Origin of the sequence: Synechococcus sp. W55.2, assembly GCF_047461635.1 — a bacterium.
GTDB lineage: Bacteria > Cyanobacteriota > Cyanobacteriia > Thermostichales > Thermostichaceae > Thermostichus.
The window spans coordinates 1-55,782 of record NZ_JANSHM010000009.1 but is presented as its reverse complement, the minus strand read 5'-3'; the positions used below and the strand labels follow the sequence as shown (position 1 = coordinate 55,782).

The window sequence follows — 55,782 nt, the reverse complement described above, 5'->3', positions numbered from 1 at the left end:
TGCTGAAAATGGCTGTAAAGGCCCAAATTGACGATCAAACCCCGCACGCTGTAGATGCAAGCCGAGGCTGCCAGCGGAAAACGCTTCAACCGCAAGGGGGGCAACGAATAGGCCGTGCCGATCCCATTGCTCAAAAGCACCGTCAGCAGCAGATAGGGGATCCCAGCCATGGCCAGCAGGACGGACGCCGCTCCACAACCCACGACGATCCCCACCCCCTGTCGCCAACTCAGGGATCCAGCAGCTAAGGGCAAATGGGGCTTGTTGATGCGGTCGATTTCAATATCCGTCAGTTGATTCAAGCCGACGATGTAGACATTGGCCGCCAGACAGGCCGCCCAAGCCCAGACCAACTGGGGCAGCGCCGAGAGAACCGGTTGCAGGGATCCGGCAGCCACAAACCCCGCCAACAGGTAGAGGCCCACCACGCTGGCGCTGGTGCCGTAGACGGTGTGGGGTCGAGCAAAACGCCAGAGAACTTGTGGGCGCAACATCAAAAAAGCTAGGGAGAGTCTTCCAGGAGAGAAGCTAGGGCTGCCCAGCGGGGATCCGCCGTTGGTGCTGTAGCTTCCACCGCAATGCCCGGACAATCGGGACGGCAGGGCAACTGGCGGGGCATCTCCAAATGCAGGTGCTGGTACATCCAGTCTTCGACATCCAGCTCACCATTGGGGGGCAGGCTCTCCAGCAGATCTTCTTCGTCTTGCAATTCCAGCTCCAAGGGGAGAGGTTCGGGATCCCGAATCAAAATGATCTCCTCAACTTCCAGGTGCAGCCGGTGGTTGAACTGCTGTAGGCAGCGGTGGCAGGTGAGGGTGACAATGGTACGAGCTTCAGCACTCACTTCGAGAAAATGGCCCCGATGGCTGACTTCCAGGGATCCCTCCACAGGGGTCAAACTCTCAAAGCCCGAAAAAAACTGCCTAAACTGCAATTCTTGGGTTTGACCGGGCATCTGCCGCAGATCCGATAGACGAATTGGCCTCAGCATGGCACCCCCCTTCACGCGTTTTGGGTAGCAGGGATCCCTGTCGTCACCGTAGCAAGAGGGCCAACTTGTTCCCAGCCCTCTGCCCACTCTCAAGATGGGGAAGCTGCCCGACGGATAACCAAGCGCCGGTCAGGCTCTTTGCCACGGCTGAAAGTTTCCAGATCGGCATAGGCAGGGTCATTCAAGAGAGTATGAATTTGCCGACGCTCGGCAGCCGAGAGATCGGGAAACTCGTATTCCCGGCCAGTGGCCCTCACCTTTTCCACAGCAGCGGCAACCAAAACCTTCAGCTCCTGCAAACGCCGCTGCCGATAGCCGTCCAAATCCAAAATGTAGGGCTGCTGCTGGTCTTCCGGCTGGTTCAGGTTGAGAAGGGTGTTGGCCAGGTACTGCAACGCATCCAGCACCACGGGGGAGCGATCCTCCTCTTGAGCGGAATCTCTGGGAGATAGAGAGGTCAAGGCAGGGGCTCTTGCCAACAGCAGTTGCTTCTGAGCTGGGGTCAAAGAAGACGCCTCGATTTCCAGCACCTCCCCCACCACCCGCACCACCGCCGGGATCCCCATGGCCACCAGCACCTGCTGTAACCACTGCCTGGCTCGCTCTTGATTGGCCGCAAAGGTGGGCTTGTTTGAGGAAGGGGCAACGGTTCCCTCGGATTTCTTAGCAGCAGATCCCGTAGAAGACTTAGGGCGGCTCATCCTGGGCAGCTTCCAACTTTGAAGAGGTATCAACACTCAACCACAAGTCCACCCCAACAGCGAGGATCCCCTAGGGCTCAAAGGGCAAGGATTCCCGTCCCTCCTTGGCTGCTCTGGGCTTGGTCGATTTTTCCACTTCCTTGGCCTCCACCGTGATCGCCTGGGCAGCCCGACGGCGCTCCTCTTCCACCAACTGCTGTAAGTTCTCCGGCAACGGCTCCCGCGAGAGCAGGAAAGTCTGCACCGTTTGGAAGATATTAGAGACAAGGATGTAGAGCAAAACCCCTGCCGGCAGAGGGAAGAACAGGAACATCGCCGAGAACAGCACAGGGGTGATCCGAGCCATGGAACTCTGGCTGGGATCCTCTTTGCCGGTATCCTGTCCGGCATTGGTTAGGTACTGGTTCAGGTAAATGGACACCCCAAAGATGACGATCATGGCGATGATATCCCAGTGGATGGTGCCATCCTCGTCGAAGGCCCCCACACGGCCCAACTTGTCGATGAACAGAAAGCCGGTGTCAGAGGCCAAACCGGGAATGGACACCTGCACGGTCACATCCCCCGGCTGCAGAGCCAGCAAGGTGCCATCCGGCTTGATCTGGGCACGATCTTCCCCTTTGGTGATCTTCCAGGTGGGCTGTAACAGACTGGGATCCCCGCCCGCTTCGGCCACCAACTGCTCAAAAGGTTTGCCCCCCGGCCCTTGAAGCAAAAATTGCACCTCTTCCCCGACGGCAATCTTGGTGCCTTTGGGCTCCACCAGCACCACTGGCCTGTGGAGAGAGTCGGTGACAAAAATGTTCTTACTGGGGCTGACGTAGGGGGCGGGCACCACCTCAGCCGCCATTTCCGCCGGCAGGATCTGCAAGTTGACATCGTAGGTCACCGCTGCAAAGGGGGAGCCCCGCAGGGTGGCAAACAGGGCAAACAGCACCGGCATTTGAATGAGCAGTGGCAGGCAGCCCCCCAAAGGATTGGCCCCCAGCTCGGTATAAAGCTTGGCCTGGGCTTCCCGAAGCTTCTGCGGGTCGTCTCGGTATTTCTCCTGGAGTTCTCGCATCCGCCGCTGCATCACCGGGCTGATCACCTTCATGCGCCGCATGTTGCGGATGGATCCCACATTGAGCGGGTAGAGGGCAAAGCGGATCACCAACGTCAGGAAGATAATGGCCAGTCCATAGCTGGGCACGATCCCGTAGAAAAAATCCAGGATCGGCAGCATGACGTTGTTGGAGAGAAATCCGACTCCGAAGTCCATGAGGGGCGCTGGCAAATGTCCGTAACCATTGTAATGGCTTCCGTTCGGTTGACGAGGGCGTTTTCAGGGTTTGTCCCCTGGATCCGTCAGATAGACCTGAGAAAGGCGAGCAATTGAGCAAAATCAAGCCCGCTCCACTGAACTAGGGATCCCAAGGCCAAACCAGAACCCCTCATCGGCAGTTGCCTAGCAGTCCTTTTTTCCCCTATGATGAGAAACGCTTGATCCTCGGTAGCTCAGCGGTAGAGCGGTCGGCTGTTAACCGATTGGTCGCAAGTTCGAATCTTGCCCGGGGAGTATGTCTGAGCCAATCAAGGAAGCCGGATCCGGAACCCTATCCTTCCAGGCGGCTCTGGGCCTGCTGAGGGAAAGGGGGAGAGAAAACCCAGTCTCCCATCTCGTCGAGGAAGATGCGACGCTAAGCCAGACGTGGAGAAAATAATGTGAAGCAATGTGAAGGCGGCCAAGGGTTTCGTCCCGCCTGTTCCCGGCAAGTGTCAAGAGTCTCTGTCCTTTGGGGCAAGGAGTATGTCAGAATACCCTCTGGCTGTCTATTCCCAATCCGAGGGTGCTTGCTGTGATCGACCTGTCGCGGATCCCTGCCCAACCCAAGCCCGGCCTGCTCAACATCTTGATTGAGATTCCCGGCGGCAGCAAAAACAAGTATGAGTTCGACAAAGACATGGCAGCGATGGCGCTGGATCGGGTGCTCTATTCCTCGGTGCAGTACCCTTACGACTACGGCTTTGTGCCCAATACGCTGGCCGGGGATGGGGATCCCTTGGATGGCTTGGTGATCATGGATCAGCCCACTTTCCCAGGGTGTGTGGTCACGGTGCGACCCTTGGGCATGTTGCAGATGATCGACGGCGGGGATCCGGATGAGAAGCTGCTGTGTGTGCCTGCCAAGGATCCCCGCTATGCTTCGGTGACCAAGCTGGAAGACATCGCCCAGCACCGCCTGGATGAGATTGCGGAGTTTTTCGCCACCTACAAGCGCTTGGAAAAGAAAGAAACCCAGATCTTGGGCTGGAAAGGTTTGGCCGAAACCGAGGCGGTCATTGCCAGCAGCATTGCGGCCTGCAAACAACCCCAATAGACATCTCTAAGGGATGCGAACAGAAAGAGCTTCCTGGCGATGTTGCAACAGTCGCTCCAGGGTGAGGGGCCCTTCGATGTGTTGCCAAGGCAAGGGATCCCCTGGATCCCAGTGGCTGTGCACGTAGTAGTCTAGGGGCGGCAGTTGCCCTTTAAGCTCTTTGAAAGCCCGCCGGTAGCTCCCCAAGGATTCCCCAAAGTCCCGCGCCAACTGCAAGACTTTTCCCACCCGCCGATCCCCTCGCGAGATGAGGGCTTGGATCACCGACCAGCTATAGCTTTCCGGGCGCAACTCCACCCCCAAGGGACGCAGGTGTTTCTGGAAAAACTGCAGTTTTTTCTCGGCTTGGGGATCCACTCCGTACCACTGAAAAGGGGTGTGGGCTTTGGGCACAAAGGTGCTGCACCCCAGCGTTAGGCGCAGGCCGGGAGCCGCTTTTTTGAGCTCTTGGAAAAGATCCACTGTGGCCTCCAGATCTGCCTGGGTTTCCGCCGGGATCCCTACCATGCCGTAGAACTTAATGCCCTTCAGACCTCCAGCCTGGGCGTGGGCTGCTGCTGCCAAGATTTCCGGGTTGCTTAACTTCTTGTTGATGATCTGGCGCAGTTGTTCTGAGCCACTTTCGATGGCCACCGTAATGGACTGGCTGCCCCGGCGGGAGAGTACCTGCGCCAGACGTGGGGTTACGGTAGCGGTGCGCACCGAGGCCAAACTGAGACGCACCTGCTCGAAGCGATCCTGGGCCAAGTGCTCCAGCAACTGCTCAAATTGGGGGTGCTGGGTTACAGAAGCCCCCAGCAACCCAATCCGCTGAGTGACCTGCAGCCCCCGCTCTACCGCCGGGATCAAATGCCCCTCCACATCCGCCACCCGGAAGGGCAGGGTGAGATAGCTGGCCAGGCAAAACCGACACATCTCCGGGCAGCTGCGCACCACCTCCACCATGTAGATGCTCTCCCAGGCCGCTTTGGGGGTGACTACTGTGGAAACCGAGAGGGTGTTGCCGCGGAAGGTGTGTTTGCGGATGGAGCTAGGGATCCCGGCCACTTTGGGGAGCACCTTCTCCACCGGGCCGTCGGGCTCCCGGTATTGGGGTTCATACAAGCCGGGCACATAGATCCCTGGCACCTGCGCTAGTGCCTGCAATTTCTCAGCCCGGGATCCCTGGCGCACCTCCCGATAGACCTCGATCATCTTCTCCAGAAGACCTTCCCCATCCCCCAACAAGATCAGGTCAAAAAACTCGGCAAAGGGCTCAGGGTTGGCTGTCAGTACCGGGCCGCCGCCAAAGACCAGGGGGTGGTCTTCTTCCCGCTCCTCAGATCTGGGAGGGATCCCGTGCCGTTCCAGCAGAGCCAGGATATGAACATAGTCCAGCTCCCAGGACAAGGAAAAGCCGAACAGCTCCGGCTCCCGGGGCAGGGGTTCAGCCAGATCCGTAAAGAGGCGGGAGACGGCCACATCTCGGCGGCTGGCCAGCAGACTCCAGATGACTTGATAGCCCAGGCTGGTGATCCCCACTGCGTAGGTGTTGGGGAAGGCGTAGATTACCCGCACTGCGTCGGGGTCGGGCGTGGCCGGGGCAAAGAGCAACTGCTCCAGGGCAAACTCTGAACTAGCCAAGGGATCCCGCTGTGTTGGATTGAGGTTTGGGTTCTGGCTTAGAGGAGTTTTGATGTACCTGCCTCTCCAGCTTAGCCAATTGGTGGGAAACCCCGCGAGGAGAACTCAATAAGGAGATATGCCTGCAGCGCACTTCGCGAATGCTGCCTCGAAGCGCCCAAACCATGAGAACTCTGCTGCTCAATACATTGCTTCAGGATAGAAACCGTGACCCCATGCAGCAAGACTCATCCCAAGGCCCAGACCTCCAATAGAAGCCACTCTCTACGGGCAGAGTGAGAATAGAGGGTTACCCTTTTGGCTGGGCAATGTCGAACTCGGCGTCGTAGTCGAAGTCCTCCTCTTCGTCAGCCCAGTCTTCCTCCAGCCTATCGTCCCCCGCCAGCTCCTCTTCCTCCAAGCGGCGCTTTTCTTCGTATTCCTCATCCTCTAGGCCCAGAGCAGCCCGTTCGGCCCGCCGCCGGAAGCGCTCCAGTGCCGCTGGAGTGATGAAGGGATAGGGCAACCCTTGCGCTTGGGCCTCCTCCAGCGCTGCGCGGTAGCTCTCCACTTCCTTGATGTCGATTTTCCAACCGGTGAGGCGGGCTGCCAGGCGCACATTTTGCCCCTCTTTGCCAATGGCCAAACTGAGCTGGTCGCTGTTGACCAACACATGAGCTTGCTGGATTTCCGGATCCACCAGCCGCACCTCCACCACCTTGGCCGGGCTGAGGGCGTTGGCAATGTAGGTGGCAGGATCCGGCGACCAGCGGATGACATCGATTTTCTCGTTGCGCAGCTCTGCTACCACCGCCTGAATCCGGGATCCCCTCGCGCCAATACAGGCCCCCACTGGATCCACGTCCCGCTCCACCGTATCGACCGCAATCTTGGTACGTGGCCCCACATTTCGGGAAGGGGGGTTGGCCTCCCGCGCCACTGCCACAATCCGCACGATATCCTCTTCAATTTCTGGCACCTCGTTGGCAAACAGGTTCACCACCAAGCCAGCATCGGCCCGGGAAACCAAAAGCTGTGGCCCCCGCCGGGATCCCTCATAGACTTTCTTGAGATAGACCTTCATCACCGCGTTGGGAGTGTAGCGATCGCTGGCCAGCTGTTCCTTCTTGGGCAGTTCTGCTTCCACCTCAGGTTGTCCGAAACCGCTGGATACCGACATGATCACCGTCTGCCGCTCGGTGCGCAGCACCCGTGCCTGCAGTACGGTTTTTTCCAGATCGCGGAACTCTTCCTGAATCAGACGGCGCTGCTGATCCCGTAACTTTTGCGCCAGCACCTGCTTGGTTTGGATGGCCGCCATGCGGCCAAATTCCGCCTGTTGTGGGGTGACATCATCTGTGACTTCCCAGCCTACTTCGGCTTCTGGGTAATCCTGCTGCACGTCGTACAGAGAGATCTCGTGATCCGGATCCTGTACCTGCTCAACGATGGCTTTGGTGGCCAAAACGCGAAAGCCTCCTGCCTCCACATCCAACTCCACATCGAAATTGCGGAAGTGGTCTTCTGCAAAGACCACATCTCGCTGGATGGTTTTGCGGTAGCGTTCGTAGCCCTTGAGCAGCGCCTCTCGCAGGGCATCGGTGACCACATGGCGGGGCAAGTTGCGCTCCCGCGAGATCATCTCCACCATTTCCGCCAAACCCGGCAGAGGCACCATCGCCATAACCACTGTCCTCCTGCACAAACTTCGTGAAACTTGCTGTTGCTATTGCTCCACAGCGGGAACTGAACCCGCATCTCTGATGCGAAGGGAGGGCCGCACGACACGATCTGCGGTCAAACGCTCTCTCTATCTCCGGTCTCCTAGTCAGTTTCCGATGAGAGGGCAACCCGCTGCACCGAAGCGCGGGGCAACTGGACTCGCCGCCCCTTGAGGGATAAGGCAACCCTCTCCTCATCCCGACCCAGCAGGTGTCCTGACCAGACGGCTTTGCCCTTGTAGGGCGGATCCAAGGTCACCTCCACCGCAAACCCTTTGAAAACCACAAAGTCGCGATCGCTGGTGAGAAGGTTGCTGATGCCAGGGCTGGACACCTCCAACACATACTGGCCTGGGATCAGATCCACCCGATCCAGCTCGACTTCTAAGGCTTGGCTCATGGCTTCGCAATCGGCATGGCTGGTTTCTCGGTCGGGATCCAGTGGACGAATATCCACCCGCAGAACTGGCGGATGCTGGTTGGTGTGGAAAACCATCTGCACCAACTGGTATCCCAGTTGAGCGGCCACGGGACGGGCCAAGCTCTCCAACTGCGGAATAAGAGGGTGAACCATAACCTACTCGTCACCAACCCGGTGCTGCAGCCAGATCCAAACCCCTTGGAGCCGGAGCCGGCAAAGGGGACAGTAAGCCCCCTCAAAAAGCAAAGAAGTGGGCTTTACCCACTCCCCGTTGTCATCGTGGAGATTGCTCAGGGCTTGCCCAGAGTCGATGCAGACTCTTGGTGCATTCCCCTCGTTACTACTTTAGAAGATCTCCCCCGGTTTTGTCATGGGGATCCCCAAAAGGCAACATCTATAATGTGGACAACTGCGGATTTGCCCAGATATCCAGCCGCGTTTTGTGGGGTTTCCTATGACTGTTGCCTTTTCCTACCCGATCTTCGGCCCCAGCATTCAGTGCCCCCACTGTCGGCAAACGATTGCGGCCCTCACCCTGACCGATACCTACCTCTGCCCTCGCCACGGTGCGTTTGAGGCGGATGCCGAACAAGAGGAGCTGGTACACCTGCAATCCGGACGGCGCTGGCGCTTTTGGGAAGGTCGCTGGTTTCGTCAGCACACCCACGCCGATGGGATCCGTTTTGAGATTCATGAAGAGTTGGATCGGCTGCGCATGCAAGGGATGCGAGCCACTCAGGTGATTGTGGCCGAACGCTACCGCCAGTTGCTCACTCCCTATCTGGAGCAGGGATCCCACCGTCGCCCCGGCCCACCTCGCCTCTATGGTTTGCCCGTCAGCTTCAGCTCCCAAATCCCAGAGGGTGTGGGTGGATCCCCTCAGCGCTGGCGGGTGATCAACTTTGAGCTGACCTACGAGATCGACCCGGCCATGCGGCAGCCGCAATCCCGTCTGCAACTGTGTGATTAGACTGTGTGATTAGAAAGGCGAACAGGTAGAGAGCTGTTGGAAAATTGGTGGCTGCTCAAGCCCCCTGGGATCCGCAGCTTCCTTCCGGGTCAGGGAGTGCTATGCCTTGATAGGTGTAGCCAATGAATCTCGGCTGGTCGGCCATATAAAACCGCTCCAGTTGCTCAAACCGAAACCCCGCTTCTCGGATCAACCGAGCCATATCTCGGTTTAGGTTGCAGCCATCTGCGATTACCTTTTGTATAGGGTTAAGACAATTTTGCCATCTTTGCACCTGGGGATCCTCACTGAGGCCGTGTTCGAGAAAAAACAGCTTGCCCCCCGCTCGCAACACCCGCCGGATTTCCCCTAAAGCCTTGGCCACATTGGGAATGCTGCACAATGTCCAGGTGCTAACCACGCTATCAAAACTCTGGCTTGGAAAAGGCAGTTCCTGGGCATCCGCCACCTGCCAATCAACGGCGATGGGAGAAGAGGCAATGCGCCGACGAGCCAGGGATCCCATGCCGGGATTGGGGTCTACCCCTGTGATCTTGCGAATGTGCTCTGGGTAGCAGGATAGGTTGAGGCCGGTGCCAAAACCAATCTCCAGAACAGCTCCCTGCACATGGGCCAGAAGCTGCCGCCGATAGCGCTCTATCCGTTCCCCCGAGAGGGCCAGATCCAACAGTTGCGGGAAGATCACTCGGCGATAGAGGTTCATGCAACCATTCCCAGATATTCAGGCATTCATCTTTGAGCAGCTTAAACCGTCTGGACAGGTTGCGGTTGAGCAGCCACCTTCAGGGAGTGAAGGGCATAGCAGGCCAGCAACCAATTGAGCAGGCGGGCCACCACGCGAGCAGTTTGCCGTGTTGCGGATCCCACCGCCACCCCTCCCAGCGAAAGGCCAACCACAGGACGAGCAGCAAAGATGGCCTCACAGGTCTGCAACAGTTGCAACCAACTCACCCCCCCTGGCTCTGGGTGATGCACGGCGGGCGCTAAGGAAGGATCCAGCACACTGCAGTCCACCACCAAAAACACCGGTTGATCCGGCAAAGAGGCCACCACCTGCTGGGGATCCCAGCCATCTTGGGCCCAGAATATTGGGCTGTGGTGGGCTTTCAGCCATGCGTAGGCCCGCGCACTGCCGCTGCGCAATCCCACATGGATCACCGGCAGCTTGTGCTGATAGAGCAACTCCACCCAGGCAGCACTGCCATAGCTTGTATCTTGATCCGGCTGGGTCATCTCTGGGGGCGGCATCAGGTTGGCATGAGCGCTGCAATGCACCACACTCAGAGTTGGGTAGTGCTTCCAGAGGGCACGAATGGCCCCCCAACTGGCGGCCAAGACCGAAGGCAACAGCACCGGCCATTGTTGTCGTCTCCAAGCTTGAGTCACCGCCGCCTCACACATGCCGTAGGGAGGCTCATCCACCAGCCCCGGCAACTGCGCCACCGCCAGCTTATCCACATCGATCCCCAACCTCGGCTCGAAGGCACACAGCTCCGAACCGGCATTGAGAATGGCCATCGGAGCCTGAGTATCGTGGCCAAAGGCGGTGGGAATGAGAATGACCCTAGCGTTGGATTGCGAGCTGGGATGGAGGGACCACTGGGCCATGGGCGCTGTTCCTTTTCCAGAAAGCTGTGGGTCTCCGGCTTGTTCTATGGTGGCCTACAGGGCGCCCAGGGATCCGTCTGAGGGCCAGCCAGTCTGCTACGAAAGATTACAGATCCCAGGCGGAACTGGGGCCAAAAATCGAGTCAGTGGTAGATTCAAAGTGCTTCGCGCCGCAAACCGCGGTTTGGACAAGGCAAACCACCGCAAACCACAACGAGTTGAGAAAGGTAGACTATGGCTGTGATGGAAGGCGATCCTCGTCAGGGAGCAAAGCTGCCTCTATTTGGGGGATCCACCGGAGGGCTGTTGAGCGCAGCCGAAACCGAAGAAAAATACGTCATTACCTGGACGGGCAAGCCGGGGCAGGTGTTTGAAATGCCCACTGGCGGCGCTGCTGAGATGGTGGAAGGCAAAAACTTTCTCACCTTTGCCCGCAAAGAGCAGTGTTTGGCGCTGGGTGCCCAGTTGAGATCCGACTACAAGATCAACGACTACCAGATCTTCCGCATTCCGGCGGGTGGAGAGCCTGTGTTGGTGCACCCCAAAGACGGCGTCTTTCCCGAGAAGGTCAACGAAGGCCGCGAGCCCGTCGGCAAAGTGGATCGCAACATCGGCAAAAACAAGGAGCCGATTACCTACAAGTTCACCGGCGGGAAACCCTGGGACTAAGTCCAGCGGCCCTTGTCTTGTCGGATCCCCTGGTCAATTCAGGGGATCTTTATTTGTTCGCGGGCACCTGGTTTTGGAGCGGTTGCCGACGGCCCTCACCCCCAGCCCCTCTGCTGTTGCTTGTCCCTTTTGGGAAGAGTCGGGCTGCCCCTGGCGAAGAAAAGCCCCAGCCCACCCGGGGCTGGAGCCATACCCGAAAAAGCCCGGGATCCCTGAGGCAGGATCTGGGCCAACCTACTTGGCAATCGCCGCGAAGAACTCCTTGGATTTCACTGGGTCGGGGTGCATGGTTTTCTGGCCGGGCTGCCAGTTGGCCGGGCAAACTTCATCGGGGTGAGATTGCACGTATTGGATAGCTTGCAGGGTGCGCAAGGTTTCATCCACACTGCGGCCAAAGGCCAGGTTGTTAATGGTGGCGTGCTGGATGATCCCTTCTTTGTCGATGATGAACAGGCCGCGCAGCGCCACACCGGCCTCCGGATCCAGGACATTGTAGGCAGCGCTGATCTCCTTTTTCAGGTCAGAGACCAGAGGATACCTCAGCTCACCCACCCCTCCAGCCTTGCGGTCGGTCTGGATCCAGGCCAAGTGAGAGTATTCGCTGTCCACCGAGACGCCCAGGATCTCGGTATCCAGCTTGGCAAAGTCGTCATAGCGGTCGCTAAAGGCCGTGATCTCCGTTGGGCAGACAAAGGTGAAGTCCAAGGGGTAGAAAAACAACACCACATACTTCTTACCCCTGTAGTCGGAGAGCTTCACCGTCTTGAATTCCATGTCATAGACGGCGGTGGCCGAAAAATCGGGAGCGGGCTGCCCCACTCGCAGGCATCCTTCCTGAGACATAAATCAACGCTCCTTGCGGTAAAGTGCAAATGTAAACCAAACCTAACATACCATACTCATAATGAGTTTGTCTTAATCCGAGGGCTAGGGAGGGATCCCAACTGCTGGGATCCGGATAATCCCCATTTTTCCATGCTGATCGGTTCGGCTCTGCAAGGGATCCCATGAGAGTGGCGCTGGAGTTCCTCTATCACTTTTGTTGTGACCGCTGTCGGCGGTGGTGGAGCCAGGCCGATGTGGAGCCCCAACCTGGGGATCGCCTGTATTGCCCCTATTGCGGCCATCAAAATTGTGTGGAGCGCATCGATACCTTTCGCGACGCTGCGCGGGGCAGTTGCCTGACCCGTCCCCCCGATGCCCCTTCTCCAGAGCCGCGTCCGCCCTCTGAAAAACTCGGGGATCGGCCTCAGGAGAAGCGATCCCCAACCTAGTTATCTTGGGCAAGCCGAGTCCTCTTGCCAAGACACCTTCTGCTGCCGCGTGGAAGCAAGTCGGTGGAGCGTGTCAACCGTTCAACGCATCCGCCAGAGTTCCCCGTTGCGAAGATGACCACAGGTAGAGGTCAACCTCAGGCGAGGAAGAATCCACCAGATAGCGACAGAGGCGGCGCTCTTCCAGGATGGCGGTGGAGCAGCAGCAACTGTAGACTTCCAGATAGTCGTCCGGCTCCGCCTCAAAAATCGCCTGCTGGCCGGGGAAGAGGGTGCGCTCCCAGTGGCCGGGGATCGTTCGGATCACCTGAACCTGTCCGGAACGGTTGACGAAAGCGTATCTTTTCATTGCGTTTTTTTAATTGCGTTAAGAAAAACTTATTGCCCTTAAAATAGGCTACCATCCCTGATCCCCAAGCGACAATAGCGAGCCACCAAGACGGGGATCGCTCTTCCTGACTGGCTTTGGGAGATTTGTTCTCTCAGCTTATTGGGGTTGAGAGAATGGGATCCCGAGGAGAAGCCTGCCCTGGTAAACTGAGGGGAAGAGTCTGAAGATATCCTTAAGTTGGCCTTCACCATTCTGAGATCAGCAAGGGGGCACACCGTGGACAACAAGTTGGGGCTAGAGATCATCGAAGTTGTGGAGCAGGCTGCCATTGCCGCCGCCCGCTGGATGGGCAAAGGGGACAACAAGACCGCCGACCAGGTGGCTGTAGAGGCCATGCGGGAGAAACTCAACCAGATCCCTATGCGCGGTCGCATCGTCATCGGGGAAGGAACCCGCGATGAGGCCCCCATGCTCTACATCGGCGAAGAAGTGGGCATCTGTACCCGCCCGGATGCTGAGCAGTTCTGCCGTGTGGAAGAGCTAGTGGAGATCGATATTGCTGTGGATCCCTGCGAGGGCACCAACCTAGTGGCCAAAGGCCAAAACGGCTCTATGGCGGTGCTGGCCATCTCCGAGAAAGGTGGCCTTCTCCACGCCCCGGACATCTACATGCAAAAGCTGGCGGCTCCGCCCCAGGCCAAGGGCAAGGTGCACATCGACTATCCGCCAGAGAAAAATCTCAAGATCATCGCCGAAAGCCTGGATCGGGAGATCTCCGATCTGACGGTGGTGGTCATGGATCGCAAGCGCCACCTCGATCTGATTCGCCAAATTCGAGAGGCGGGGGCGCGGGTGAAGCTGATTACCGATGGCGACATCTCGGCGGCTCTCTCGGCAGGCTTCAATGGCACCGGCATTCATGCCCTGATGGGGATCGGAGCTGCTCCTGAGGGGGTGATCTCGGCAGCCGCTCTGCGGTGCTTGGGCGCCCACTTCCAAGGTCGGCTGATCTACGATCCCGAGGTGGTTCAGGCAGGCACCTACTTGCCACCCGTGGAGGAAACGCGACGGGAACTCAAAGAAAAAGGCATCGAGGATCCCGACAAGGTGTGGGAGTGTGAAGAGCTGGCCAGTGGCAAGGAAGTGCTCTTTGCTGCCACCGGGATCACCGATGGTGACTTGATGCGCGGGGTACGTTTCTTTGGGGGTGGGGCCCGCACCGAGACCTTGGTGATTTCCAGCCAATCCCGCACGGTGCGCTTTGTGGATACCATCCACATGAAAGATGGCCAGCAGCCCCGCGGACTGCAGCTGCGCTAAGGGATCCCTATCTAACATCCTCGCAGATCGGGGCGGCTTTCCCCTGCTGGAGGTCGCCCTTGCCTTTTTGGGAAAGTTACGAAGTCTATCAAGACCCAACCCGCAAAAACGTAATAACTCTTCAGCAAAATCCGGCAAAACCGGTTCGATACTGGTCTTAGGGTTTAGGTAGGCTGAGAAAAGTTACCTAAGCTTGCTGGAACCGACTCAAGGGATCCCCCATATCGGTTACAGCTTTTGCCTTCTTTCTGAAACAATATTTGCTTTTGTTCAGAGTTTTTGTTTTTAATAACTTTTGCTGTTGCTGTACAGACGACGGAGAGGCATGTTTATCGCGGTTGTCGGTCTTAGCCATCGCACAGCTCCTGTGGAGATTCGGGAGCGCCTCAGCATCGCGGAGGCGGAGGTGGGAGAGACGATCCAGCAGCTTCGCGCCCACCCCCACATTGAGGAGGCTGCGATCCTCAGCACCTGTAACCGGCTGGAGGTCTACATCGTCACCTCAGAAATGGAGAGTGGTGTCCGGCAGACGATGCAGTTCTTGGCTGAGCTGAAAGGGATCCCCTTGCCCCAACTGCGTCCGCACCTGTTTACCCTTCTTTACCAGGATGCGGTAACCCACCTGATGCGGGTGGCTGCCGGGCTAGATAGCTTGGTGCTGGGAGAAGGGCAGATCCTCTCGCAGGTGAAAAAAGCCCAGCAACTGGGCCAAGCCTGCAACGGCATGGATCGCATCCTCAATCGCCTTTTTAAGGCAGCCATTACCGCCGGCAAGCGCGTCCGTACCGAAACGGAGATCGGCACCGGCGCCATGTCCATCAGCTCGGCAGCGGTGGAGTTGGCTCTGCAAGAGCAGGGATCCCTCTCTCAGGGCAAAGTTACCGTGGTGGGGGCGGGGAGAATGGCCCGTCTGTTGGTGCAGCACCTGTTGGCCAAAGGGGCAGTCGATATCACGGTGGTCAACCGCTCCTTGGAGCGGGCCGAAGCCCTGGCCAAGCAATTCGAGCAGCCGATCCAGGTGTTGCCCTGGGAGTCGCTGCTGAGCAGCGTGGCCGAGTCCAACTTGGTCTTCACCAGCACCGGTGCCACCCAGCCGATCCTCACCTACCAGCAACTGGCAGGGGTGCTGCAGCCAGATCAGCCGCTGTTGTTGGTGGATATCTCTGTGCCCCGCAACATCGATCCCGACGTGGAAAAGCTGAAGGGGGTACAGGTGTTCAATGTGGATCACCTCTCCCGCGTCGTGGAAGAAAACCGCGCCCAACGGCAAAAGCTGGCTCTGGCTGCCGAAGCCCTGGTGGAAGAAGAGGTGGATCAATTCATGGAGTGGTGGCGTTCTCTGGAGACGGTGCCCACCATTTCCAGCCTGCGCCACAAGGTGGAGTCCATCCGCGAGCAGGAGATGGAAAAAGCTCTCTCCCGCCTGGGCAAGGACTTTGCCGAGAAGCACCTGGAGGTGATCGACGCCTTGACCCGCGGCATCGTCAACAAGATCTTGCACGACCCGATGGTGCAACTGCGGGCCAAACGGGATATTGAGGCGCGGCGGGCAGCCATGCGGATCTTGCAGGAACTGTTCAACCTGGATCCGGTGGTGTTTCAAGCCCAGCAGGAGCGCTAGGGATCCCTTGGCGAAGAGCGCATGACTTGAAGAATTGTAACAGCTCTCCCATCTGGGGTGGAGGGCACCCCTTAGGATACAAAGCGTAAGCCACAGGATCTGGGATTATGTTCGGACAATACGAAGTTTTTGTGCAGTTGGCTCTGCTGGCCTTGATCGTCTTGGCAGGCCCGGCGGTCATCCTAGTGCTTTACCTGCGCGGCGCCGATATGTAGGGGATCCCTCTGGATATTGAGGCAGTCGGGATAACCCTTTGGGAGTGCTGGGGCTAAGCCCAGAGTCAAGGGCGCTCAACTGTTTAGCGATGTAACGCTTCTTTGCGCTAAAGTTGTAAAGAGATCCCTAGGGCTCTCCTGCCTATAGGGCAATGTTCCTCTGGCTGATTATCTATGTCACTCCCCATCCGCAACGTCGCCATCATTGCCCATGTTGACCATGGCAAAACCACCCTCGTGGATGCCCTGTTACGCCAGGCGGGCATCTTTCGGGAGGGGGAAGACATTCCCACCTGTGTGATGGACTGCAACACGCTGGAGCGGGAGCGGGGCATCACCATCTTGGCCAAAAACACAGCCGTCCGCTACGGCGAAACCTTGATCAACATCGTCGACACCCCTGGCCACGCCGATTTCGGGGGCGAGGTGGAGCGGGTGCTGGGGATGGTGGAGGGCTGCCTGTTGATCGTGGATGCCAACGAAGGCCCGATGCCGCAAACCCGCTTTGTGCTGCGCAAAGCCTTGGAGAAGGGCCTGCGCCCAATTGTGGTGGTCAACAAGATTGATCGGCCTCGCGCCGAGCCCTACAAAGCCGTCGACAAGGTGCTGGATTTGTTCTTGGAGCTGGGGGCAGACGAAGACCAGTGCGACTTCCCCTATCTATTTGCCTCTGGGTTGCGCGGCTTTGCCCTGGAAGAAGCCCATCTCAAAGACTTTCTGGAAGGGAAGTACAGCGGATCCCTGGATATGAAGCCTCTTTTCGAGGCCATTCTCAAGCATGTCCCACCTCCCATTGGGGATCCCGGCAAGCCCCTGCAGCTGCAGGTCACCACGCTGGAGTATTCGGAATACCTGGGCCGGATTGTGATCGGCAAGATCCACAACGGCACCATCCGCCTGGGGGATCCATTGGCAGTGGTGAAAGAGGATGGATCCATTGCCAAGGGCAAAGTAACCAAGCTGTTCGGCTTTCAGGGCCTGCAGCGCATCGAGCTGACGGAAGCTACCGCCGGCCACATTGTTGCTGTGGCGGGGTTTGCCGAGGCCAACATCGGCCATACCCTCACCTCTCCCGAAAATCCCCAGGCTCTGCCGCTCATCAAAGTGGACGAGCCCACATTGCAGGTGATGATCTGCGTCAACGACTCCCCCTTCGCCGGGCAAGAGGGTACTTTTGTAACTTCGCGACAGTTGCGGGAGCGCCTGATGCGGGAGTTGGAAACCAACGTGGCGCTGCGGGTGGAAGAAACCGATTCGCCGGATCGCTTTTTGGTGTCGGGGCGAGGCGAGCTGCACCTGGGCATCCTGCTAGAAACCATGCGGCGGGAAGGCTATGAGTTTCAGGTGGGGCAACCGAAGGTGATTTTCCGCGAGGTCAACGGCCAGCCCTATGAGCCCTATGAGTGTTTGGTGCTGGATGTGCCGGAAGCGACGGTGGGGGCCTGCATCGAGCGGCTGGGGCAACGGCGGGGAGAAATGCAGAACATGATGGTGGGATCCGATGGTCGGGCTCAGCTGGAGTTTGTCATTCCGGCGCGAGGGCTGATCGGCTTTCGGGGGGAGTTTATCCGCATCACCCGCGGCGAGGGGATCATGAGCCACAGCTTTTTGGAATACCGTCCCCTGACCTCTGAGATGGAAATGCGCCGCAACGGGGTGCTGATTGCTTTTGAAGAAGGGGTGGCCACTACCTATGCCCTCAAGAATGCGGAAGATCGAGGTGTATTCTTTATTACGCCAGGTACCCGCGTTTACAAGGGCATGATCGTGGGCGAGCACAACCGTCCCCAAGACTTGGAGCTGAACGTCTGCAAGACCAAGCAACTGACCAACCACCGGGCTGCGGGCGGGGAGGAGCTGGTGCACTTGCAAGCGCCGGTGGAGATGACCCTGGAGCGGGCTTTGGAATACATCGGCGAGGATGAGCTGGTGGAGATCACGCCCCAGTCGGTGCGCCTGCGCAAGGCACAGTTAACGCCCTCTCGCCGCTAGTTTTCTCAGCCAACTGGAAGAGAGCCTGGCTCACCACCGCCGCAGGTAAGAGGCCAAGTTGGGGAAATAGAACGCCCCCCAAATCCCCAGCAGGATGACTCCCAAGCCGAACACAACCAGCCAAAGGCGCGGTCGGCTGTGCAGCTTATTGGATCCCACCTGGACGTAGGCCAGATCCACCCAAGCAGTATTGCCGCGGCGGAACCAGCCCACCACTTTGACGCGCCGGCCCACCAGGGCGCGGATCCGCTTCAGGCCGGAAAAGACATTGCCCACCGGGCCCAGAAGGGAGGTGAAGCGCACCGGGATCAGCCCTGTGGCATCTTGCAGCTTCAGCTCTGCCCCCAGTTGATAGCCGGAGGGGCCCAGTCCCACCAACTCCCCCTCCAGCTCCACCCATTGTCCGCGGCAGGGATCCGCGTCGGGATCCGCCAGCAAGCTGAGCACATCCGTCGGCCTTGCCGGCAGGGATCCCCCGTACATCAACCCCGCTTTGGCCCACAAGCCCACCCCGTAGCCCACCACCGCTGCTGCCGCGATCACCTTGGGATCGAGACGGTTTTGCAGCAGCAGGTAGAGGATCAGCCCCACCAGCCAGCCAATGAGGATCCCGACCACTTCGGCTGCGTAGATGGCCAGATCCAGCCAAAACCGGCTTTGCAGGCGGGCCACATCCAATTTGGACCCGGATCCCAGGCTCAGCTCCGGCAGGAGGCGCAGCCGCTCTCCATATCCCGCCAAGACCTTGAAGCGGTGCCCCGGCAGCGGATGGCTGGAATTGACCTGCATCCAGCGGGCCCAAGGGTTGATTTGATCCCAAAGAAAGACTTGGCCAGCTTGGGAGGGATCCTGGAGGCGGGCGGCAGCACTGGCAGCGGCGATGGTTTTGAAGTCCAAAAAGCTGAACAGGCGGGTGCAGTGCAACAGCGAGGAAGGTCGGCGGTCGTTTTTGTGGGCCTCCTGCAGGCCAGCAGCCGATTTGAGCAGAGCAGCAATCAGCCCGTTCGGGTTGCCAGTCGCCTCTACAGCAAAATGGTCGGCATGGTAGGTGCCCAGGCGGGAGAGGAAAAACAGCGGGTAGGAGAGCACCGTGTAGATGAGGTAGAGCAGCGGGGCCACATGCCCGATGAGATCCCGCCGTTTGCTTCCCAGTTGGCTCACCTGCTCTAGGGCCAGGTAAACCAGTTGAATCGGGGATCCCAGCAGGGTCATGACCAGGATATCTCCATTAACAATTCGCCCCAGGGCCTGGGCGTAGACGGCGGCAATCTCATCCTCAGAAAGCTCCTGCAACAGGGCTTGGGTGACCACAATGCGGCAGCCATCAGAAAAAGTGCCGTAAACAAAGGCCAGCGGACCAGCATCCGGGATCACCCCCAGTCGGGGCTGTTTTAGCTGGTTTTGGGCACAGATGCGCTGCAGCAGGCGCGCCGTTTCGGGGCTGTGGCGTTCGATTTCGCCAAGCCTGGCCCAACGCAACTTGTGCAGCCGTTGGTGGAGCTGATCCATCAGCCAGGGGGCAAAAAAGAGAAGGCCTACTCCAAAGTTGACCGCCAGGCTGCCGGCCACCAACCACCGCAGGCCATTGCGCAGCCAGGGCAGCAACCCCTGCAAAAACCAAAGCTGCCGCGGAAAACTCAGCCGGCCAAAATCCAGATGGCTGCCTACCAACACAAAGCTCAGCCACCAAAGGAAGACAATGCCCACCCCCAGGGATCCCCACTTGGCCCAATGCAGGGGGCCGGCCCGCTCCGGCAGGGGGATCTTCATACCCAGTTGGGCGGCCCGTTGACGGGTGGACAGGGATCCCGCTCCAGGAGACGGCTCCTCTGGGGGAGCAGAACGCGGTTCGACAGGTTTGGCGGACGGAGCAGCCAGGAACTCTGTTGCAGTAGGCAGGCGAAGCAAGATCTTCTTGGCCCAGCCTTGCGCCTGGGGGTTGGGGTGTTGCAGCAGCTCTAGGCAGAGGGACCGTGCCTTCTCCGTCTGGCCCAACTGGTGGTAGGCCCGCACCAGGTTCATTTGGGCTTCCAGGGCTTCGCCGTCAGATGAGTCTGCCGGGATCCCTAATGCTTTGTCCTGCTGACGGGATTGGGCCAGGTAGCCTTCAAAAAGTTGGATGGCCTCTTGAAGGCGGCCCTGCCGCAGGGCTTCCTTGCCCGCCTGGACGGCATCGGGGATCATCGGCTTGCTCCTTGCCTGGTAGGGTCTGCTTCTGGAGATCGGTTGGATCCATCTGCTCCCCCAGCTTACTCAGGGATCCAACCCCGAGAGACTGGATCCCCCCTAAAGGGGGTAGCAGAGCAAGCGCCGCCGCAAGCGATCCAGAGCCGTCTGGGCGCTCCACCAACGCACCCCCTCTCTGCCGCGCAGGCTGCCAAACCGGTACTCGTGTACTTCCACCTTCCCTTGCGGATCCGCCAAACCCAGATACACAAGGCCAACCGGCTTGGTGGGTGTCCCCCCATCCGGCCCGGCAATGCCGGTAATGCTCAAGGCCCAGTCGGAGCCCAGGACTTGCTTGGCCCCAAGAGCCATTTGGGCGGCCACCGCCTCGCTGACAGCCCCTTGCTGCCGTAGGGTTTCCGGCTTCACCCCCAAAAGCTGCTCCTTGATGCGGTTGTCGTAGGCCACGATCCCCCCCACAAAATAGCGGGAGCTGCCCGGGATCCCGGTCACCAACTGCCCCAGCAGCCCGCCGGTGCAGGATTCTGCCACCGCCAGAGTTTGACCCCGCTGCAGCAACAGCTCCCCCACCACACCAGCCAAGGTGGCGTCATCGCTGCCGAAGTAGTCTTCTCCAGAAATCTGTAAAATCTGCTCCACCACCGGGGCGATCAAGGCTTGGGCCTCTTCACGACTGGGAGCACGTCCGGTAACCCGCAGGCGTACCTCCCCCTGGCTGGCGTAGGGAGCCACCGTAGGGTTTTCCCCCGCCAACAGGGATCCCAGCCGTTCGGCCAGCGTCGATTCGGGAATGCCCCAATAGCGCAGTACCCGGCTGTAGAACACCTCTTTTCCCCAGCCGATGGAGCGCAGATAAGGCACGGCGGTCTCCCGCCACATGTGTTGCATCTCCCGCGGCACCCCAGGGAAGGTGAGAATGTGCAGGTCGGGCCGGGGCTGCCAGATGAGGCCACAGGCGCTGCCAAGCGGGTTGGGCAACACCCTCGCTCCCCGGGGCAGAAAAGCCTGCTTGCGATTGCTCGGCGAGGGCACAAGGCCCCGCTGCCCGTACTTTTGCAGGATCTCTTCCCACACTTGGGGGTGCTCCACCATCTCCGCCCCAAAAAAGGAAGCCAGCGCCTCATGGGTGAGATCGTCCGGCGTCGGCCCCAAACCCCCGGTGATCAGAATCAAGCTGGAACGACCACAGGCCACCTCCAGCGCGTGGTGAATGCGGGCCTCGTTATCCCCCACCACCGTTTGGTAATAGTGGGGGATCCCCAGTTGCGCCAACTCGGCTGCCAAGTACTGGGCATTGGTATTGGTGATCTCTCCCAAAAGCAATTCTGTGCCGATGCAGAGGATCTCAGCCCCTTGGGGAATAGCAGTTTGCGGTGGGATCATGCTTGGCCTCGAGCTCAGCTCAGCCGCAAGAGAAGTATACAAGCAGGGAGGTCTCGGCCTCCCTGCGCGCCCCCAGATTTTGGGCTTGCAGTTGACCATTCCAAATGGCGGTGAGACAACCGGCAAGTTTCCATCTCCGGCGCCGGCAAAAAGATTGGGGGACGAGATGTATCCGACAGCACAACAGCGACAGACGCTGCAGCAGTGGTTGGGAACAGCTCGGTTTGTTTATAACCGCACCCTAGATTTTCTGAAGTCTTTAGAAGGCGAGCGTCCACCTGGATGCAAGTAGCTACTCACCACATCTTGCCTTCTCTACCAGATTGGGCGAAGGCAGTCCCGTACCAAACCAGAAAGTGGCAGTCATTGTTTGCGTTGGCCCATTCAAGACTTGCGGGATGAGCGCCAAGGCGGCCAGGTTCTGGGTGGACAACTTTGACATTTATTTATTCTTTGACATTTTCTTTGACATTATTTGACATTGTTTATTGTCTTGGTTTATTGTCTTGCTGCTCAAGTTTCAGACCTCCAAGATAGCGGTCAGAAAGCAGCGCCAGCTACATGCCAAGACGGTGCGCTTGCTACTGGTGGGCGCGTAGTGCGTTCCAGGAACGGCCAGAGGCTGTGGCTGAGCAGTACGGGAAACAAGCAGTCAATGGGATCCCTCTCCTCAGGGCACGACCAACACCGGGCAGGGGGCAAGATCGATCACGCGGTGGCTGACAGAGTTATTCTGCCCCTCTCCGGAGAGGGTGAGGCCGCGGGATCCCATTACAATTAGGCTAATCTCCAGCTCGTCTGCCACATCACAGATGACAAAAGGCACCTTTCCCTCTCGATACTCACTCTTGACGCTGTTGAGGCCGATTTGATGCAGGCCAGACTCCGTTTGCTTGAGCAGGTTGTGGATGTTTTGCCGAGCTTGTTCCGCCCTCTCCGCGTCCAGCTCCGCGGCATCCAGTACAGAGAGCAAGTACACCTGACTTTTGTAGCGCTGCGCTATGTCTGCCACCAAGGGCAAGGCGTGGCTGGTCTCACGCGAGTTGTCGATGGGAAAGAGCAGCTTGTCGAACATAGTCGCGGATTCCGCGGTCAAGCCCATTCCCTATCCAAGTTGGGGGCTTGCCCTATTCTATCAATTTTACCGGGAGCTCAATGGCCTCATTCCACCCCTGCCCGTTTTCCTGTTGTCAGGGGCTCCACCTGGGCTGCTTCGCCCTAGCTGCAAACGGAGCTCCTCTGCTGTTTGGATGAGTAGCCATTCTATCATCCCGCGAAAGTCCAGCCGCCCTAAGCCATGCTGGGCTGAAGTTTACTCAATTCCTGCCAAAAATCCATTATTTTCAGATTGACCAAACTTGGAAAAGAATAATGAAAAAAGTGTCGCCCCTCAGGGCAAAACCACATTTGATCCCCTGGCTTTAGGTGGTTTCTCCACTTCTCGAGCGAAGCAGGATCCACAATGGGGTCATCCTTGCTGGCGCAAACCAACATCGGCACCGACACTTTCTGGGCTGGAATCGCTATCACCTGAAATAGGGAGTGAGGTATGGGAGAAGTATCCAAATCTTTAGCCAGAGCATAGGAGAGTGAGCGTGCTCGCCACTGTTCTGAAGTAGGTAGAAGGCTCTGGGCTATACGCACCAAGAGTTGTTCCCGACTCCAGCAAAAGATTTTTCGCTGCACATAGAAATGGGCATGCCAAGTGGTAGCAGGCCAACCTCCCACGGCCAGCAAGGTCAGAGACTGTAACCGCTGTGGGTAACGGCAGGCAAAAAGATAAGCGGCCACCCCGCTCAAGCCGTGGCCGATAAGATGAACGGGTCGATCCCAAGCTTTGAGATATTCGTATAGCAGCGTGATTACAGTCTCCAGGCTACAAGGCTCATCCTGGGTTTGGTGGTACTCCCAGTAGGCTATCCGAAAGCATTTCCCCAGGGATCCTAATAAAGGCTGATCAAAGAGCTTGAGACTGGGAGAAATGCCCAGATACAGGGCCTCAAAAGCGAGCGCAGAAGCGGAGCTTAAACTCATATTCGCTATTCCATCTCGACTGTTAAAACCATCAAGGCTGCTAGCCAAACAAAAGATCTACAAAGTCCAGTAGCCAGAAACCAACCGGCAAAGTGCGGTTGAACCATGCAATTGTGAACAGTGCAATTGCCATTGGAAAATGCGGCCCAAAGGATCCGAGCCGATCTGGATAGAGGAGAGGGGACAATACCCCTCTCCTTTCTGCAGATCCCCGAACCAGGGAGCCTCAAACCTCATTCACAGCCCAGGCAAAATCTGGGCCAACACGTCCGCACTGTTCAGGAGCATGTAGGCAAACAGGGCACCGCCAACGCCGCCCACCAGAAACCCTCCCGCCAACTGGCTCCAGCCGGCACGGGTGCGCAAGTTTTCGGGCAAGTCCTCCGATCCTGCCGGTACTCGCACCGGCTGAGGGGATCCCTGCGATTCCGCCATCAGTTGCACTCCCGGCGTCGGATAGGCCACCTCTCCATAGGGGGTGTTCACCACCGCCACCAGCCGCGAGCGCGGAAAAGAGACTCGTCCATAGATCGAAAGACAAACCGTTAGGATCAGCACCAGACCAATGGCCGCCAGCGTACCTGCCGTCAGGGCTTGCTCCGAATTCCGCAGCGGACTCAACTTGTAAAACGGCCCCACCAGGAAGTACCCATGGGCCATGCCGATCTCCAAACCGCGCAGGAAAGGCGACAAGCCCTCCCGGTAGATGGGCAGGTTTTGCAGCAGCAGCAGGGTGAGATCGCCCTGGTTTACCGGCGTGTCCAAGTTGCCCACCTGGGGATCTGTGGCTCGCACCCAGCCCCCGCGCTGGAAGTCAAAGCCGCTGGCCGCCGCCCGCGCCCGGATGGCATGCCAGATGTGCCCCGCCAAAAACAGGATCCCCAAGACAAAGTGGGCTGTAGCCAACCAGGTACGGCTGCTTACAATTCCCCTTTCGTCAGCGGCCAGCCCCAGCGGCCCGTAAAAAGCCGCAGGGTAGGCGATCTCATTGACGCTGACAAAATAGGCCGCCAAGATGCCCATGTAAGCCAGGGCCCCCAGGCTGTAGGAGAGGTAGGCTTCGCCCGAGTAGATCAAGACTTGCTTGGCCCAGGCAAAGGGGCGCGTGGCTATGTGCCACCATCCCCCCAGCACGCAGAGCAGGCCCACATAGATGTGTCCCCCCACCAGGTCTTCCAGGTTGTCCACGGCGGCCATGCCCTGCTGACCCATCAGCGGCGTCAAGTAGGCGAAGATCCGCAGCGGATTGAGGGTGGGATCCGCAACGATCCGCACGCGGCCCAGGTTGGCATCGTACAGCCCTCCCCAAAAGAGAGCCTTGGCCACCAGCAGCCATGCACCCAGCCCCAGCAGCAGCAGGTGGATGCCGAGGATGGTGGTCATCTTGTCGTCATCTTCCCAGTCGTAGCCGAAAAACTCGGCAAAGGTTTTCCCCTTGCTCAGCACCTCTGGTCCCAAAAGGGCATGGAAGATCCCTCCTGCCCCCAGCACTGCCGAGGCAATTAGGTGCAGAACGCCCACGACAAAAAAGGGATAGGGATCCGTAACCACCCCTTCTGCGTTGACGCCGATGCCCAAGCTGGCCAGATGGGGCAACAAAATCAGCCCCTGGCTGTACATAGGTTGATTTGGATCCCAGTGGGCCACCTCGAACAAGGTCATGCCGCCGGCCCACAGCATGATCAGCCCCGCATGGGCCACGTGGGCCCCCAGCAGCTTTCCGGATAGGTTGAGCAAACGAGCATTCCCTGCCAACCAACTGACCTGAGGGGATCCCTCAGCAGAAGTAGGCGATGAAGATAGAACTGCGCCGGTCATGACAAACTCCCACAGTATCAATGACAAGTTAAGAAGCCGGGTTTGAATTACAGATTGAAGAGCGTTTTTAGTTTAGCCGTCCACTCTTTAATTCGTTTTTCCGTCAGCTCTGGTTGGTTATCTTCGTCCAGAGCAAGGCCGACAAACTCACCGTCAACCACTCCCTTAGACTCGTTGAACTCGTAGCCTTCTGTAGGCCAGGAGCCGACATTTTTGCCGCCACGCTCGGCAATTTTTTTGGCCAGGATCCCCATGGCATCTTGAAAGTTGTCGGGATAGCCCAACTGATCCCCAACTCCAAAGTAGGCTACCGTCTTACCGGAAAAATCGATCTCATCCAAATTTGGGAAAAAACCATCCCAATCAGCCTGAAGCTCCCCAATATTCCAAGTTGGACAGCCGATGATTAAGTAGTCGTACTTCTCAAAGTCCTCAATGCTGGCCTCGGCAATGTCAATTAAATCTACATTGTCTTCGCCCAGCTCTTTTTGAATCATCTCGGCAGCTCTTTCGGTATTTCCGGTTTGAGTGCCGAAAAATAGACCTATTTTTGCCATTGCTCCTACCTCGAAACTGCAACTGCGAAGCTCAAAATCAGATGGCTAGATAGTCAATGCCTTCAGCGTGCCGTTAGGCCTGCTGTGCAGCGAGCTCTACTCTGCCGGTACGGAAATTGAATCCTCGGGCTTTCAGGGCATGGAAAAGGTGGCCCTGAAGGAAGAAAAAGGCCAGCCAAAAGTGGGCATTGGCCAGCCAAACCCTAGACGTGAGAGCCTCTCCTTGCTCAAAAAAGGGATAGCGATCCAAGCCCACCTGAAGCAGCGGCCCATAGAAAACTTCGGGATAAACCACTGGGTTAACCGCAACAAAATAGGCAGCAATAAACCCCATCAAGGCCAAAGCTCCCAGGCTGTAGGAAAGATAAGCCTCTCCCGACCAGACAAAAATTCGCTCTGCCCAGCCAAAAGGCTTGGTCACGATATGCCAAATGCCCCCCGCCACCAAGAGCAAGCCCAGCCAGAGGTGGCCGCCCACCACGTCTTCCAAAGTGTCCACCCCTGCTATCCAATGGCGTCCTTCCGCGCCCAACAGGTGCCCAAACGGATTCCAATTGGGAAGGATGGTGCGCACCTCTCCCACCCCAGGGTCAAACAATCCGCCAAACACTGTTGCCTTAAGCACCAGCAGCCATGCCCCCAGTCCCAGCAGCACCAGGTGGATCCCTAGGATGGTGGTCATCTTGTTTTTGTCCTGCCAGTCATAGCTAAACAGGGGGAAGGCTTTGGCCTCCAGCACCGCCGGCCCCCGCAGGGCATGAAAAATACCGCCAAACCCCAAAAAAGCAGAGCTAATCAGATGTACGGCCCCCACCGCAAAGTAGATACCGGTATCCAGAATTTCCCCGCCGGATCCCACTCCCAGCCCCAAGCTGGCCAAGTGGGGCAACAGGATTAGCCCCTGCTCGTACATCGGCTGGGTCGGGTCAAAATTGGCCAACTCGAATAGGGTCATGATACCGGCCCAGAGAACGATGAGCCCGGCATGGGCCACGTGGGCCCCCAACAGTCGGCCAGAAAGATCGGTCAAACGGGCGTTGCCCGCCCACCAGGGGATCTGCTTTTGCAAGTTAGATTGGCCTTCTTGCGCTGATGTCGTCGCTGTCATATCCGTCTCTCCTGACTTCCCGAGTTCCTTCCAGAAAAAGGCCAGAGACCTCGCCTCAAGCCCGGCCCTGGCCTCCTGGACACATCCTTTCGAGACACGCGACCACTATTGATATTAAATCTCAATAGCGATCCCTGATATACTCTAAACTTATTGAGAAAAACTATCAAGTTCAAGAAGTTAATTTTTATTAACAACCAGAAACGATGGCAAAAAGTCCCAAGGGCTCCCCTCTAGGGAACCAGTTGGGGGAAAGAGCAAATTGTAAGCAATTACAAAAAATCTTGATTTTCTTAAGACTAAGTCTCAACAACTGGATTACAATGGGGCATCATTCAGCCAAGCCAGACAGGGCTGGGAGGAAAGGAGTCAGTGCATATGTCGGGGCATCTCAAGCTTTGGACAGGTATAGGACTTTACATTTTGGTGAGCGGGGCTGCGTGTGGGGAAACTCGAAGGGAGCCTTCTACTGGGAGCACTGGAGGCGATCCGCCAGTTCTGAGCGTGGCTTCGACGAATCCGGAGTGCCGGCCCATCCCTGTGGAAGGGGGTGGGGAGGGAGGAGAGGAAGGGGGAGGTTCTCTGGGCTTAGGCTCCACCCGGCCAGCGGTAGTGCTCGCTCCCGAACAGCAGTTTCAAGATCGCCAAATCCTCGTTGACTTTGCGGATCAGGTGGTGATCCCTGCCTACGAGCAGTTGGCAGCCGATACCCAAGCGCTGTCGCAAGCCATCCAGGCCTTTGTCAAAGATCCTAATCCGCGGACTTTAGAGGCGGCTCGCCAAGCTTGGTCTGTTGCTCGCATCACTTGGGAGGAGAGCGAAGCTTTTGCCTTCGGCCCGGCGGCCTCTTTGGGGCTAGATGCGAACTTGGACGAATGGCCCCTGAATGAGGTGGAGGTGCTGGAAGTTCTAGAAAGTGGGGATCCTCTCGCCCCGGGGATGGTGGCGGACTTAGAGAGTGGGCAAAAGGGATTTCATGCCGTTGCTTTCTTGCTTTTCGGGGTCAATAACGACAAGTCCCTGGAGGACTTTACAGAGCGGGATCGGGAATATTTAGCTGCTGTTAGTTCGGTTTTAGCGGATACGGCGGAAAAATTGCTCAAAGCCTGGACAGAGGGGGTGGAGGGATTACCTCCCTTTCGCGAAGAATGGGTGAGGGCAGGCGAGGGCAGCAATAGCTATCTCACGCTGCAGGCTGCTGCTGAAGAAATAGCCCAAGGTATTCTCGGCATGCTAGACGAGCTGGGCAACGTCAAAATTGGCGAAGCCTTTGCCCGGCAAAATCCTTTTCTCTTGGAAAGTCGCTTTGCCCACCATTCCCTACCCGAGTTTCAGGCCAATGTGCGCAGTGTTCAATATGCCTACTTGGGAGGGTTTAGGGGGAGACAAGGGCGCGGGCTCAGCCAATTTGTCCGCGGCATTGATCCAGTTTTGGATGACCAAATTCAATTGCAATTCCAAGAGGTGGCGGCGGCCTTACAAGGGATCCCTGCTCCTATGGAAAAAAGCCTTTGTGATGCCAATGCTCGCAGCTCCATCACCGCTGCTATGGAGCAAATCCAGCGCGCCTTCGACGGCTTTTCTCAGGGAGTTGTGCCTCTCTTGCAGCAGTAGATCTCACAAACGCTAGCCGGATGCCCATAGCCTATGCATCGTATCTTACAGATCCTGATGCTGGTGGTGGGATCCTTTTGGGTGGGGAGTGTTTTGGCTCTCCAGACTGGATCCCAGCCATTGCCCCCTCGAGCGGGTGGGGAAACAACCCTTTGGAACCGCACCTCAACAGCCTACGAGCAACCGGCTCCTAACTTGGATCCTCGCTGGGCCAGGCTGCATGCTCTGGGGGACATTGCCTTTGAGGCCAGCTTCGTAACGGCTCCAGCACCCGTTAACCCCGGCTTGGGGCCTTTGTTCAACAACAACTCTTGTGCCGGCTGCCATGTCAAAAATGGCCGTGGTCAATCTGAGAAAGGACAGCGGGTGGTTAGGGTCAGCCAAGCTAGCCTCTCTCAGGTGGATACGGTTGCTGCTCCCAAACCCTCTGGATGGGAAGCCATTGCTCCTTACAGCAATACCCTTCCTGTGCCCGGCATCGGCACGCAAGTTCAAGAAAAGGCCGTTCGGGGCTATCGGCCAGAGGCCAAGGTGGAGTTGCAGTGGGTGGAACAGGCCGGACAGTACGCCGATGGAACCCCCTACAGGCTTCGTTCCCCTGTTGTGAAGCTGCTAACTCTGGAGGGAGCGCCCATTGATCCTGTCCTCATCTCCCTGCGGGTCCCTCAGCCGGTGTTTGGAGCTGGCCTACTGGAGGCAGTTCCTGAGTCTGAGATCCTAGCAGCAGCTGATCCTGACGATGCAGATGGAGATGGCATCTCTGGCCGCCCCAACTACGTCTGGGATCAAGAGCAGCAGCGCTTGGTGCTGGGACGGTTTGGTTGGAAAGCCAATGCCCCCAACCTCAGGCAACAAACTGCTGCTGCCTACGCCAACGATATGGGTGTTACGAATCCTCTCTTTCCTGCCGGGGATGGCGGCCAAGACATTGACGAGGCCACTCTCAAAGCAACAACCGTTTACGTGCAAACCCTGGCAGTTCCTGGCCGCGCCCTTTGGCAGGATCCCCAAGTTCAGCGAGGGGAAAAGCTCTTCGTCCAAGCCCAATGCGCCAAGTGTCACCGACCAGAGCTACAAACCGGCATTCATGAGATCCCTGCCCTGGCCAACCAAGTCATCCACCCCTACACCGATTTGCTGTTGCATGACATGGGCGAAGGACTAGCAGATGGCCGCGCTGACTTCGAGGCCACGGGCCGAGAATGGCGCACCCCCCCTTTGTGGGGCATCGGCTTGTCGCAGACAGTTCTGCCCTCCTCCGGCTATTTGCACGATGGCCGCGCCCGCAGCCTCGAGGAGGCCATTCTCTGGCATGGGGGAGAAGCTGAACGCTCCCGCGAGATCTTTAAAAATATGGCTGCTGAAGACAGAGAAGCCCTGCTCTATTTTCTTCGATCCCTCTAGAGCTCTGCCCATTTCCGCAGCAGGTTCGCGTAAACTTTGGAGATCAAATCAAAGTGGCGTGTCTTGCCCGATTCCTGAAACATCTGCTGCCGCACAGTCTGTAAATCAAAGAGGATCTCGCGTTCTTGCGGATCCCTAATTAGGCTTTGAACCCAACTGACGGCAGCATAGCGGATCCCACGGGTTACAGGCTCAACTCGGTGCAAGGTGGAAGCAGGATAGAGGATCAAAGCACCCGCCGGCAGCTTGTAGGCTTGCTCCCCCTCGCTACTCTCGATCTTCAGCTCACCGCCATCATAGTCTTCAGGGGCACTTAGAAATAGCGTAAAGGAAATATCCGTGCGCATCAGCTGATGCCGATCGAGCATCAGCGCATCGTCGGTATGAGTGCCATAGGACATTCCCGCTTCGTAGCAGCTAATTAAAATGGAATGAATGAGCTTGGGCCGGGCAGCCATCTGGAACAACAAATTACGCTCTAGAGCTGCCAAGATAATCTCCTCTATCTTCCGTTGCTGAAGGGATCCCTTTGGCATTTGCCTATTGTTTTTGACAAGCCTGGCATTCCAGCCTGCCGTCAGAGCACCATCCACAAATTCAGCATCGGCTATGAGGGACAGAATCTGTTGCAATTCTGCTAAACTAAGAACATCGCCAATACACAAGATCATTATCAACCTCTAAAAAGCAAAATACATGACACCTTCTACACTAGCAAAACAAGCCTTATGAAAATCATGCCTACTTCGAGCATCCCTCGGAAACCTTAAGCATCTAGCAGAGAAAGTAGAGATCTTTTGCCCTATGCAGCCACCTTCTGGTATTCGACAAAAAGAGCTCTGCGAGCTATTGGGCTTAGACTACAAGGCTGTTGCCACCGAGGCAAAGCGTCTGGGCTTGAGCACACATGCCTATCTGCAACAGAAAACAGGTTGGATCCTGAAGGATGAACTCTATTATCCGCCCGGCACTACCTTTGACAAGTCAGCAGATGGCGAGTCAGTAGGATCGTCCCCTACCCCCTCAGAGGATTTGTCCTCTAGCAGCAAAATCAATTCCAGAAAAAGGAAAGACATCCTCTCACTGCTGTTGTTGCTTGTTGTCCTGTTAGCTGCCATCTTGCTGGCCCGTCGCTTAGATCCAGAGGCAACTCGAGAATTTATAGCAAAACTAGGCCCCTGGGCACCCCTTGCCCTGATTGGATTACGCTCCCTGAGTATTATTATTCCTGCCATACCCAGCACCCTTTACTCCATCTTGGCAGGAGCCCTCTTTGGATTTGGATCGGGAATCCTTTACATTGCAATTGCTGATTTTATCTCTTGTACACTTAACTTCTACCTAGCCAGAAAGTTTGGTAGAGACCTAGTACAGCGAGTAGTTGGGCGACAATGGATGTACAAAGTCGATGCCCTTTCAGCTAACTATCTGGAAAACAATATTTTTCTTACAGCTGGTTTTTTAATGACGGGCCTATTCGACTTTGTCGCCTACGCCGCCGGCCTAACCCAAATAAAATGGCAGAACTTTCTTCTCGCCCTAGCTTTGGGCATTGCCGTCTCTACACCCCCAGTAGTGGCTCTGGGGGCAGGGATCCTAGAGCAGGGAAGGTGGCTGCTGGGCTTTGCTTTGCTGGGAATGTTTGCTTTGGCGATGTTAAGCGGCTGGCTGAGTAAAAGGCGGCGTTCTTAACTTGCCTTTGATAAAGTCAGAACAAAAGCAAGGTCAGCAGTGGCTTCTAACTCATGGGGAACATTTGCCGAAATTAAGACAAATATGCCCGGAGATAGAGAGATCTTCTCACCTGCAAGGGTTAAGACTCCAGTTCCTTCAATGACGTGGAGAGTAGCGTCCCTTGTGGAGGTATGCTCGGAAATACTTGTGCCTCCCGCCATACAGAAAAGAGTATGTTGGCAGACTTCACTTTTCCAAATGATCTTGCTGAGAACTCCTTCCACAGAATAAGCAATGTGATCTTTGAGCTGCAAAAAAGGTGACTCAGGGGAGACAAGAGACATCATTAAGCCTCCTTCTTAGCAATCAGTATGATGTAGCCTAGGTTATTTCGATATCGGCTAAAGATTTGCTTCATAGATAAGATCCGCTGCCGGATTACAGGACGTGTAAGCACATTCCACACCATAGTTAAGAGCGTCGGCAATCCTTCCTCTGTAGCAATAGCAACGGGATTGAGCAAAGTTAAGGGGCCGGTGGCATACTGGACAACCGTAAGATTTGCTTGCTGAACAGTTGCAAGCCAGCTGTCAGTAGATAAAGGATTGGCATTGACATGGATTACGGAGGATAACTCCTTGCGGATAGCGTCGCTGTTGGATCCCTCAACTCGCAGCTCATGGCTGAGGAACTTACCCCCTGGCTTGAGGCAATTGTAAATCCCTGACAAAATCTTAGATTTTCCTGCATCGGACTGCATTGTTAAAATAGCTTCCGCCAAGACATAGTCAAATTTCTGATCGATTTGATCTAGGTGAAAGATATCGCCCTCGAGGATCTCAACTTGGCCGGCTAGCCCTGCTGCAGAAACATTAGCGCGAGTGCGAGCAATGTTATCTGGATTTTTCTCAATGCCGGTAACATGTATGCCATAGCGCTTTGCCAATCGAATAGCCGTGTAGCCAAGGCCTGAGGCAAGTTCCAGCACAGTTTCTCCTCGACGGAACTCGGCAAACTTGAAGAGCCGTTCGGTAGCGCCAAAGCCCCCCGGTCGAAGTGCCTTTTTACCTGCCGCAGCCAGTACCTGGTGTCCAGGTGCATTTTTTGAGTCCAGCTTAGACATAGGTAACTCCAAAAAAGATACAGCCTTTTAATTTAAAATAGGGTACAGGTATTCAAGAGGAAGGAGAGAAAGGAATGCCGACTCATTCTTTGGATTTGCGGCAAAGAGTTGTAGCAGCCTATCAGGCAGGTAACACCTCCATCCGCCAGGTAGCTAAACGCTTCATGGTTACCAAAAGAACAGTACACCGCTGGGTGCGACAGTACCAACAAACTCAAGATTTAGCCCCTAAGAAAGCAGGCACCAAGCGAGTGGGCATTTTGGAACAACATCGGCAGGAAGTGATGGCAATTATTACAGAACACCCAGACTTCTACCTGTGGCAGTATCAAGAACTGTTGCGCGAGCGCTTAGGAATCAATGTAAGCATCGTCACGATACATAATTTCTTGAAAAAGCAAGGAATGACTCTAAAAAAAAGACCTACCGCAGTGCAAAAGTCAAAGAAGAGGAGGTGCAAAGGGAACGACTAGCTTATAGTCAAGAAGTCAGGAATATTCCAGCGGAGGATTTGATTGCCATCGACCAGACGGGAGTCTGGGAGGGAATGGAGCGGAGAGTATCTCGGAGTTTACGTGGTCAAATGGCTTATCATTATCGTCAGAGATACAAGGGTGAAAAGTATACGGTTATTGGAGCTATTTCCTTGAGAGGTGTAGTTGGCTGTCGTGTCATCAAGGGTGGGATGAAGAAAGGAGACTTTTTGGAGTTTTTGAGAAGCGAGCTATGTCCGAAGCTAGATGCGAGGAAGGATTTAAATATCCACAAGAGTCGGGAAGTTGAGGAATTGATTAGGGGGACAGGAGCACGAATCCTATACCTGCCTGTGTATGCGCCGGAGTTGAATCCCATTGAGATGATGTGGTCGGTGTTGAAGCATTTTATTCGGCAGCTTTGCAGAATTGGGAAATATAGCATGGAGCAGATAGTGAAGACTTCTTTACTACTGATCAATCCATCCTCCTTCCGAAGTTGGTTTGCTAAGTGCTGCTATTGTACCCCTTGAGTCCTTAACAGGCTGTACCCTGTGGCCATCTGTTTTGAGCTTGGCTGTGAGCACCTCATCACCTTCTATAATTAGAGATGCCCACAGCCGCAAAGAAAAACTTATTTTTCTCAGCTATTCGAAAAATCGAATATTAGAGAAGAGGAAAAGTTGAGGGGATGAACTTTTTTGGCCATCCTGCTCTTCCCAAATTCTTCTCTCAACCAGAATCCAATACCGACCTATTTTTTGATAACGATCTTCGTAGATCATCTTTGCTTGAGTTTTTTCTCCAGTTCCTGGGCTACAATACTCAGCAGTGTAGTGAGTGGGTAGGTAGCCCTCACCTGTATCGTAAAACTCTTGAACTGAGACTGTAATTGTCCGATTGGCAAGATGGCGATGTACCATTTGAATGTGCTTGCCCTGAACCCAGTACCTATCGGTAGAAGATAAGCCCGAAACAAGAACTTCAGTGATGTCTGAATTTTGTGGCTCTCCATAGGCAAAGGTGTGGCCACCGTGTTCCTCGTCGAAGGAATGACGAACGCGATGCACCATGACTTCCCACATCTGTTCCCGTATTTTCTGGCGGATCTCCTCGTCCTCGACGCCGGCAACATCGATCTTCATGTTGCGGTCAATACTCACAACTCCTGAGAAGGAGAGGCTGCTGTCACCTTCTTTGGGAAAGTAGGTTATCTCAGCTCGGTAGCCAGGAAAGTCTTTGTCCCAGGTGTAGCGATTCTCAAAAGCCTCCTTGAATAGCTCTCGGGCCGGAGCTTGCTGTGCTGCCATAATCTCCTCATTAATGAGAAATTTTACTATTTAAATCCTAGTAGAGGCTGATGGCTGGCCTTGGGATTTTAAGGTTTCCTTATGACTGGCCACCCGCTCAGCTCTCTTGTTCTCGAAGTTTCTCGAAGTTCTTGGCGGTTACCGATGGGCAGGAAGGCGGAACCTCAATCCTTCACTTGGCCTGAGGGGAGCCTTGAAGTTAATGAAAACCATTGGCAAGGCGCTGTCCACTGGCAACAGAGGGAGAGAGCTAAGCTAAAGCTCGGCGCTGTTGGCCTTTTGGCGACAAGCTGGCAGGAAGAGAGTCTGCTTTCTCAACTCACTCCATGTCCAAAATCCAACCCCTGAACCCAGAGCGGATCGCCCAGATGGCCGCGGGAGAGGTGATCGACTCGCTGGGGGCTGCTCTGCGAGAATTGCTGGAAAATGCCCTCGATGCTCAGGCCACCCGCATTCAGGTGGAGATCTGGCCCAGCCGCTGGCAGGTGCGGGTGGCCGATAACGGCCAAGGGATCCCCGCTTCGGAGCTGGAGCAGGTGGCCCGTCGCCACACCACCAGCAAGTTGGACGGTCGCAGCCTGGGGTTTCGTGGGGAAGCCCTGCACAGCCTGGCCCGCTTGGGATCCCTAGCTATCCAAACCCGCCACGCTGACGATGCTCACGGCTGGCTGGCCGCCTACGACCGACAGGGGGAGTTGGTTCACAAGCAGCCGGCAGCCACTGCCTTGGGAACGGTGGTCACGGTTGCGGATTTGTTTGCCGACTGGCCTCTGCGCCGTCGGGCCTTGCCCCAAACTCGCCCGCTCCTGACCCTGGTGCAGAATGCAGCCCTAGCCCATCCCTGGGTCAGTTGGCAGGTGCATCAGGAAGGGCAATTGCTGCTCAGCCTCTGGCCGGGAAAGTCTCTGCAAGATCTGCTGCTGCAGGTGTTGCCGCAGGTGGATCCCTCAGATCTGCGCTATCGGCGGATCCAGGATGGGGACAGCGATTGGGAAGTGGTGCTGGGCCTACCGGATCGCTTGCATCGCCCTCACCCCGATTGGATCCGCGTGGCCGTAAACGGACGGTTTGTGCAGATGCCCGACTGGCAACGGCTGATCCAGTCGGTTTTTCACCACGCGTTGCCTCGCCACCGTCATCCACTGGTGGTTGTTCACCTGCGCCTGCCCCCAGAGCAGGTGGATTGGAACCGTCATCCTGCCAAAAGCGAGCTCTACCTGGAGAATCTGACGGCCCGCCAGGAGCAGTTGCGCCAACACCTGCACTCCCTTCTGCAATTGGGATCCGGGCAAGCCAGCCGCCGCTCTGTGCATCTGATCCGGGCCAGCGAGGCCAAGGTGGTCTATCGAGTCTCGCCCGATCTCCAGAGCCGTTTTCCTCCCTCTGACCGCCCAACGGCTCTCCTACCCCCTCTCAGAGCGCTGGCCCAACTGCATCGGACTTACATCTTGGCGGAGCATCCCCAGGGGCTATGGCTGGTGGAGCAACACCTGGCCCACGAGCGAGTTCGCTACGAGTACATCCAGCAGCACTGGCAACTGGTGGCACCGGAGATGCCCGTAACGCTGCAAGGACTGTCGCCCCAAGCCCTGGAGCGGTTGGAGCAGTTGGGGCTGGAGCCGGAACCCTTCGGCCCCAATACCTATCTCATCCGACGCATTCCTCTGGCCTTGGCATCGGAAGATCCAGAGGAGGTGCAGGGATCCCTGCTAGAGCTCAGCCTTTGTCAAGATGTGCAGGCAGCCCAGGTGGCGGTGGCCTGTCGAGGGGCCTTGCGCAATGGGATCCCGCTGACCTTGGAGCAGATGCAAAAGCTGTTGGAAGCTTGGCAGCGCACCGCCAATCCCCACACTTGCCCTCATGGTCGCCCGGTCTACCTGGCCCTGGCAGAAAAAGATCTGGCCCGTTACTTCCGCCGCCGTTGGGGCCTCTGCGACCGGCCTATCTCCGACTCCAAACTGGGATCCCTATGGGAGCTGGATCCGCTGGGAGACAGGTTTGCCGCCCAGGTGCGCTCTTCTGCGTCGGATCCCACGGACGAGCCCAGCTCCACCCCACTATAATCGGGGGTGTCCAACTGCTGAAACCCCTGAAACTCCATGGCTTCTTATCTCAAACTCAAAGCCCAAGAAGAGACCTGGCTGCAGCGCCATTCCCGTCTGATCTTGGCGATCTTGGCCAGCCTGGGATCCCTGCTGACGGCCTATCTCACCTACACCAAGCTGACGGAGCAGCCCGCCGCCTTCTGCACTGGGGATGGAAGGTGTGACCTGGTACTCTCCAGCCGTTGGGCAGAGTTTTTGGGGATCCCGACAGCGGCTGTTGGCCTGCTGGGGTTTCTGGGAGTCTTGGCGCTGGCGGTGCTGCCGGATGGGCTCCCATTGGTGAAGCGGTGGCGCTGGCCGGCCCTGTTTGGCTTGGTTTCCGCCATGACCGCCTTTGAGATGTACATGCTTTACCTGATGGTGGCAGTGCTACGGCAATTCTGCATGTACTGCACCACCGCGATCATCTTGGTGGCAGGGCTATGGCTGGTGACCATGCTGGGCCACCGCTGGTTGGATGGGGGCAAGCTGGCCTTCAGCTACATTCTGGTGGCCTTTCTCACATTGGTGACCACGATTGGGGTGTACGCCAACCAAGTTCCCCCGCCTAGCCCCCTGGCGGTAGGGTTGGCAGCCCACCTGCGGCAGATCGGCGGCACTATGTACGGGGCCTATTGGTGCCCCCATTGTCAAGACCAAAAGGAGCTGTTCGGATCGGCTTTTGAGCAAGTGCCCTACGTGGAGTGCTCCCCCAACGGCCCCGGCACTCCACAGGCTCGAGAATGTACAGAAGCGGGGATCACCAGCTATCCCACCTGGATCATCAATGGCCGCACCTACACAGGCGTTCGCTCTCTGGAAGCCTTGGCAGTGGCCTCTGGCTATCCGCTGGAAGAGGGCAGATAAACCCCTGGAGTCGGGATGAGGATGTGAACTCGGTTGCGCCCTGCCTGCTTGGCCTGGTAGAGCGCGCTATCCGCCTGCTGCAAGGCAGCTTCCGGCTCCAGGCGGTAGTCTTCGCTGAGCACGATCCCACCAATGCTGAGGGTAACCGGCAAGCTGCGCTTGGGGGAGATGTCAATGGGCCGTTTGGCGATAGCCTGCCGCAGAGACTCTGCGTAGCGACCACAGCGAGAGGGGCTAAGTCCGGGCGTAAGGCAAACAAATTCTTCCCCACCATAGCGGTAGAGCAGGCTGGAGGGCCGCAGTTGATTTTGCAGCCGCCCGACGATGGCCTGCAGCACACAGTCGCCGATGTAGTGGCCGTAGCTGTCGTTGATTTGCTTAAAGTGATCTACATCCATCATCAGCAGGCAGAGATAGCGGTAGCGAGCTTCCCCGCGGGCTCCCACCTGCTTGAGCAAATGGGGCAGTGCCTGATCCAGAGCTCGTCGGTTCAGCGCCCCGGTCAAGGGATCCGTCAAAGACAAAGACTCCAACAACTCATTGCGGGCTCGCAATTGCCGGTTGGCCTGGGCCAAAGCTTGGGTGAGCCGCTGGAGACGTAACCCTGCCCGCACCCGCGCTCGCAGCTCCTCGGGATCGACCGGCTTGGTGATGAATTCATCCGCCCCCGCATCCAGCCCCTCTACCCGAGCCTCAACTTCAGAACGGGACGTGAGCAAAATGAAATAGACAAACTGCCCTGCGGCGGATCCCTTGAGACGGCGACAGAACTCTACCCCCGACATCTCAGGCATGACCCAGTCGCAGATCACCATGTCGGGCCACTCGCTCTCTTCCAAGCTTTGCAAGGGATCCCAAGCTGCTCGGCCGCTTTCCCAGCTTTTCACGTAGTACTGGGAGCCTGTGAGAACATTGATAATGTAGCAACGAACCACTGGGTCATCATCGACAACCCAAATGCGGGGAGTCCGGGCCGGAACAGAGCTCCAAAAGGTTTCTTCTGCTGAACCAGAAGGGTGGTACGCAGAATCCAAGCCCTCCAGATCAAGGGATGGCATAGCTAAAGAGGAATCGCCCATTGTAGTCGGATCCCAATCTTAGCGCCAACAGCTAGTTGGAACCAGAACCGGGAGCGGCCAAATAAGCATGGTTGGAGACCCGCTCACGGAGCGCAAGGTGCAGTGCTTCCACAAACTGCCGCACCCGAATCGGGTCGATCATGGGAAAGGGATCCGAATAGCCTGCCGGCATGCCTGCGGAACGGGAAGACCGCTTCAGAGAACTGGCCACAATTACTCCATCTGCCCGCCGGATCAGGCTGCCGATGTTTTCAGCAGTAGCCCCCGAGCCGATGAGCAGCGGCACCTGAGGAGCAACTTTGCGGGCCAGCTCCAGCTCCTCCAGAAGGGGTGGCTTGCCGGTGGCCCAGCCGGAAAGGATGATGGCATCGGCCAGGCCACGTTCCACCGTGTCGGTGATGGCCGCATCCAGACTGATGGGACCTAGGGGTTGGGCGTGTTTCACCAGCACATCGGCAAAAATCTTGATGTTAGCCCCCAGCTCCCGGCGATAGCGCAGCAGGCGGTAGGCATTCCCCTCAATGATGCCTTGGTCGGTCACCATCGCCCCGCAGAGCACATTCACCCGGATAAACTGCGCCCCCACGCAGGCGGCAATTGCCAGAGCACTGCAGCCATCGTTGCGCAAGACGTTGATCCCAACCGGCAGCGAGACCAGGGTTTTCAGCCGCTGGACGATGACGGTCATGGCGCTGACCACCGCTGCGTCCACCCGATCCTTGGCAAAGGGGGCATCGTAAAAGTTCTCGACGAGGATCCCGTCTACCCCTCCTGCAGCCAGGGCAGTAGCTGCCTGTTCTGCCTGAGCGATCACCCATTCCAAGTCCCCCCCCCAACGGGGTGAGGTGGGCAGCGGCAACAAATGAACCACCCCAATGACCGGATGGGGGGTTTTGAAGAGGTGTTGCAGCAGGTTCACCGGCAAGCTTCCTCAGGGATCCCTAACGATCTTACGCCTGGATCTGACCCACAGGGGTATTCTCTGGGGGAAGTGTAACATCAGGGCTGGGGGGAGAAGAGCGGGCTAGGCCTCGGAGCAATTGCGGCACCATACCCGGCCCTTCGTAAACCCAGCCGGTGTAGACCTGCAGCAGGCTGGCTCCCGCTTCCAGTTTCTCCAAGGCGTCGGCCAAGGTGAAGATGCCCCCCACTCCGATGATGGGCAATTTTCCTTGGGTGGAGCGGTGGATGTAGCGGATGACTTGGGTGGAACGCTCCCGCAAGGGGGCACCGCTGATCCCGCCGGCTTCTGCAAGGATTGGCCTAGACTCCGCTGGTGCGAAGGGGATCCCGCGGCCAGGCAGGAAACGGGTTTTCAGGTTATCGCGGCGGAGGGTGGTGTTGGTGGCCACGATCCCGGCCAGTTGATGGTCTTGGGCCAGCTCCAGGATGCTGTCGATGTCGGGCCAGTCCAGATCGGGGGCGATCTTCACCAGGAGGGGTTTTCGCTTCTGATTTTCCCGCTGTAAGGCAGACAGGATGGGCTCCAGTTGCTCAGCAGCCTGCAGGGATCGCAGCCCCGGCGTGTTGGGGGAGCTGACGTTGACCACAAAGTAGTCCCCCAGATCCTGGAGCAGCCGGAAGCTGGCCAGGTAATCGGCAGCCGCTTCTTCTAGGGGGGTGATTTTGGCTTTGCCCAGGTTGATTCCGATGGGGATGGGACGTTGCTGTAGCCGGCGCAACCGTTCCGCCAGAGCCGCCGCCCCTTGGTTGTTAAAGCCCATGCGGTTGAGGGCGGCGCGATCTTGGGGCAGTTGAAACAGGCGAGGTTTGGGGTTGCCCGGTTGGGGCTGAGGAGTGATGGTGCCCACCTCTACAAAACCAAATCCTAGGCTGGGCCAGACGCCCAGAGCCAGGCCATCTTTGTCGAAGCCCGCAGCCAACCCAAGGGGATTGGGAAAGGTAAGGCCCCACAGCGACACCGCTAGCCGGGGATCCCGGTAGCAAAACAGTCGCTCCAGAGCCGATAGGATCCCGGTGGCCTGGGTGGCATCGATCCAATGCAAGGCGCGCAGCAGGCCCATCTTGACCGCTTCCGGGTCGGCTCTCAGCCCAGAAAAAAGCAGAGGCCACAACACATCTCGGTACAGGTTCACCGCAAAGACCCTCTACAGGTAAACTGCCCCTTGGCTGTAGCTTGCTTCCGCGTCGCAAAAATCGGTGAGCAACTGATGGACTCCGGGCTCACTGCCAGCTAAGGGATATCCCATTGCAGCACTCAACGGTAACCTCTCTGGGCTTGCTCTTTGCCGGAGATGGAGTCCCTTTGCCGCTCAAGGCTGGCTCCCCAAACTGCCCCCAAGAGTAAGGTTACCAGCAGGTGAATGCGGCCATCCAACATCACCACGTCCAAAAGCCCTGAGGCAAAAAATGCCGTCAAGGCCAGCAGCATCCCCAACAGGACGCTTTCTTGCGAGCGCCGCCAAGCTTGCCATCCCCGCGCCAAAATCCAGCCCCACAGGATCAGATGGCCCAGCAACAGCGGGATCCCACCCTCAGCCGCCAGGTGCAGGTACAAATTGTGGCAATGGCCCAGCAGCTCCGGCGGATCTTGAGCATTGTAAAGAGCGGCAAAGCTTTGCCAGCCCCAACCGGTCAAGGGCCGCTCCTGCACCATCTGCAGGGCGAATTGCCAAGCATCCAGCCGGTTGGCGGTGGAACTAAAATGGAGCGCCTGGGGATCGAAGGTGTCTGCCAGACGGCTCCAAATCAATCGGGGCACAACAGCCCGCCAGCCCGGCCAATCCCAAGCAGCGGCCAAACCGGCCAATCCCAGACCGGCCAAGATCCCGATCCCCCACCAACAGCGCCGTAGGGCCAGCCCTATCACCAGCGCCAGCCCCCCCGCTCCCCAGCCGTTGCGAGAGGCCGTCAGCAGCAACAAGAGGGATCCCAGCCCCAGCACAGCTCCCAGCCCTACTGCCTGTGGCCAGTCTCTATCGGCTCGATCCAGCCACAGCCCTGCTGCCAAGCACAGGTGGATCACCAGGTAGATGGCCAGCGTATTGGGGGAAGTGAAGGCTGCCGCCGGTCGCTCTCCCCCGGCAACCCCCGTAATCCAAACCGGCCCCCAGAAGAAGTGCCCCTGCCATCCCCACAGCACTTCTCCCCAACCCAAAAGCAGCATCAGCCCGCTGCCCAGCACCAACACCTGGGCCAACCGCCGACGGCCTACAGGATGGAACTCCGTCCCGCTACCGCGAGAGGCCAGCGCATCGGCAAAGGCCGGCAGCATCAACAAAAAAGGCCAGTAGTTGAACATCCCCGGCAGGCTCAGTCGCCAATCCTCCCCCCAAAAGGCCACTCCCACCGCAGCCAGGCTCAGGAGAGCCGCCAGTCCAAATAGAGGATCCCGCAGGATCCGGCCACCGCAGCGGGTATAACCCTGAATCGTTCCCACCAAAGCCAACAGCAAGCTGGGGGCCAGATTCACCGGGATCAGCGCCGCTGCCGCCAGCAGCCAGCCCCTCGGCTGAGAGGGCAAGGGATCCGGCGACAGTTGTTGAGACGAAACCGGTGCCGAAGAAGACATCACTCATCCTCGATGGGGATCCCTGGCCTTACCCGCCCCTGGCCGAAGTAGCGCCCAAATTGCAGCTCGTACACCTCATCTTCATCTTGGGTTTCTACCCACAGCTCCGAGCGGGCATAGCCCACGCACAACAGCCCATACCCCTGCTCCTTCAACTCCCGCGAAATGCCCATGGCTTCCGGCTGGTACAGGGATCCCCGCCGTACCCGCACCGCACAGGTGGTACAGGCGCCGTTGCGACAGGCAAAGGGCAGTTGGATCCCTTGGGCCTCGGCGCTGGCCAAAATGTATTGATCCGCCGGCACCTGGATTAGATAGTGAGTGTCCCGTTGGCGGTCATGGATGTGAACCGGGTAAGAAGGGACAGAAGAGGAAGAACGCATGGGGAAGTGGCCTTTTTGCAGAGATCTTTATTCATGATTCCACAGGATTCTAGCCACTGCCCTGGCAAGCCCGAATTGGCTGGGGATCCCCAGGAGCTGAAGCCGATCTGTTGGTGGTTCTAAAGATAAACAAACAGACTTCGAGTTGGTTGTTGAGATAAGCTACAGGTAGGCCTCCCAAGGAGAGCATCCCATGCTGGAAACCCCCAATGCCAATCTGGCCTCACCGGAAAAACCTTCGCCTTCCCTCTCTGCCGAAACCCTCAACAAGCTGATCGAGAGCAATGCTGAAAGTCGGCCTTGGGGGAGCTTTACAGTGCTGGAAGAGGGCCCTGGCTACAAAATCAAGCGGATCGTGGTTTTGCCCAAGCATCGCCTTAGCCTGCAGTTGCACTACCATCGCAGCGAACACTGGATCGTCGTTGCCGGCACCGCCAAGGTCACCTGCGGAGACGAAGAAAAGCTCATTACGGCCAACCAATCCACCTATGTGCCCCCTTGCACCAAGCATCGTCTGGAAAACCCCGGCGTCATCCCTCTGGTGATTATCGAGGTGCAAAATGGCCAGTACCTGGGCGAAGATGATATCGTCCGCTTCAGCGACGACTACGCCCGCGTCAACGGTGGGCAAAAGTAGCCAATCCCAATGGCCTAGGCAAGCTTTTGGCTGCTGAGGATCGGGATCCTCTAGAACAGCAGCATTGCCAGCAGGGCAACCACCAACAACAGCACAGCCCAGACAGCTTGCCAGAAGGGATGGTAGCTGGTGAGTAGTTGGCCATGGCGGGTTTGGAAGCGGGCCAGATCCAGGTAAGGGGCCACCCCCCGTCGGAACCACCCCACTGCGGATCCCTCTTGGCCGATCAACCCCCCTGCCTGGTACGCCCCGAACAGGAAGTTGCCCAGCGGCCCAAAGCGGGAAGCATAGCGTAGGAAGATCATGCCGGTCTTATCCTGGAACTTGAGATCGGAGCCAAAGCGATAGCCCGGATCCCCTCGCCCAATCACCCGCCCTTCCAACTGCATTGGCAGCCCACGCAGAGGGCTGGCGTAGGGATTGCTCATCGCCTTCAGCACGGTCAACGCCGGCGGGTTTTCCAGACTGGGGTACATCACCGTCATCTTCAGCAGCAGGCCCAAGCCCACCCCCATCAGGGTCAGCCCGGCAAGGATGTCATAGAAGCCCATCCGCAAAGCCGGGATCCCGAGCAGTGCCCCCGCGATTGCCCCCAGCCACTCGGCGTTCAACAGCAGTATATCCAGCAGAAAGTTCCCGTAGAGCTGTTGCCGGTTGAGCTGCTTGCCCTGGGCAACCACGCTGGCCATATCGAACTCCACCGGCAGATCCAGTTGCTCCGCATAGGTGCCCAGCGCCCGCACCCGTTTGCCCGTGAGGGGATGGGTGGAGTTCAGCTCCATCCACCAGGCCCAAGGGTTAAACAGATCCCACAAAAATACCCTGCCCACCTGGCCGGGATCCGAGGCAACCCGGTAGGCCGTCCCCGCCGTAACAGCCGCCTTGGCATCGTAGATCCCCAAAGCCCGCGTTCCTTCCAGCAGGCGAGCACTGCGCTGTCGGGTTTCCTCATCCCGCTCCCGCTCTCCCTCTTGCACAATGCCGTAGGCAATTTTCACCAAAGCCCGCGAGAGCCCATTGGGGTTGCCGGTGGTTTCGGCAGCAAAGTGGTCGGCAAAGTACTCCCGCACCCGCGACAGATACAGCAACAAGTAGGAGCCGGCCACATAGAAAAAGTAGGCGACCAAGGCCAGGGAGCGGAGGCTGCCCCTTTTGCCGTTGTCGCGCGCATCCCGCATGTAGACGTAAAGAAGGTAGAGAATCTGCACCAACGTGGAAGCCAGGGTCATGACGGCGAAATCCCAGTGGATCACATGCCCCAGCTCGTGGGCATAGACCGTAGCCACCTCTTCATCTTCCAAGTAGGTGAACAACCCTTCGCTGACGACGATGCGGGCCGTATCCGGCAGGCTGCCGTAGGTAAAAGCAGTGGGGTTTTGGTCGCGGATCAGCCCCAGCTTCGGCTGCTTCAGCTTGTACTGTCGGCAGACCCGTTCAATGACCTCCGCACTCTCTGGGCTGCGACGCCCGATTTCCGCCAAGCTCACCCACTCGGTACCATAGAGGCTGTGCTGGATCCAGTCCATCAGCCAAGGGGACAAAAAGAAGATCAGGGCATTGAAGGCGAGGGTGAGCAGAATGGCGAAGATGAAAGAGCCCAGAGAGAATCCCCCCTCTAAGCTGCCCAAGACGGTCAGGAAAAGCACAAACACCATACCGAACAGCAGGCTCAGGGTCACACCTGAGGCCGCCGTCAGGTTGCCGGCAAAGCTGGCCAACATTAGCGAAACCCCCACCTGAGGGGCGCGGTAGCTGCGCTTGGTTTGTCCGGTTTTGAGACCTGAGGTGGCGGGATCCAATTCCGCTAGGGTGCGGCTGGGGTTGAAGCAATAGCGGCTCAGCCAAACGCTCAATAGACGCAGCTCGTGAGGATTCAGGCTTTTCAGAGGCTCCAGCCACAAGGCCGCTTCCACCGATAACATCACCGTCGAGACGGCGCTGGGATTGCGAAACAAGGTGGGCAGGAGGGGCAGAACCTCCTGCTTTTGCCCAGAAGTGAGGCCGTGAAAACCCAAAACCGCCTGGCGGAGCAAACCAGGCGGCTGAGGAAGGTCGGCGGTAAGCAACTGGCGATCGCTGACAAAGCAGTAGCGGCTTAGATCCGGACTCTCTGAGAACTCCATCCCGGGATCCCATCTGGTCGTTGTCGGCTCCGGATCCAACCTCACCTGAGTTTTCCAATCGGCAGCCTGCTGGCCCATGGGGCGGCTGTAGAGGGCCAACCGTTTGACTTGGGGGTAACGAGTGGGGATTGCCTTTTGGAACCAGGCCGTCAACTCCTCGTAGTTGAGAGAAAGGCCGGCAGGACGGTTGATCATAATGACAAGGGCATAAGCCTTGGGGCTGTCCCGGAGCGGTTGGGCTTTGGCCTGTAACCTAAGGCGGGGATTGGCCAGCGCCTGCTCCAGCCACTGCACCACTTCCTGTTCGTTCATGGCCCTCTCCCGGATCTAGTGGGGTGAAGAAGATCAACTATTCATCAACCATTCAACTGTTGCCTCGGTTGCCGACTGCCGATTGGCCTCACGGGAGCTATTCTGGCATTTCCTCCCGTTGACGGGATCCCCATCCTCCTACCAGCCCAGTACAGTTCCCCTTCTGGGAGAACCTGAGCTTTGGGAATTTTTGGCTACAAAATCGAGCGCTGCCCTTCTGGGCTGATACCAATAATGGTGAGCTGGCAATCCAACACTTTGAAACCGTACTTTTCTGCCACCTTCTGGGTGATGTTAAGAATGGCGTTGTTTTTGAACTCGATCACCTTGTTGGTCTTGACGCACACCAGATGGTGGTGGTGGTGGGGGGCCGGCTGGTTGATCTCGTAATGTTTGTGCCCTTCGGTCAGTTCCAGTTCTCGCAAAATGCCCATGCGGGACATCAGCTTGACGGTGCGGTAAATGGTGGAAAGGCTAATGTTGTGGCCTTCTTCCCGCAACTTTTTGTGCAACTCCTCCGCGCTCAGATGCGTGCCCTCAGGCAAGTTTTGAAACGTTTGCAGGATGATCTCCCGCTGCCGAGTGGCTCGCCAGCCTTTGGCATTGAGCTCTGCCTTGAACGCCTCTTCGGTGTAGACCATGATGCCGCCCCTCCGCTGTTGGGCAACGTCGCCGTAACAGTCAATAAGTTCTGTAATTGATAATAACTTCATTTATGACGACACCACCCGACTTGGTTGCTGAAGACATCGTTCAGGCTCAGTTCAGGCCCAATAGAACAGGGACGCAACTGAGGCGCATGGGCTGCCGGGAGAGCCTCGGGAAGGGTGCGGGAAACCCAATCCCTCATCCATCCGGGATGAGCTAGCCTACAGAGCAGAGCCATGTGGCGGACTGTTTCTGGTGTTCGGGCGCGCCTAGGCTAACATACTCAAGAAAAGGCCCGCGGCATCCTGACAGCGTTGGCAAGCGTAGTGATCGGGGAAGGAAAACGAAAATGCGGTTTGAGCAGCCCAAAACCTATTCCATTTCTCTGGGTGGCTGGGGGTTCTGGCTGGGATCCCTGGCGTTGGCAGCTTTGCTGACCAGTGTCGGGCTGGGGTGGCTGGTCACTGGATTGGTGGCCCTGTTGCTGCTTTTGCTGTCCTTGCCGGTATTGGTGCTCCTGGCCTTTCGCTGGTGGGCGCGCCGCTGGATCACGACGGATCGCTGCCCGGTGTGTGGGTCAGAATCGCAAGCCATTGAGGGCAGCCATTTCTTTTGCCCCAATTGTGGAGAGCCGCTGTTTGTTGCAGACGGACGTTTTTATCGGCAAACACCCCCCGGCACCATCGATGTAGAGCCTGTGGAAGAGGGTGGCTGGGAATTGACGAGCTGAGGGATCCGTCCCCTCCACCGTTGGGATGTTCAGAGGGGGCTTCCCGTGAAACGCGCTATGCCTATGGCAGGGGAACCGCGCCGCCATCGCGAACGACATCTGCGGGGCTGGCCCAGCAGACAGCTGGTTTCCAGCTGGGTTGGACTGCTCTCGGCGGCAATTCTGTTGCTGGGTTTGTCTCCCCATTCCCAGGCGACGGAGCAGGGATCCCTGCAACCTCAGGTGGAAACTTATCTGGCTCAGTTGGCCGGTCGGGGGTTTTCGCCCACAGCTCAGGGGGTTTGGCTGCAGATGGAGGATCCTTCGCCTCAGCGGGACAGAATCCTTGTTTTGGGACAGCATCAGGGATCCACACCCTTGCCGGCTGCTTCTTTGACCAAGGTGGCAACGACACTGGCCGCTTTGCAGCACTTTGGCCCACAACATCGCTTTGTAACCCCTTGGCTGACCACCGGCTCGCCAACAGCCGACGGGGTGCTGCAGGGGGATCTCTGGGTGGTGGGGGGGGAGGATCCCTTGTTTGTCTGGGAGGAAGCCTTCTCCGTCGGCAACCTGCTCAATGCTCATGGGATCCGCCAGGTGCGCGGGGATCTGGTGGTGGTGGGCCGCTTTTACATGAACTTTTCCCGGGATGTGGCGCAATCGGGATCCCTGTTGCGGCAGGGGCTGGATGCGCGGCGCTGGCCGCCAGAGGCGGAGGCCCAATTTCAAACCTTACCCCCCGGCACACCCAGACCGCAGGTGGAGATCTTGGGTTCGGTGCGGGTTGCCCAGCAGATCCCGCCCGGCGCTCAGGTTTTGCTCAGACATGAGTCCCCCCCCCTCATTCACCTGGTCAAGCTGATGAACCTCTACAGCAACAACTCCATGGCCGAGATGTTGGCCGATGCGGTGGGGGGTGCTGACCAGGTGGCGCAAATTGCCCGAGCCATCGCCGGGATCCCGGCAGAAGAGCTGCAACTGATCAATGGTTCCGGGTTGGGGGTGGAAAACCGCATTTCTCCGCGGGCCAATGTAGCTTTGCTTCGAGCGATCCAATCTCTTTTGGAGGAGCAGGGGCTCTCTCTTGCCGATGCTTTTGCCGTCGTTGGCCAAGATGTGGGAGTGTTGGAGCGGCGTCTGTTGCCAGGGATCCTAATTGCCAAGTCGGGCACCTTGAGGAGCGTCAGCACCTTGGCGGGTGTATTGCCAACCGAGCAGGGGGACATCTGGTTTGCCCTGATGAATGGCGGATCCGATCTGGTCGGCTTTCGCACCCAGCAGGGACAATTCCTCAGCCAGCTCCAGTCCCAATGGGGATCCCCTGCCACCTTGCCTGAGCGTTGGATCCCTCGCTCTGGAGATACGGGATCCCGCACAGAGCTGAACCCCCGTCTTTGAAACTGTGCCCAACCGGTTCTCTCTCAGCCCAGAGTGACCTCGGTCGCGTTAGCGAAACGCAGTCCTATGTCCGCCCTCCCAGTTTGGGAATTGAGATCGACTTGGCCCGCTGTCAACAGCCCTCAACCCAAAAACCTCGTCCAGCAATTCCCGATGGGGCGTACAGGGATCGAACCTGTGTAAGGCAAATTATGAGTTTGCTGCCTAAACCGCTCGGCCAACGCCCCTGATTCTTTTACTCTAGCGCTCTTGCCTTCTCCAGAACCGGCTGAAAACAGGATAAGCTGCATGTCGGTGGTTAGGATCTGACGCCATGGCTGCGCCGCGTTCTTGGCAGGGGCAAATGGCCCTGGGCTTGGGGTTGATTGCCTTGTCCTCGGCTCTCTGTTTCGGTTTCTTGGCCGTTGGGCAGCACTATCTCTACGGGGATGGATCCGCTGTGGATTTCCAGCCTGCCGGGGAGAGTTTGGCCTTGTCTTCCGCCCCCGAGATTGGACTTCCGACGACACCGCCCCTCCCTAACCCCCCCTCTTCCGACGGCAATCTTCCTGAGGGATCCCCGCTGCAACTCTGGTTTGTTACTTTTTTAACCGTGTTTGTGGCGGAAATGGGCGACAAAACCCAGTTGGCAACCTTGCTCATGAGTGCCCAATCCCAATCTCCTTGGGCGATCTTTTTCGGTTCCGCCGGTGCCTTGGTGACCGCCAGTTTTTTCAGCGTGGTGCTGGGAGAAGGTCTGGGCCAAGTCATTCCCCCGGGCTGGCTGCAATGGTTGGCGGGTGCAGGGTTCCTGATGATCGGGGGCTATGTATTATGGCAGGAGTGGCGGGGGAACAAGCTCCCAGAGGGCTAGCCTCCCTGAGCAGCCGATGCCAACCCGGCAGGACAGAGTGGAGAACAACCGAGGAACGTGTTGATCCAAGACAACGACAGCCGAACCCCGTCTTTTTTGCTGCGGCAAATGGCCGGACGGGCCGCCCTAGTGAGCTTTGGCTCGATTCTGCTGGCCGAAATGGGCGATAAAACCCAATTGGCGACCCTGCTCCTCAGTGCCCGCTCGCAAAACGCTGGGGTAATCTTTTTGGGCGCTGCTGCTGCTTTGATCAGCACCAGCCTAATTGGGGTGTGGGCAGGAGCTTGGGTGGCCCGCCTGATCCCACCTCGCTGGATCAAAACCCTGGCAGGCGTGGGGTTTGTTTTGATGGGCCTAGTCTTGTTGTGGGGATCCCTGCCCATAGCCGGTTGAGCAGAAAGCCCCAGAAAAGTTCCAACCAGGCATGTTACGATGGGGAGCGCCTTATTTCAGCACTCCACCACATACCGGATAACCGGTTAGGAAAACCAGCATGGCCAAAAAACGCAATCTGAAGCGGGAAAAAGCCGAGCGCAACCGCGAATATGCCAAACAGTTCCAAAAAAGTCGTGCTCGCAATGGCCGCCGCTTCCGTTCTGCCCCCCGCGACAACGAGGCCAGCGCTGGCGAAGAACAGCAGTAAGGTTGTTTTTGTCGAGATGCTCTGTCGGTCAATCCTGTGAGCGGAGCTAGTTCAACAAACCTGCTATCGTATGCAGGGGTGGGCCGGAGCGGATAAGCATGAAATATCGACGGATTCTACTGAAGTTGAGTGGTGAAGCCCTGATGGGGGAGCGCCCCTACGGGATCGACCCCGAGGTCTTGAAGTCCATTGCCGGCGAAGTGGCCTCAGTGGTACGGGCCGGTGTGCAGGTGGCGATTGTGGTGGGAGGGGGCAACATCTGGCGCGGGCGCAAAGAGGCGGCTGCCCAAGGGATGGATCAGGCTTCTGCCGACTACGTAGGGATGCTGGCCACCGTCATCAACGCCTTAACCCTGCAGGATGCCATTGAGCGAGCCGGGATCCCCACCCGGGTGCAGACGGCCATCGCCATGCAGGAGGTGGCGGAGCCCTATATTCGTCGCCGCGCCATTCGTCACCTGGAAAAGGGGCGGGTGGTGATTTTTGGGGCAGGATCTGGCAACCCCTTCTTCACCACCGATACCACTGCGGCCTTGCGGGCGGCGGAGATCGATGCCGAGGTGATTTTCAAAGCCACCAAGGTGGACGGAGTTTACGATGCGGATCCTAAGACTCACCCTCAGGCCCGCCGCTACGATGTCCTCAGCTATCAGGATGTGCTGAACCGCGATCTGCGGGTTATGGACAGCACCGCCATCGCCCTCTGCAAGGAAAATCAATTGCCCATCGTGGTCTTTGACCTGACTACCCCTGGCAATATTTATCGAGTGGTGCAGGGAGAACCCATCGGCACTTGGATCGGACAGCGGACGGTCGAGAACAACGGGATCCCCAGCCCAGGAGAGTTGATCCCAAGTTAGGGGGGAAATCGGCCTTGAGAGTCCGGCGACGCCCTAGCCAGGATTGAGTCCGAAGGATAGCCTGGCTCAAGGGTGTGCTCAGGCCGTTTGGAGGGAAAGGCAATGACAGATCAGCTAGAAATTGCAGGAGCCCCGCACTGTACCCGTAGGGTCGGTGTCGGGAGGAATGCTATAACAATACTGCGGACACCAGAAACGGTTGTTTAAGGCACTGGTAACGGTCGATTGGGGGTGCTGTAAACCACCCCAGAGGCTCGTGGTTGGCTTGCTAACTGCAGGGCTACTAAAAGCCCGCTCCGTACCGCCTAGCGGTTGGTGTCGGGTAGTTTACGTTCAGCATTCGGCCCAAAAGGATCCCGTCTTGCCCAAATGCTCTGCTGCCCAAGGCGCTATACCCAGGTCACCCCATGTTGCTACGCAACGCTTACGCGAACGCTGGGGTCGGCGTCTTTTGCAGAGCTTGATTTTCCTGTTGGTTCTGGTCGGGGGATTGGGCTACTGGCAGTGGCAGACCTGGCTACAGCCGGTGGGCGGCCCAGAACCGATCCAAGTAACAATCCAGCCGGGCAGCAGCAGCCGTCTGATCGGGCAAAAACTGCGCCAAGCAGGGGTGATTCGCTCAGCTCTGGCTTGGGAGCTGTGGAGCCGCACCTTCGGGCGCGACTGGGTGTTTCAGGCGGGCACCTACGCTTTGGATCCGAACCAAGACATGCTGGCCGTGGCCCAACAACTGCGGCAGGGAAGGATCCTGCAAAGACGGCTGACCATCCCGGAGGGCTGGCGCATCGAGCAAATGGCAGAGGCTTTGGCCCAACGCAACTGGCTAGCAGCCGATGCCTTCATTGCCGTAACCCGAGTGATTCCCCCCCTCGACTGGCTGCCCCCCCACTTGAGCTCTCTAGAAGGCTACCTGTTCCCAGACACCTATCTTTTCCCCATCGAACAGGTGGAGGGATCCCTGCCGGATCGGGAAAAGGCCCAGATGGTGGTCGACGCCATGCTGCAGCGATTTGTCGCGGTGGCCCTGCCCCTGTTTCGCCAGCACACCACTTCCCTGTCTCTGCACGAGTGGGTCACCTTGGCCAGCATTGTGGAGCGGGAGGCCGTGGTGCCGGAAGAACGCGCTTTGATTGCAGGTGTCTTCCTGAACCGGCTTAAGAAAGGGATCCCCCTGGGAGCCGATCCGACGGTGGAATATGCCTTGAATATCCGGCAAACCCCAGATCGCCGCCTCACCCTTGCGGAGGTGCGCACCCCCTCTCCCTACAACACCTACCTCAACCCGGGCTTGCCCCCTGGTCCCATCGCCAGTCCGGGCTTGGCCAGCCTAAAAGCCGTTTTGCAGCCTGAGCAGACCGACTATCTCTACTTCGTGGCCCGCTACGATGGCACTCACATTTTCAGCAAAACCCTAGCAGAGCACGAGGCAGCCCAATTGCAAATTATTCAAGAGCGTCGGCAAGCTGCCCAGGGATCCCACCATAGTCCTCAACCAAGTCCTTAGCCGAGGAGGGCTGACAGCAATAGGCCGAAAACCTTACAGTAGTCAACATTGGCTACCTAAAGCTGGAAGAGGCTGGTGAGCGCCAAGCCAAAAGTTGCACGAAACTCATGGACGCTTTGCGGTGTGGCGGACATGTTACTGGGCTTCCAAACACAACTCATCCTCAACCACAAGCAAACAACTCTAGCCGCTCAACACGCCGGGGTAGCTCGCCACGCCTACAACTGGGGCCTAGAGGTCTGTCGGCAAGCCCTGGAGAACCAGCAAAAACTCCCCACCGCCATTGACCTGCACAAGCGCCTGGTAGCTGAAGTGAAGCAAGCGCATCCCTGGTACTACCAGGTCTCCAAATGCGCCCCTCAGCAGGCACTCCGCAACCTGGAGCAGGCCCTTAAGCGCTGGCGCAAGGGGCTAGGTCAGTTCCCCCGCTTCAAGCGCAAGGGAGTGCGAGACAGCTTCTACTTAGAGGGCAACATCCGCATTTCCGGCAACCGTATCAAGGTGCCTATCTTCGGTTGGCTGCGCTGCGCAGAGCTGCTTCCGGCGGCCACACCCAAGAACGTGGTCATCAGCCTTCGCGCTGGACATTGGTACATCTCCTTCAAGTACGAAGCTCCAACACTCCAGGTGGAGAAGACCGGAGAGGTGGTGGGAGTGGACTTAGGTATCCATCACCTGGCCACCTGTTCCGACGGGGAAGTATTCGCGAATCCAAAGCCCTACCGCAAGGCCAGGCAGCGGCTGGCTAGGCTGCAACGGCGGCTGAGCCGCAAGCAGAAGGGATCCGCCAACCGTAAGAAGGCGGTGGTGCAGTTGGGCAAAGCTCACAAGCGGGTGGCAGACATAAGGACTCCGTCCCGCTTACGCGATCGGCAAGACAGTCTGCACAAGCTGACGACTTACCTGGCCAAGAGATACCGGGTGGTGGTGATAGAGGACTTGCAGGTAAAGAACCTGCTCCAGAACCGCAAGCTGGCAGGAGCGCTGTCAGATTGTGGGTTCTACGAGTTGAGGACTCCGTCCCGCTATCGCGAACGGCGACAGCTAGAGTACAAGGCCCAGCTCTACGGCTGTCAGGTGGTGGTGGCGGATAGGTTTTATCCGTCCAGCCAACTGTGTTCTGGGTGTGGTCACCGACAGAAGATGCCACTACAGGAAAGGGTGTTTTGCTGTCCATGTTGTGGTCTGGAGATAGACCGCGACTTGAATGCAGCCCTAAACCTGGTGCGGTGGTACAGAACTACCCACAGCTCGTGGGGAAGTGACGCCTGTGGAGACTCCTCTGGCGGGGCGGTAGGGGTGAACTCTGCCGCTAGTCATGGGTCGCTGAAGCAGGAAGGAAGCAGAAGCGCGGCAGGCACTGAACACTCTGGCAGTGTTTGTTAGCGTTTCGTAGGTCTTTCGGAGCGGATGGTACACAAACCTTGGTTCAAGCTCCTGCAACCGGATCTGGTGGTGGCCGGCACTGTCTTAAAGTTGCGGGCAGAAGACCTGTGGGCCTGGCAGGTAAAAGGCATCATCTTTGACGTAGACGGTACACTGGTGCCGAGCCGACAGGTTGAGGTGGATCCCGCTGTGGCTGCTTGGCTGGAGCAGTTGCGTCCGCACTTTCAAATTTGGCTGGTGAGCAACAACCTCAATCGCAACCGGATTCAACAAATCGGAGAAAGCCTGGATCTGCCTTACATTCACCGGGCCGGGAAACCCTCACGGCGGGCTTTGCGGCGGGCCGTAGCCCAGATGGGCTTGCCGGTAGAAGCAGTGGCTATGGTGGGAGACCGCCTGTTGACGGATATTTTGGCGGGCAATCGACTGGGGTTGGTAACCGTGCTGGTCAACTCCCTCTTGTCCGAAGCAGTCGAAAAGAACCCTGCTACCCTCTAGGGGCTGCGCTTTTGAGAGATTTGAGAGTTGGACAACTGTAATTGTTTCAAACTGAATTGAAAATGTTTCCAAGCACTCCCCCTTTCCTTCGCAAAGAGGGAAGACCAAAAGACAATCCTGCTGCTCGGAAGGACTTAGTCACTTCAGTTTAGGGTGAGACGCCTGGGCAGCTGAGAAAAGCCCTGTGGCCCCATGCATGTTTCATGCATGTTTTAGGTGTGGGTACAGTGTCCCAGTTTGAATCGAAATGACCAACCACAGGTTGTCAGCGCTGACAACTGCTGACCGGATAGGTAGCACATCTAAAAATCAAGACAAAAATCGAGAGAGATTTTCCAGACCTGACCCATCTACTCCAGTTTTTTGTAGAGTGACGGCAGGTGAGCCGGATCCCGCATTGAGGCCCAGTGGGCAGCGGTGTGAGGGCAGTGTGAGATCCAAAGGTCAACCATGCGAACCATCCCTATCGTCAAGTCCGCCATGCAACGGCTAAAGTCCATGCTGCAAAAATCCCTGCGTTCTGCTGCGACTTCCCCCGGCTCCAGATCCTCGCTTGTATCCAATGGACGGAGCCTGATCAAGCTGGGCAGCTTTCTGGCCTTGCCTTTGATATTCTCGACATTGCCCGGTTGGGCTTTAACATTGGTGGCGCGTCCAGATCTGCGCGACCTCAAACGTGCAGCCGTGGTTCGGGTGGTCAACTACAACACCCTGGTTGTCCAGCTTGAAGGAGACTTGAATTTGCGGCTGGTGCAACTGATTGGGATCGATCCCTTGCCTGACCCGATCAACCCCAACTGGACAGAGTTGCGCGGACAAACCCCTTTGGCAGTTTACAATGCCGGCCAATATTTGCAGACTGCTCTGCTGGGACGTGAGGTGTTTTTGGAGTTGGATCCTGCCCTAGCCCCTGCTCCCACCTTGCCTGCCTACGTTTGGCAAGCCAACACCCTCATCAACCAGGAAATGCTGTTTTTGGGGCACGGCCTGTTGTCGCCTCAAACCGATGGCTTGAAGTACGGCCCCATTCTCACCGAAGCTGCCGATGCAGCCAAAAGACAAGGACGCGGCTACTGGACAACCTATGGCCCTCGCTAGAGACCAAGCCAAACCCAGAGCTGGAATTGCCGGCCTGTTTGTTGAGAATAATCTCAACAGCCATCTTCCGCCGGTCGGTGAGAGGTAGGTATTGTGGGCATAGCTGCTCCGAATGGCAGAGAAACAGCCCGAAGATTGTAAACTACCCGACTCCGACCGCCAAGCGGTACGGGGCGGGCTTTCAGTAGCCCTGAGCCTGCTCTGCTCTACCAGAGAACAAAACAAGCCCGGACCTCTAGGCTGGTTTACGACAGCCCCAAAAAGCGCAATCACATTCGCACCATTCAAATCCGCATCCCCTTCCCATCCACAGTGCCCACACTTAAACGACTTACCACTGCGGTAGGACTTGCCCTGCTCAGGGTGGATGTGCAAACACCGGTGGCAGGTCTGCGACGTGTAGGCAGGCGGCACCAGAATCAAAGCAACCCCTGCACGCAGAGCCTTGTACTCCAAAAATTGACGGAGTTGATAAAACGCCCAACTGTTGGCCCTGCGCCGTTCGGCTTTGCTGCGTGGCTGTTGATTGACCCTTTCCCGAATCCCTGTCAAGTCTTCCAGAGCAATAGCGCTGTTTGTCGCCTTTGCCCTAGAGACAATAGCTTTGGAGATGCGATGATTGACCCACGTTTTTGCTACGCAACGCTGACGCGACTGAAAGCGTCTCTCCTTGCCAGACAGCCG

At 57.5% G+C, this 55,782-nt stretch carries 55 protein-coding genes, 2 tRNA genes and 1 pseudogene (1 of these 58 only partly in view); 27 read left to right on the top strand and 31 right to left on the bottom strand.

The features are described 5' to 3' along the window. From NW828_RS03685 to yidC, 4 genes are all read right to left on the bottom strand, one after another. Positions 1–494, bottom strand: partial view of a homogentisate phytyltransferase gene (locus tag NW828_RS03685; protein ID WP_414381603.1) — the 5' portion only. 418 nt of this gene lie to the left of the window's left edge; 494 of the gene's 912 nt are visible here — the first part of the coding sequence; it begins with the start codon at positions 492–494; the stop codon falls past the left edge of the window. Between the two features lie 8 nt (positions 495–502). Next, on the bottom strand, positions 503–991 hold the full coding sequence (locus NW828_RS03680; protein ID WP_414381600.1) for a YceD family protein: 489 nt from the start codon (positions 989–991) through the stop codon (positions 503–505). A gap of 89 nt (positions 992–1,080) precedes the next feature. Next, positions 1,081–1,692: a protein jag gene (locus NW828_RS03675; RefSeq protein ID WP_414381597.1), complete on the bottom strand. Its 612-nt coding sequence runs from the start codon at positions 1,690–1,692 to the stop codon at positions 1,081–1,083. Between the two features lie 70 nt (positions 1,693–1,762). After that, the gene (yidC, locus tag NW828_RS03670; protein ID WP_414381594.1) at positions 1,763–2,953 is read right to left on the bottom strand and encodes a membrane protein insertase YidC; all 1,191 of its coding nucleotides are present in this window, start codon (positions 2,951–2,953) and stop codon (positions 1,763–1,765) included. 225 nt (positions 2,954–3,178) lie between these two features. On the opposite strand from yidC, the gene NW828_RS03665 reads away from it, so the two are divergent. Together NW828_RS03665 and NW828_RS03660 are read left to right on the top strand one after the other, a co-directional pair. Beyond that, positions 3,179–3,250 (top strand) — tRNA-Asn (locus NW828_RS03665). Between the two features lie 283 nt (positions 3,251–3,533). Then, positions 3,534–4,052 (top strand): inorganic diphosphatase, encoded by a 519-nt coding sequence (locus NW828_RS03660; RefSeq protein WP_414342957.1) that lies wholly within the window; start codon positions 3,534–3,536, stop codon positions 4,050–4,052. Positions 4,053–4,058: 6 nt separating this feature from the next. On the opposite strand, the gene NW828_RS03655 is transcribed toward NW828_RS03660, so the two are convergent. From NW828_RS03655 to rimP, 3 genes are all read right to left on the bottom strand, one after another. Further along, entirely contained in the window at positions 4,059–5,675 is a 1,617-nt protein-coding gene (locus NW828_RS03655; protein WP_414381592.1) for a B12-binding domain-containing radical SAM protein, read from the bottom strand. A 289-nt stretch (positions 5,676–5,964) separates the two neighbouring features. Then, complete coding sequence (nusA, locus tag NW828_RS03650; protein WP_414381589.1) at positions 5,965–7,338, bottom strand: transcription termination factor NusA; 1,374 nt, start codon at positions 7,336–7,338, stop codon at positions 5,965–5,967. A gap of 140 nt (positions 7,339–7,478) precedes the next feature. Further along, entirely contained in the window at positions 7,479–7,949 is a 471-nt protein-coding gene (gene rimP / locus NW828_RS03645; RefSeq protein ID WP_414381586.1) for a ribosome maturation factor RimP, read from the bottom strand. 301 nt (positions 7,950–8,250) lie between these two features. Here rimP and NW828_RS03640 point away from each other — a divergent pair, with 301 nt between their 5' ends. Further along, positions 8,251–8,766: a TIGR02652 family protein gene (locus NW828_RS03640; RefSeq protein ID WP_414350548.1), complete on the top strand. Its 516-nt coding sequence runs from the start codon at positions 8,251–8,253 to the stop codon at positions 8,764–8,766. Positions 8,767–8,821: 55 nt separating this feature from the next. Here the strand turns inward: NW828_RS03640 and NW828_RS03635 are convergent, their stop codons facing one another. Continuing rightward, positions 8,822–9,469 carry a class I SAM-dependent methyltransferase gene (locus tag NW828_RS03635; protein WP_414381583.1) on the bottom strand — a complete coding sequence of 216 codons (648 nt, stop codon included), beginning with the start codon at positions 9,467–9,469 and terminating at the stop codon, positions 8,822–8,824. Between the two features lie 41 nt (positions 9,470–9,510). After that, on the bottom strand, positions 9,511–10,374 hold the full coding sequence (locus NW828_RS03630) for an arginase family protein (protein WP_414381581.1): 864 nt from the start codon (positions 10,372–10,374) through the stop codon (positions 9,511–9,513). Positions 10,375–10,608: 234 nt separating this feature from the next. Here NW828_RS03630 and NW828_RS03625 point away from each other — a divergent pair, with 234 nt between their 5' ends. After that, positions 10,609–11,043: a photosystem I reaction center subunit II PsaD gene (locus tag NW828_RS03625; protein WP_369791755.1), complete on the top strand. Its 435-nt coding sequence runs from the start codon at positions 10,609–10,611 to the stop codon at positions 11,041–11,043. Positions 11,044–11,277: 234 nt separating this feature from the next. On the opposite strand, the gene NW828_RS03620 is transcribed toward NW828_RS03625, so the two are convergent. Further along, positions 11,278–11,886 carry a peroxiredoxin gene (locus NW828_RS03620; protein WP_011433828.1) on the bottom strand — a complete coding sequence of 203 codons (609 nt, stop codon included), beginning with the start codon at positions 11,884–11,886 and terminating at the stop codon, positions 11,278–11,280. A gap of 164 nt (positions 11,887–12,050) precedes the next feature. On the opposite strand from NW828_RS03620, the gene NW828_RS03615 reads away from it, so the two are divergent. Then, positions 12,051–12,317: a hypothetical protein gene (locus NW828_RS03615; protein ID WP_414357470.1), complete on the top strand. Its 267-nt coding sequence runs from the start codon at positions 12,051–12,053 to the stop codon at positions 12,315–12,317. Positions 12,318–12,390: 73 nt separating this feature from the next. On the opposite strand, the gene NW828_RS03610 is transcribed toward NW828_RS03615, so the two are convergent. Then, entirely contained in the window at positions 12,391–12,666 is a 276-nt protein-coding gene (locus NW828_RS03610) for a DUF1830 domain-containing protein (protein WP_011433830.1), read from the bottom strand. Positions 12,667–12,924: 258 nt separating this feature from the next. On the opposite strand from NW828_RS03610, the gene glpX reads away from it, so the two are divergent. The 4 genes from glpX to typA all read left to right on the top strand — a co-directional run bounded on the left by glpX (position 12,925) and on the right by typA (position 17,796). Beyond that, positions 12,925–13,968, top strand: a complete 1,044-nt coding sequence (gene glpX, locus NW828_RS03605; RefSeq protein WP_011433831.1) for a class II fructose-bisphosphatase — start codon at positions 12,925–12,927, stop codon at positions 13,966–13,968. 325 nt (positions 13,969–14,293) lie between these two features. Beyond that, positions 14,294–15,589, top strand: a complete 1,296-nt coding sequence (locus NW828_RS03600; protein WP_414381579.1) for a glutamyl-tRNA reductase — start codon at positions 14,294–14,296, stop codon at positions 15,587–15,589. 107 nt (positions 15,590–15,696) lie between these two features. Beyond that, positions 15,697–15,804 carry a photosystem II reaction center protein Ycf12/Psb30 gene (gene psb30, locus NW828_RS03595; protein ID WP_099812430.1) on the top strand — a complete coding sequence of 36 codons (108 nt, stop codon included), beginning with the start codon at positions 15,697–15,699 and terminating at the stop codon, positions 15,802–15,804. A 174-nt stretch (positions 15,805–15,978) separates the two neighbouring features. Continuing rightward, complete coding sequence (typA, locus tag NW828_RS03590) at positions 15,979–17,796, top strand: translational GTPase TypA (RefSeq protein ID WP_414381575.1); 1,818 nt, start codon at positions 15,979–15,981, stop codon at positions 17,794–17,796. A 30-nt stretch (positions 17,797–17,826) separates the two neighbouring features. Here typA and NW828_RS03585 read toward each other — a convergent pair whose 3' ends face one another. Then, positions 17,827–19,980, bottom strand: coding sequence for a M48 family metalloprotease (locus NW828_RS03585; RefSeq protein ID WP_414381572.1), 2,154 nt, complete (start codon positions 19,978–19,980; stop codon positions 17,827–17,829). 102 nt (positions 19,981–20,082) lie between these two features. After that, on the bottom strand, positions 20,083–21,366 hold the full coding sequence (locus NW828_RS03580; RefSeq protein WP_414381569.1) for a competence/damage-inducible protein A: 1,284 nt from the start codon (positions 21,364–21,366) through the stop codon (positions 20,083–20,085). Here NW828_RS03580 and NW828_RS03575 point away from each other — a divergent pair. Then, positions 21,317–21,658, top strand: coding sequence for a helix-turn-helix domain-containing protein (locus NW828_RS03575; protein ID WP_414381612.1), 342 nt, complete (start codon positions 21,317–21,319; stop codon positions 21,656–21,658). The two genes, NW828_RS03580 and NW828_RS03575, sit on opposite strands and share 50 nt — an antisense overlap. Before the next feature lie 378 nt (positions 21,659–22,036). On the opposite strand, the gene NW828_RS03570 is transcribed toward NW828_RS03575, so the two are convergent. From NW828_RS03570 to NW828_RS03550, 5 genes are all read right to left on the bottom strand, one after another. Beyond that, positions 22,037–22,462: a universal stress protein gene (locus tag NW828_RS03570; RefSeq protein WP_414374511.1), complete on the bottom strand. Its 426-nt coding sequence runs from the start codon at positions 22,460–22,462 to the stop codon at positions 22,037–22,039. Between the two features lie 194 nt (positions 22,463–22,656). Further along, positions 22,657–23,400 carry an alpha/beta fold hydrolase gene (locus tag NW828_RS03565; RefSeq protein WP_414381566.1) on the bottom strand — a complete coding sequence of 248 codons (744 nt, stop codon included), beginning with the start codon at positions 23,398–23,400 and terminating at the stop codon, positions 22,657–22,659. 237 nt (positions 23,401–23,637) lie between these two features. Next, positions 23,638–25,218, bottom strand: a complete 1,581-nt coding sequence (locus NW828_RS03560; RefSeq protein WP_414374509.1) for a chlorophyll a/b binding light-harvesting protein — start codon at positions 25,216–25,218, stop codon at positions 23,638–23,640. Between the two features lie 47 nt (positions 25,219–25,265). Next, on the bottom strand, positions 25,266–25,775 hold the full coding sequence (gene fldA, locus NW828_RS03555) for a flavodoxin FldA (RefSeq protein WP_414381563.1): 510 nt from the start codon (positions 25,773–25,775) through the stop codon (positions 25,266–25,268). A gap of 73 nt (positions 25,776–25,848) precedes the next feature. Next, positions 25,849–26,883 carry a chlorophyll a/b binding light-harvesting protein gene (locus tag NW828_RS03550; protein ID WP_414381561.1) on the bottom strand — a complete coding sequence of 345 codons (1,035 nt, stop codon included), beginning with the start codon at positions 26,881–26,883 and terminating at the stop codon, positions 25,849–25,851. Between the two features lie 504 nt (positions 26,884–27,387). On the opposite strand from NW828_RS03550, the gene NW828_RS03545 reads away from it, so the two are divergent. Both NW828_RS03545 and NW828_RS03540 read left to right on the top strand, forming a co-directional pair. Continuing rightward, positions 27,388–28,497: an imelysin family protein gene (locus tag NW828_RS03545; protein WP_414381558.1), complete on the top strand. Its 1,110-nt coding sequence runs from the start codon at positions 27,388–27,390 to the stop codon at positions 28,495–28,497. Positions 28,498–28,530: 33 nt separating this feature from the next. Further along, positions 28,531–29,901, top strand: coding sequence for a di-heme oxidoredictase family protein (locus NW828_RS03540; RefSeq protein WP_414381555.1), 1,371 nt, complete (start codon positions 28,531–28,533; stop codon positions 29,899–29,901). On the opposite strand, the gene NW828_RS03535 is transcribed toward NW828_RS03540, so the two are convergent. Continuing rightward, a complete protein-coding gene (locus NW828_RS03535) occupies positions 29,898–30,572 on the bottom strand; it encodes a Fe2+-dependent dioxygenase (RefSeq protein WP_011431398.1) in 675 nt (224 codons plus the stop codon). The two genes, NW828_RS03540 and NW828_RS03535, sit on opposite strands and share 4 nt — an antisense overlap. 133 nt (positions 30,573–30,705) lie before the next feature. Between NW828_RS03535 and NW828_RS03530 the strand changes: the two genes are divergently transcribed. Then, positions 30,706–31,593, top strand: a complete 888-nt coding sequence (locus NW828_RS03530; protein ID WP_228375352.1) for a TVP38/TMEM64 family protein — start codon at positions 30,706–30,708, stop codon at positions 31,591–31,593. On the opposite strand, the gene NW828_RS03525 is transcribed toward NW828_RS03530, so the two are convergent. Together NW828_RS03525 and NW828_RS03520 are read right to left on the bottom strand one after the other, a co-directional pair. Then, complete coding sequence (locus NW828_RS03525) at positions 31,590–31,922, bottom strand: cupin domain-containing protein (protein WP_011433845.1); 333 nt, start codon at positions 31,920–31,922, stop codon at positions 31,590–31,592. The two genes, NW828_RS03530 and NW828_RS03525, sit on opposite strands and share 4 nt — an antisense overlap. After that, the gene (locus NW828_RS03520) at positions 31,922–32,698 is read right to left on the bottom strand and encodes an SAM-dependent methyltransferase (protein ID WP_414358094.1); all 777 of its coding nucleotides are present in this window, start codon (positions 32,696–32,698) and stop codon (positions 31,922–31,924) included. The genes NW828_RS03525 and NW828_RS03520 overlap by 1 nt, the downstream gene beginning before the upstream one ends. 74 nt (positions 32,699–32,772) lie before the next feature. Between NW828_RS03520 and NW828_RS03515 the strand changes: the two genes are divergently transcribed. Continuing rightward, positions 32,773–33,704, top strand: a protein-coding gene (locus tag NW828_RS03515) for an IS630 family transposase (RefSeq protein ID WP_414381552.1) whose coding sequence is annotated in 2 segments (ribosomal slippage) — positions 32,773–33,109 and positions 33,109–33,704 — 933 coding nt in all. Because the reading frame shifts where the segments join, the coding sequence is not laid out codon by codon here. Between the two features lie 114 nt (positions 33,705–33,818). Here the strand turns inward: NW828_RS03515 and NW828_RS03510 are convergent. Continuing rightward, positions 33,819–34,481, bottom strand: coding sequence for a DUF3386 domain-containing protein (locus NW828_RS03510; RefSeq protein WP_011431401.1), 663 nt, complete (start codon positions 34,479–34,481; stop codon positions 33,819–33,821). A gap of 326 nt (positions 34,482–34,807) precedes the next feature. Between NW828_RS03510 and mutL the strand changes: the two genes are divergently transcribed. Together mutL and NW828_RS03500 are read left to right on the top strand one after the other, a co-directional pair. Beyond that, positions 34,808–36,544: a DNA mismatch repair endonuclease MutL gene (gene mutL, locus NW828_RS03505; protein ID WP_414381549.1), complete on the top strand. Its 1,737-nt coding sequence runs from the start codon at positions 34,808–34,810 to the stop codon at positions 36,542–36,544. A gap of 36 nt (positions 36,545–36,580) precedes the next feature. Next, entirely contained in the window at positions 36,581–37,432 is an 852-nt protein-coding gene (locus NW828_RS03500) for a vitamin K epoxide reductase family protein (RefSeq protein WP_414381546.1), read from the top strand. Here NW828_RS03500 and NW828_RS03495 read toward each other — a convergent pair. From NW828_RS03495 to NW828_RS03475, 5 genes are all read right to left on the bottom strand, one after another. Further along, positions 37,408–38,466, bottom strand: a complete 1,059-nt coding sequence (locus tag NW828_RS03495; protein ID WP_414381543.1) for a diguanylate cyclase — start codon at positions 38,464–38,466, stop codon at positions 37,408–37,410. The two genes, NW828_RS03500 and NW828_RS03495, sit on opposite strands and share 25 nt — an antisense overlap. Positions 38,467–38,542: 76 nt before the next feature. Next, entirely contained in the window at positions 38,543–39,430 is an 888-nt protein-coding gene (gene btpA, locus NW828_RS03490; RefSeq protein ID WP_414381540.1) for a photosystem I biogenesis protein BtpA, read from the bottom strand. A 31-nt stretch (positions 39,431–39,461) separates the two neighbouring features. Continuing rightward, entirely contained in the window at positions 39,462–40,607 is a 1,146-nt protein-coding gene (locus NW828_RS03485) for a quinone-dependent dihydroorotate dehydrogenase (protein ID WP_011433850.1), read from the bottom strand. 122 nt (positions 40,608–40,729) lie between these two features. Then, positions 40,730–42,043, bottom strand: a complete 1,314-nt coding sequence (locus tag NW828_RS03480; protein ID WP_414381537.1) for an O-antigen ligase family protein — start codon at positions 42,041–42,043, stop codon at positions 40,730–40,732. Then, positions 42,043–42,426 carry a 2Fe-2S iron-sulfur cluster-binding protein gene (locus NW828_RS03475; protein WP_414329322.1) on the bottom strand — a complete coding sequence of 128 codons (384 nt, stop codon included), beginning with the start codon at positions 42,424–42,426 and terminating at the stop codon, positions 42,043–42,045. The genes NW828_RS03480 and NW828_RS03475 overlap by 1 nt, the downstream gene beginning before the upstream one ends. Before the next feature lie 193 nt (positions 42,427–42,619). Here NW828_RS03475 and NW828_RS03470 point away from each other — a divergent pair, with 193 nt between their 5' ends. Next, on the top strand, positions 42,620–43,063 hold the full coding sequence (locus NW828_RS03470) for a phosphomannose isomerase type II C-terminal cupin domain (RefSeq protein WP_011433853.1): 444 nt from the start codon (positions 42,620–42,622) through the stop codon (positions 43,061–43,063). Positions 43,064–43,113: 50 nt separating this feature from the next. Here the strand turns inward: NW828_RS03470 and NW828_RS03465 are convergent, their stop codons facing one another. Next, positions 43,114–45,498, bottom strand: a complete 2,385-nt coding sequence (locus NW828_RS03465) for a M48 family metalloprotease (protein WP_414381534.1) — start codon at positions 45,496–45,498, stop codon at positions 43,114–43,116. Between the two features lie 194 nt (positions 45,499–45,692). Next, a complete protein-coding gene (locus NW828_RS03460) occupies positions 45,693–46,139 on the bottom strand; it encodes a Fur family transcriptional regulator (RefSeq protein ID WP_011433855.1) in 447 nt (148 codons plus the stop codon). A gap of 356 nt (positions 46,140–46,495) precedes the next feature. Here NW828_RS03460 and NW828_RS03455 point away from each other — a divergent pair, with 356 nt between their 5' ends. Both NW828_RS03455 and NW828_RS03450 read left to right on the top strand, forming a co-directional pair. After that, positions 46,496–46,876, top strand: a complete 381-nt coding sequence (locus NW828_RS03455) for a hypothetical protein (protein ID WP_414381531.1) — start codon at positions 46,496–46,498, stop codon at positions 46,874–46,876. 45 nt (positions 46,877–46,921) lie between these two features. Continuing rightward, positions 46,922–48,256, top strand: coding sequence for a D-alanyl-D-alanine carboxypeptidase (locus NW828_RS03450; RefSeq protein ID WP_414381528.1), 1,335 nt, complete (start codon positions 46,922–46,924; stop codon positions 48,254–48,256). A 154-nt stretch (positions 48,257–48,410) separates the two neighbouring features. On the opposite strand, the gene NW828_RS03445 is transcribed toward NW828_RS03450, so the two are convergent. Beyond that, positions 48,411–48,483, bottom strand: a tRNA-Ile gene (locus NW828_RS03445). 86 nt (positions 48,484–48,569) lie between these two features. On the opposite strand from NW828_RS03445, the gene NW828_RS03440 reads away from it, so the two are divergent. The 8 genes from NW828_RS03440 (at position 48,570) to NW828_RS03405 (ending at position 55,098) form a co-directional block, all read left to right on the top strand. After that, on the top strand, positions 48,570–49,109 hold the full coding sequence (locus tag NW828_RS03440; protein WP_414381525.1) for a TMEM165/GDT1 family protein: 540 nt from the start codon (positions 48,570–48,572) through the stop codon (positions 49,107–49,109). Positions 49,110–49,166: 57 nt separating this feature from the next. Next, positions 49,167–49,502, top strand: coding sequence for a TMEM165/GDT1 family protein (locus tag NW828_RS03435; protein ID WP_414381523.1), 336 nt, complete (start codon positions 49,167–49,169; stop codon positions 49,500–49,502). Between the two features lie 100 nt (positions 49,503–49,602). After that, positions 49,603–49,752, top strand: coding sequence for a hypothetical protein (locus tag NW828_RS03430; RefSeq protein WP_011433860.1), 150 nt, complete (start codon positions 49,603–49,605; stop codon positions 49,750–49,752). Between the two features lie 98 nt (positions 49,753–49,850). Further along, positions 49,851–50,612 (top strand): UMP kinase, encoded by a 762-nt coding sequence (gene pyrH, locus NW828_RS03425; RefSeq protein ID WP_011433861.1) that lies wholly within the window; start codon positions 49,851–49,853, stop codon positions 50,610–50,612. A 460-nt stretch (positions 50,613–51,072) separates the two neighbouring features. Beyond that, positions 51,073–52,116, top strand: a complete 1,044-nt coding sequence (gene mltG / locus NW828_RS03420) for an endolytic transglycosylase MltG (RefSeq protein ID WP_414381520.1) — start codon at positions 51,073–51,075, stop codon at positions 52,114–52,116. A 132-nt stretch (positions 52,117–52,248) separates the two neighbouring features. Then, entirely contained in the window at positions 52,249–53,502 is a 1,254-nt protein-coding gene (locus NW828_RS03415; protein WP_414381609.1) for an RNA-guided endonuclease InsQ/TnpB family protein, read from the top strand. Between the two features lie 24 nt (positions 53,503–53,526). Beyond that, positions 53,527–54,000, top strand: a complete 474-nt coding sequence (locus NW828_RS03410) for a YqeG family HAD IIIA-type phosphatase (RefSeq protein ID WP_011433863.1) — start codon at positions 53,527–53,529, stop codon at positions 53,998–54,000. A 450-nt stretch (positions 54,001–54,450) separates the two neighbouring features. Next, positions 54,451–55,098, top strand: a complete 648-nt coding sequence (locus NW828_RS03405) for a thermonuclease family protein (protein ID WP_414381517.1) — start codon at positions 54,451–54,453, stop codon at positions 55,096–55,098. A 162-nt stretch (positions 55,099–55,260) separates the two neighbouring features. Here NW828_RS03405 and NW828_RS03400 read toward each other — a convergent pair. Beyond that, a pseudogene (locus NW828_RS03400) lies at positions 55,261–55,782 on the bottom strand (RNA-guided endonuclease TnpB family protein); the annotation flags it as partial.

Bases quoted from the DNA above. Each gene is read 5' to 3' on its own strand.
- rimP (WP_414381586.1), bottom strand. From the start codon at position 7,949: ATGGTTCACCCTCTTATTCCGCAGTTGGAGAGCTTGGCCCGTCCCGTG.
- NW828_RS03575 (WP_414381612.1), top strand. From the start codon at position 21,317: ATGCAGAGGATCTCAGCCCCTTGGGGAATAGCAGTTTGCGGTGGGATC.
- NW828_RS03625 (WP_369791755.1), top strand. From the start codon at position 10,609: ATGGCTGTGATGGAAGGCGATCCTCGTCAGGGAGCAAAGCTGCCTCTA.
- NW828_RS03680 (WP_414381600.1), bottom strand. From the start codon at position 991: ATGCTGAGGCCAATTCGTCTATCGGATCTGCGGCAGATGCCCGGTCAA.
- NW828_RS03500 (WP_414381546.1), top strand. From the start codon at position 36,581: ATGGCTTCTTATCTCAAACTCAAAGCCCAAGAAGAGACCTGGCTGCAG.
- NW828_RS03410 (WP_011433863.1), top strand. From the start codon at position 53,527: ATGGTACACAAACCTTGGTTCAAGCTCCTGCAACCGGATCTGGTGGTG.
- NW828_RS03525 (WP_011433845.1), bottom strand. From the start codon at position 31,922: ATGATGTCTCTTGTCTCCCCTGAGTCACCTTTTTTGCAGCTCAAAGAT.
- NW828_RS03440 (WP_414381525.1), top strand. From the start codon at position 48,570: ATGGCTGCGCCGCGTTCTTGGCAGGGGCAAATGGCCCTGGGCTTGGGG.
- NW828_RS03520 (WP_414358094.1), bottom strand. From the start codon at position 32,698: ATGTCTAAGCTGGACTCAAAAAATGCACCTGGACACCAGGTACTGGCT.
- NW828_RS03465 (WP_414381534.1), bottom strand. From the start codon at position 45,498: ATGAACGAACAGGAAGTGGTGCAGTGGCTGGAGCAGGCGCTGGCCAAT.
- NW828_RS03475 (WP_414329322.1), bottom strand. From the start codon at position 42,426: ATGCGTTCTTCCTCTTCTGTCCCTTCTTACCCGGTTCACATCCATGAC.
- NW828_RS03415 (WP_414381609.1), top strand. From the start codon at position 52,249: ATGTTACTGGGCTTCCAAACACAACTCATCCTCAACCACAAGCAAACA.
- NW828_RS03635 (WP_414381583.1), bottom strand. From the start codon at position 9,469: ATGAACCTCTATCGCCGAGTGATCTTCCCGCAACTGTTGGATCTGGCC.
- psb30 (WP_099812430.1), top strand. From the start codon at position 15,697: ATGTTCGGACAATACGAAGTTTTTGTGCAGTTGGCTCTGCTGGCCTTG.
- NW828_RS03600 (WP_414381579.1), top strand. From the start codon at position 14,294: ATGTTTATCGCGGTTGTCGGTCTTAGCCATCGCACAGCTCCTGTGGAG.
- NW828_RS03675 (WP_414381597.1), bottom strand. From the start codon at position 1,692: ATGAGCCGCCCTAAGTCTTCTACGGGATCTGCTGCTAAGAAATCCGAG.
- NW828_RS03540 (WP_414381555.1), top strand. From the start codon at position 28,531: ATGCATCGTATCTTACAGATCCTGATGCTGGTGGTGGGATCCTTTTGG.
- NW828_RS03585 (WP_414381572.1), bottom strand. From the start codon at position 19,980: ATGATCCCCGATGCCGTCCAGGCGGGCAAGGAAGCCCTGCGGCAGGGC.
- NW828_RS03510 (WP_011431401.1), bottom strand. From the start codon at position 34,481: ATGGCAGCACAGCAAGCTCCGGCCCGAGAGCTATTCAAGGAGGCTTTT.
- NW828_RS03530 (WP_228375352.1), top strand. From the start codon at position 30,706: ATGCAGCCACCTTCTGGTATTCGACAAAAAGAGCTCTGCGAGCTATTG.
- NW828_RS03405 (WP_414381517.1), top strand. From the start codon at position 54,451: ATGCGAACCATCCCTATCGTCAAGTCCGCCATGCAACGGCTAAAGTCC.
- NW828_RS03460 (WP_011433855.1), bottom strand. From the start codon at position 46,139: ATGGTCTACACCGAAGAGGCGTTCAAGGCAGAGCTCAATGCCAAAGGC.
- nusA (WP_414381589.1), bottom strand. From the start codon at position 7,338: ATGGCGATGGTGCCTCTGCCGGGTTTGGCGGAAATGGTGGAGATGATC.
- NW828_RS03620 (WP_011433828.1), bottom strand. From the start codon at position 11,886: ATGTCTCAGGAAGGATGCCTGCGAGTGGGGCAGCCCGCTCCCGATTTT.
- NW828_RS03610 (WP_011433830.1), bottom strand. From the start codon at position 12,666: ATGAAAAGATACGCTTTCGTCAACCGTTCCGGACAGGTTCAGGTGATC.
- mutL (WP_414381549.1), top strand. From the start codon at position 34,808: ATGTCCAAAATCCAACCCCTGAACCCAGAGCGGATCGCCCAGATGGCC.
- NW828_RS03550 (WP_414381561.1), bottom strand. From the start codon at position 26,883: ATGACAGCGACGACATCAGCGCAAGAAGGCCAATCTAACTTGCAAAAG.
- pyrH (WP_011433861.1), top strand. From the start codon at position 49,851: ATGAAATATCGACGGATTCTACTGAAGTTGAGTGGTGAAGCCCTGATG.
- NW828_RS03640 (WP_414350548.1), top strand. From the start codon at position 8,251: ATGACTGTTGCCTTTTCCTACCCGATCTTCGGCCCCAGCATTCAGTGC.
- NW828_RS03630 (WP_414381581.1), bottom strand. From the start codon at position 10,374: ATGGCCCAGTGGTCCCTCCATCCCAGCTCGCAATCCAACGCTAGGGTC.
- NW828_RS03565 (WP_414381566.1), bottom strand. From the start codon at position 23,400: ATGAGTTTAAGCTCCGCTTCTGCGCTCGCTTTTGAGGCCCTGTATCTG.
- NW828_RS03470 (WP_011433853.1), top strand. From the start codon at position 42,620: ATGCTGGAAACCCCCAATGCCAATCTGGCCTCACCGGAAAAACCTTCG.
- NW828_RS03430 (WP_011433860.1), top strand. From the start codon at position 49,603: ATGGCCAAAAAACGCAATCTGAAGCGGGAAAAAGCCGAGCGCAACCGC.
- NW828_RS03615 (WP_414357470.1), top strand. From the start codon at position 12,051: ATGAGAGTGGCGCTGGAGTTCCTCTATCACTTTTGTTGTGACCGCTGT.
- yidC (WP_414381594.1), bottom strand. From the start codon at position 2,953: ATGGACTTCGGAGTCGGATTTCTCTCCAACAACGTCATGCTGCCGATC.
- NW828_RS03560 (WP_414374509.1), bottom strand. From the start codon at position 25,218: ATGACCGGCGCAGTTCTATCTTCATCGCCTACTTCTGCTGAGGGATCC.
- typA (WP_414381575.1), top strand. From the start codon at position 15,979: ATGTCACTCCCCATCCGCAACGTCGCCATCATTGCCCATGTTGACCAT.
- NW828_RS03455 (WP_414381531.1), top strand. From the start codon at position 46,496: ATGCGGTTTGAGCAGCCCAAAACCTATTCCATTTCTCTGGGTGGCTGG.
- NW828_RS03580 (WP_414381569.1), bottom strand. From the start codon at position 21,366: ATGATCCCACCGCAAACTGCTATTCCCCAAGGGGCTGAGATCCTCTGC.
- fldA (WP_414381563.1), bottom strand. From the start codon at position 25,775: ATGGCAAAAATAGGTCTATTTTTCGGCACTCAAACCGGAAATACCGAA.
- NW828_RS03535 (WP_011431398.1), bottom strand. From the start codon at position 30,572: ATGATCTTGTGTATTGGCGATGTTCTTAGTTTAGCAGAATTGCAACAG.
- NW828_RS03480 (WP_414381537.1), bottom strand. From the start codon at position 42,043: ATGTCTTCTTCGGCACCGGTTTCGTCTCAACAACTGTCGCCGGATCCC.